Annotated in this window: 59 protein-coding genes, 1 tRNA gene and 1 pseudogene (1 of these 61 running past the window's edge); 27 read left to right on the top strand and 34 right to left on the bottom strand. The window is 60.1% G+C overall.

Going from position 1 to position 54,865, the window contains the following annotated elements; translation table 11 throughout:
- The 5 genes in view from trbL to IVA95_RS27720 are tightly spaced (at most 4 nt apart) and all read left to right on the top strand, a layout consistent with a single transcriptional unit that may run on beyond the window.
- Window positions 1–1,107, top strand: partial view of a P-type conjugative transfer protein TrbL gene (gene trbL / locus IVA95_RS27740; RefSeq protein WP_247513393.1) — the 3' portion only. The gene continues 57 nt to the left of window position 1, outside the view; 1,107 of the gene's 1,164 nt are visible here — the last part of the coding sequence; its start codon lies beyond the left edge, outside the window; it ends in the stop codon at window positions 1,105–1,107.
- Window positions 1,108–1,110: 3 nt separating this feature from the next.
- Window positions 1,111–1,815 carry a conjugal transfer protein TrbF gene (trbF, locus tag IVA95_RS27735; protein WP_247513392.1) on the top strand — a complete coding sequence of 235 codons (705 nt, stop codon included), beginning with the start codon at window positions 1,111–1,113 and terminating at the stop codon, window positions 1,813–1,815.
- A complete protein-coding gene (gene trbG, locus IVA95_RS27730; RefSeq protein ID WP_247513391.1) occupies window positions 1,812–2,837 on the top strand; it encodes a P-type conjugative transfer protein TrbG in 1,026 nt (341 codons plus the stop codon). Before trbF ends, trbG begins: the two co-directional genes overlap by 4 nt.
- Entirely contained in the window at window positions 2,834–4,117 is a 1,284-nt protein-coding gene (locus IVA95_RS27725) for a TrbI/VirB10 family protein (protein WP_247513390.1), read from the top strand. The genes trbG and IVA95_RS27725 overlap by 4 nt, the downstream gene beginning before the upstream one ends.
- A 4-nt stretch (window positions 4,118–4,121) precedes the next feature.
- Window positions 4,122–4,355: a DUF2274 domain-containing protein gene (locus tag IVA95_RS27720; RefSeq protein WP_247513389.1), complete on the top strand. Its 234-nt coding sequence runs from the start codon at window positions 4,122–4,124 to the stop codon at window positions 4,353–4,355.
- Between the two features lie 15 nt (window positions 4,356–4,370).
- Here the strand turns inward: IVA95_RS27720 and IVA95_RS27715 are convergent, their stop codons facing one another.
- A complete protein-coding gene (locus IVA95_RS27715; protein ID WP_247513388.1) occupies window positions 4,371–4,667 on the bottom strand; it encodes a hypothetical protein in 297 nt (98 codons plus the stop codon).
- 188 nt (window positions 4,668–4,855) lie between these two features.
- Here IVA95_RS27715 and IVA95_RS27710 point away from each other — a divergent pair, with 188 nt between their 5' ends.
- The 5 genes from IVA95_RS27710 (at window position 4,856) to IVA95_RS27690 (ending at window position 11,192) form a co-directional block, all read left to right on the top strand.
- Window positions 4,856–5,095, top strand: a complete 240-nt coding sequence (locus tag IVA95_RS27710) for a helix-turn-helix transcriptional regulator (protein WP_247513387.1) — start codon at window positions 4,856–4,858, stop codon at window positions 5,093–5,095.
- A 406-nt stretch (window positions 5,096–5,501) separates the two neighbouring features.
- A complete protein-coding gene (locus tag IVA95_RS27705; RefSeq protein ID WP_247513386.1) occupies window positions 5,502–7,646 on the top strand; it encodes a patatin-like phospholipase family protein in 2,145 nt (714 codons plus the stop codon).
- Between the two features lie 172 nt (window positions 7,647–7,818).
- Window positions 7,819–8,310 carry a hypothetical protein gene (locus IVA95_RS27700; protein WP_247513385.1) on the top strand — a complete coding sequence of 164 codons (492 nt, stop codon included), beginning with the start codon at window positions 7,819–7,821 and terminating at the stop codon, window positions 8,308–8,310.
- Window positions 8,311–8,896: 586 nt separating this feature from the next.
- On the top strand, window positions 8,897–10,099 hold the full coding sequence (locus IVA95_RS27695; RefSeq protein WP_247513384.1) for a hypothetical protein: 1,203 nt from the start codon (window positions 8,897–8,899) through the stop codon (window positions 10,097–10,099).
- Between the two features lie 310 nt (window positions 10,100–10,409).
- A complete protein-coding gene (locus tag IVA95_RS27690) occupies window positions 10,410–11,192 on the top strand; it encodes a hypothetical protein (RefSeq protein ID WP_247513383.1) in 783 nt (260 codons plus the stop codon).
- A gap of 186 nt (window positions 11,193–11,378) precedes the next feature.
- Here the strand turns inward: IVA95_RS27690 and IVA95_RS27685 are convergent, their stop codons facing one another.
- Window positions 11,379–11,987, bottom strand: coding sequence for a tyrosine-type recombinase/integrase (locus IVA95_RS27685; protein ID WP_247513382.1), 609 nt, complete (start codon window positions 11,985–11,987; stop codon window positions 11,379–11,381).
- A gap of 156 nt (window positions 11,988–12,143) precedes the next feature.
- On the opposite strand from IVA95_RS27685, the gene IVA95_RS27680 reads away from it, so the two are divergent.
- The gene (locus tag IVA95_RS27680; protein WP_247513381.1) at window positions 12,144–12,815 is read left to right on the top strand and encodes an AAA family ATPase; all 672 of its coding nucleotides are present in this window, start codon (window positions 12,144–12,146) and stop codon (window positions 12,813–12,815) included.
- A 351-nt stretch (window positions 12,816–13,166) separates the two neighbouring features.
- Here IVA95_RS27680 and IVA95_RS27675 read toward each other — a convergent pair.
- The 5 genes and pseudogenes from IVA95_RS27675 to IVA95_RS27655 form a co-directional block, all read right to left on the bottom strand.
- Window positions 13,167–13,325 (bottom strand): annotated as a pseudogene (locus IVA95_RS27675) (IS5/IS1182 family transposase); the annotation flags it as partial.
- Window positions 13,326–13,431: 106 nt separating this feature from the next.
- Window positions 13,432–13,863 carry an FRG domain-containing protein gene (locus IVA95_RS27670; protein WP_247513380.1) on the bottom strand — a complete coding sequence of 144 codons (432 nt, stop codon included), beginning with the start codon at window positions 13,861–13,863 and terminating at the stop codon, window positions 13,432–13,434.
- Between the two features lie 973 nt (window positions 13,864–14,836).
- Complete coding sequence (locus IVA95_RS27665) at window positions 14,837–15,397, bottom strand: recombinase family protein (RefSeq protein WP_247513379.1); 561 nt, start codon at window positions 15,395–15,397, stop codon at window positions 14,837–14,839.
- Between the two features lie 573 nt (window positions 15,398–15,970).
- Window positions 15,971–16,393 (bottom strand): hypothetical protein, encoded by a 423-nt coding sequence (locus tag IVA95_RS39110; RefSeq protein ID WP_346658055.1) that lies wholly within the window; start codon window positions 16,391–16,393, stop codon window positions 15,971–15,973.
- Window positions 16,394–16,756: 363 nt separating this feature from the next.
- Window positions 16,757–16,942: a hypothetical protein gene (locus tag IVA95_RS27655; RefSeq protein ID WP_247513378.1), complete on the bottom strand. Its 186-nt coding sequence runs from the start codon at window positions 16,940–16,942 to the stop codon at window positions 16,757–16,759.
- Window positions 16,943–17,098: 156 nt separating this feature from the next.
- Here IVA95_RS27655 and IVA95_RS27650 point away from each other — a divergent pair, with 156 nt between their 5' ends.
- From IVA95_RS27650 to IVA95_RS27635, 4 genes are all read left to right on the top strand, one after another.
- On the top strand, window positions 17,099–17,302 hold the full coding sequence (locus IVA95_RS27650) for a cold-shock protein (protein WP_247513377.1): 204 nt from the start codon (window positions 17,099–17,101) through the stop codon (window positions 17,300–17,302).
- 327 nt (window positions 17,303–17,629) lie between these two features.
- On the top strand, window positions 17,630–17,941 hold the full coding sequence (locus IVA95_RS27645; RefSeq protein ID WP_247513376.1) for a transposase: 312 nt from the start codon (window positions 17,630–17,632) through the stop codon (window positions 17,939–17,941).
- Window positions 17,938–18,288: an IS3 family transposase gene (locus IVA95_RS27640; protein ID WP_247513375.1), complete on the top strand. Its 351-nt coding sequence runs from the start codon at window positions 17,938–17,940 to the stop codon at window positions 18,286–18,288. The genes IVA95_RS27645 and IVA95_RS27640 overlap by 4 nt, the downstream gene beginning before the upstream one ends.
- The gene (locus IVA95_RS27635; protein WP_247513374.1) at window positions 18,267–18,725 is read left to right on the top strand and encodes a DDE-type integrase/transposase/recombinase; all 459 of its coding nucleotides are present in this window, start codon (window positions 18,267–18,269) and stop codon (window positions 18,723–18,725) included. The genes IVA95_RS27640 and IVA95_RS27635 overlap by 22 nt, the downstream gene beginning before the upstream one ends.
- Before the next feature lie 91 nt (window positions 18,726–18,816).
- Here the strand turns inward: IVA95_RS27635 and IVA95_RS27630 are convergent, their stop codons facing one another.
- The 5 genes from IVA95_RS27630 to IVA95_RS27610 all read right to left on the bottom strand — a co-directional run bounded on the left by IVA95_RS27630 (window position 18,817) and on the right by IVA95_RS27610 (window position 23,823).
- Window positions 18,817–19,011: a hypothetical protein gene (locus IVA95_RS27630; protein ID WP_247513373.1), complete on the bottom strand. Its 195-nt coding sequence runs from the start codon at window positions 19,009–19,011 to the stop codon at window positions 18,817–18,819.
- 392 nt (window positions 19,012–19,403) lie between these two features.
- On the bottom strand, window positions 19,404–19,817 hold the full coding sequence (locus IVA95_RS27625; RefSeq protein WP_247513372.1) for a hypothetical protein: 414 nt from the start codon (window positions 19,815–19,817) through the stop codon (window positions 19,404–19,406).
- 300 nt (window positions 19,818–20,117) lie between these two features.
- Window positions 20,118–20,378: a response regulator gene (locus IVA95_RS27620; protein WP_346658054.1), complete on the bottom strand. Its 261-nt coding sequence runs from the start codon at window positions 20,376–20,378 to the stop codon at window positions 20,118–20,120.
- An 894-nt stretch (window positions 20,379–21,272) separates the two neighbouring features.
- Window positions 21,273–21,494 carry a hypothetical protein gene (locus tag IVA95_RS27615; protein WP_247513371.1) on the bottom strand — a complete coding sequence of 74 codons (222 nt, stop codon included), beginning with the start codon at window positions 21,492–21,494 and terminating at the stop codon, window positions 21,273–21,275.
- A 2,083-nt stretch (window positions 21,495–23,577) separates the two neighbouring features.
- Entirely contained in the window at window positions 23,578–23,823 is a 246-nt protein-coding gene (locus tag IVA95_RS27610; RefSeq protein WP_247513370.1) for a hypothetical protein, read from the bottom strand.
- 418 nt (window positions 23,824–24,241) lie between these two features.
- Here IVA95_RS27610 and IVA95_RS27605 point away from each other — a divergent pair, with 418 nt between their 5' ends.
- Entirely contained in the window at window positions 24,242–24,934 is a 693-nt protein-coding gene (locus IVA95_RS27605) for a Crp/Fnr family transcriptional regulator (protein WP_247513369.1), read from the top strand.
- A gap of 184 nt (window positions 24,935–25,118) precedes the next feature.
- Here the strand turns inward: IVA95_RS27605 and IVA95_RS38855 are convergent, their stop codons facing one another.
- From IVA95_RS38855 to ligD, 5 genes are all read right to left on the bottom strand, one after another.
- A complete protein-coding gene (locus tag IVA95_RS38855; protein ID WP_256470299.1) occupies window positions 25,119–25,241 on the bottom strand; it encodes a hypothetical protein in 123 nt (40 codons plus the stop codon).
- 218 nt (window positions 25,242–25,459) lie between these two features.
- Window positions 25,460–25,699: a hypothetical protein gene (locus tag IVA95_RS27600; RefSeq protein ID WP_247513368.1), complete on the bottom strand. Its 240-nt coding sequence runs from the start codon at window positions 25,697–25,699 to the stop codon at window positions 25,460–25,462.
- 711 nt (window positions 25,700–26,410) lie between these two features.
- Window positions 26,411–26,782 (bottom strand): hypothetical protein, encoded by a 372-nt coding sequence (locus IVA95_RS27590; protein ID WP_247513367.1) that lies wholly within the window; start codon window positions 26,780–26,782, stop codon window positions 26,411–26,413.
- Between the two features lie 44 nt (window positions 26,783–26,826).
- Window positions 26,827–26,997 (bottom strand): hypothetical protein, encoded by a 171-nt coding sequence (locus tag IVA95_RS27585; RefSeq protein WP_247513366.1) that lies wholly within the window; start codon window positions 26,995–26,997, stop codon window positions 26,827–26,829.
- A complete protein-coding gene (gene ligD / locus IVA95_RS27580; protein WP_247513365.1) occupies window positions 26,997–27,914 on the bottom strand; it encodes a non-homologous end-joining DNA ligase in 918 nt (305 codons plus the stop codon). The genes IVA95_RS27585 and ligD overlap by 1 nt, the downstream gene beginning before the upstream one ends.
- A gap of 370 nt (window positions 27,915–28,284) precedes the next feature.
- Here ligD and IVA95_RS27575 point away from each other — a divergent pair, with 370 nt between their 5' ends.
- Window positions 28,285–28,422 (top strand): hypothetical protein, encoded by a 138-nt coding sequence (locus IVA95_RS27575; protein WP_247513364.1) that lies wholly within the window; start codon window positions 28,285–28,287, stop codon window positions 28,420–28,422.
- Window positions 28,423–28,486: 64 nt separating this feature from the next.
- On the opposite strand, the gene IVA95_RS27570 is transcribed toward IVA95_RS27575, so the two are convergent.
- From IVA95_RS27570 to IVA95_RS27505, 13 genes are all read right to left on the bottom strand, one after another.
- On the bottom strand, window positions 28,487–29,131 hold the full coding sequence (locus tag IVA95_RS27570; protein ID WP_247513363.1) for a PEPxxWA-CTERM sorting domain-containing protein: 645 nt from the start codon (window positions 29,129–29,131) through the stop codon (window positions 28,487–28,489).
- A 462-nt stretch (window positions 29,132–29,593) separates the two neighbouring features.
- A complete protein-coding gene (locus IVA95_RS27565) occupies window positions 29,594–29,932 on the bottom strand; it encodes a hypothetical protein (protein WP_247513362.1) in 339 nt (112 codons plus the stop codon).
- Between the two features lie 1,328 nt (window positions 29,933–31,260).
- On the bottom strand, window positions 31,261–31,503 hold the full coding sequence (locus IVA95_RS27560; RefSeq protein WP_247513361.1) for a hypothetical protein: 243 nt from the start codon (window positions 31,501–31,503) through the stop codon (window positions 31,261–31,263).
- A gap of 125 nt (window positions 31,504–31,628) precedes the next feature.
- Window positions 31,629–31,871 (bottom strand): hypothetical protein, encoded by a 243-nt coding sequence (locus tag IVA95_RS27555; protein WP_247513360.1) that lies wholly within the window; start codon window positions 31,869–31,871, stop codon window positions 31,629–31,631.
- A 556-nt stretch (window positions 31,872–32,427) separates the two neighbouring features.
- The gene (locus IVA95_RS27550) at window positions 32,428–32,739 is read right to left on the bottom strand and encodes a hypothetical protein (RefSeq protein ID WP_247513359.1); all 312 of its coding nucleotides are present in this window, start codon (window positions 32,737–32,739) and stop codon (window positions 32,428–32,430) included.
- Between the two features lie 31 nt (window positions 32,740–32,770).
- A complete protein-coding gene (locus IVA95_RS27545; RefSeq protein ID WP_247513358.1) occupies window positions 32,771–32,974 on the bottom strand; it encodes a ribbon-helix-helix domain-containing protein in 204 nt (67 codons plus the stop codon).
- A 221-nt stretch (window positions 32,975–33,195) separates the two neighbouring features.
- Entirely contained in the window at window positions 33,196–33,462 is a 267-nt protein-coding gene (locus IVA95_RS27540) for a hypothetical protein (RefSeq protein ID WP_247513357.1), read from the bottom strand.
- A gap of 445 nt (window positions 33,463–33,907) precedes the next feature.
- Window positions 33,908–34,054 carry a hypothetical protein gene (locus tag IVA95_RS27535; RefSeq protein ID WP_247513356.1) on the bottom strand — a complete coding sequence of 49 codons (147 nt, stop codon included), beginning with the start codon at window positions 34,052–34,054 and terminating at the stop codon, window positions 33,908–33,910.
- On the bottom strand, window positions 34,051–34,278 hold the full coding sequence (locus IVA95_RS27530) for a hypothetical protein (protein ID WP_346658053.1): 228 nt from the start codon (window positions 34,276–34,278) through the stop codon (window positions 34,051–34,053). The genes IVA95_RS27535 and IVA95_RS27530 overlap by 4 nt, the downstream gene beginning before the upstream one ends.
- A 786-nt stretch (window positions 34,279–35,064) precedes the next feature.
- Entirely contained in the window at window positions 35,065–35,391 is a 327-nt protein-coding gene (locus IVA95_RS27520; RefSeq protein WP_247513354.1) for a hypothetical protein, read from the bottom strand.
- A gap of 582 nt (window positions 35,392–35,973) precedes the next feature.
- A complete protein-coding gene (locus IVA95_RS27515) occupies window positions 35,974–36,279 on the bottom strand; it encodes a hypothetical protein (RefSeq protein ID WP_247513353.1) in 306 nt (101 codons plus the stop codon).
- 388 nt (window positions 36,280–36,667) lie between these two features.
- Complete coding sequence (locus tag IVA95_RS27510; protein WP_247513352.1) at window positions 36,668–37,378, bottom strand: tyrosine-type recombinase/integrase; 711 nt, start codon at window positions 37,376–37,378, stop codon at window positions 36,668–36,670.
- A 247-nt stretch (window positions 37,379–37,625) separates the two neighbouring features.
- Window positions 37,626–37,701 (bottom strand) — tRNA-Ile (locus IVA95_RS27505).
- 170 nt (window positions 37,702–37,871) lie between these two features.
- On the opposite strand from IVA95_RS27505, the gene IVA95_RS27500 reads away from it, so the two are divergent.
- Window positions 37,872–38,837, top strand: a complete 966-nt coding sequence (locus IVA95_RS27500; RefSeq protein WP_247513351.1) for a TAXI family TRAP transporter solute-binding subunit — start codon at window positions 37,872–37,874, stop codon at window positions 38,835–38,837.
- 144 nt (window positions 38,838–38,981) lie between these two features.
- Here IVA95_RS27500 and IVA95_RS27495 read toward each other — a convergent pair whose 3' ends face one another.
- Window positions 38,982–40,193, bottom strand: coding sequence for an ABC transporter substrate-binding protein (locus tag IVA95_RS27495; protein WP_247513350.1), 1,212 nt, complete (start codon window positions 40,191–40,193; stop codon window positions 38,982–38,984).
- Between the two features lie 178 nt (window positions 40,194–40,371).
- Here IVA95_RS27495 and IVA95_RS27490 point away from each other — a divergent pair, with 178 nt between their 5' ends.
- The 3 genes from IVA95_RS27490 to IVA95_RS27480 are packed head-to-tail and all read left to right on the top strand — an operon-like array spanning window position 40,372 to window position 44,634.
- On the top strand, window positions 40,372–41,484 hold the full coding sequence (locus IVA95_RS27490; RefSeq protein ID WP_247513349.1) for a molybdopterin-binding protein: 1,113 nt from the start codon (window positions 40,372–40,374) through the stop codon (window positions 41,482–41,484).
- 13 nt (window positions 41,485–41,497) lie between these two features.
- Complete coding sequence (locus tag IVA95_RS27485) at window positions 41,498–43,447, top strand: molybdopterin biosynthesis protein (protein WP_247513348.1); 1,950 nt, start codon at window positions 41,498–41,500, stop codon at window positions 43,445–43,447.
- A gap of 56 nt (window positions 43,448–43,503) precedes the next feature.
- Complete coding sequence (locus IVA95_RS27480; RefSeq protein ID WP_247513347.1) at window positions 43,504–44,634, top strand: FAD-dependent monooxygenase; 1,131 nt, start codon at window positions 43,504–43,506, stop codon at window positions 44,632–44,634.
- 62 nt (window positions 44,635–44,696) lie between these two features.
- Here IVA95_RS27480 and IVA95_RS27475 read toward each other — a convergent pair whose 3' ends face one another.
- The 3 genes from IVA95_RS27475 to fdhD form a co-directional block, all read right to left on the bottom strand.
- A complete protein-coding gene (locus IVA95_RS27475) occupies window positions 44,697–45,377 on the bottom strand; it encodes a hypothetical protein (RefSeq protein ID WP_247513346.1) in 681 nt (226 codons plus the stop codon).
- 329 nt (window positions 45,378–45,706) lie between these two features.
- Window positions 45,707–46,327: a molybdenum cofactor guanylyltransferase MobA gene (gene mobA, locus IVA95_RS27470; protein WP_346658052.1), complete on the bottom strand. Its 621-nt coding sequence runs from the start codon at window positions 46,325–46,327 to the stop codon at window positions 45,707–45,709.
- Window positions 46,317–47,207, bottom strand: coding sequence for a formate dehydrogenase accessory sulfurtransferase FdhD (gene fdhD / locus IVA95_RS27465; RefSeq protein WP_247513345.1), 891 nt, complete (start codon window positions 47,205–47,207; stop codon window positions 46,317–46,319). Before fdhD ends, mobA begins: the two co-directional genes overlap by 11 nt.
- Before the next feature lie 217 nt (window positions 47,208–47,424).
- On the opposite strand from fdhD, the gene mobB reads away from it, so the two are divergent.
- The 6 genes from mobB (at window position 47,425) to IVA95_RS39105 (ending at window position 54,862) form a co-directional block, all read left to right on the top strand.
- Window positions 47,425–47,952 carry a molybdopterin-guanine dinucleotide biosynthesis protein B gene (gene mobB, locus IVA95_RS27460; protein WP_247513344.1) on the top strand — a complete coding sequence of 176 codons (528 nt, stop codon included), beginning with the start codon at window positions 47,425–47,427 and terminating at the stop codon, window positions 47,950–47,952.
- A gap of 8 nt (window positions 47,953–47,960) precedes the next feature.
- Window positions 47,961–49,214: a gephyrin-like molybdotransferase Glp gene (gene glp / locus IVA95_RS27455; protein WP_247513343.1), complete on the top strand. Its 1,254-nt coding sequence runs from the start codon at window positions 47,961–47,963 to the stop codon at window positions 49,212–49,214.
- Between the two features lie 35 nt (window positions 49,215–49,249).
- Entirely contained in the window at window positions 49,250–49,492 is a 243-nt protein-coding gene (locus IVA95_RS27450; protein WP_213252894.1) for a sulfurtransferase TusA family protein, read from the top strand.
- Between the two features lie 341 nt (window positions 49,493–49,833).
- Window positions 49,834–51,552, top strand: coding sequence for an NADH-ubiquinone oxidoreductase-F iron-sulfur binding region domain-containing protein (locus IVA95_RS27445; protein WP_247513342.1), 1,719 nt, complete (start codon window positions 49,834–49,836; stop codon window positions 51,550–51,552).
- On the top strand, window positions 51,549–54,314 hold the full coding sequence (gene fdhF, locus IVA95_RS27440) for a formate dehydrogenase subunit alpha (RefSeq protein ID WP_247513341.1): 2,766 nt from the start codon (window positions 51,549–51,551) through the stop codon (window positions 54,312–54,314). The genes IVA95_RS27445 and fdhF overlap by 4 nt, the downstream gene beginning before the upstream one ends.
- A 386-nt stretch (window positions 54,315–54,700) precedes the next feature.
- A complete protein-coding gene (locus IVA95_RS39105) occupies window positions 54,701–54,862 on the top strand; it encodes a hypothetical protein (RefSeq protein WP_247513691.1) in 162 nt (53 codons plus the stop codon).
- Window positions 54,863–54,865 lie beyond the last annotated feature (3 nt).

Here is a 54,865-nt window from a genome sequence, read left to right as displayed (position 1 = left end):
TCTGGCTTTGGTCTTCTGTCGGGCGAAGTTTCGTTCCTGAGTTCAACGTTGATTGGCATTGATCTAACGCTTGCAGGCCTTGCCTGGAGCTTTCGCCCCGATGACCATATCCTGGTCACGCTGGCCAAGAAGATCCTCTATATCGGCGCCTTCGCGTTCATTATCGGCAACTTCAAGAGCCTCGCCGATATTGTCTTTGTATCCTTCTCGAGCATCGGACTGAAGGCGTCCGGCGGCTCGCTGAGCGCGGCTGACCTGATGCGGCCGGGTTTTGTCGCGTCCGCCGGATTTACGGCTGCGCATCCGCTTCTGGAAGAGACCAGTCAATTCTCGGGCTTCGACGTCCTGACCAACATGCCGACAATCCTGATCCTGCTGTTCTGCTGGATTCTGATCGTGCTCGCCTTCTTCGTACTCTCGGTGCAGCTATTCGTCACGTTGATCGAGTTCAAGCTGACGACGCTCGCGAGCTTCATTCTGATACCGTTCGCGTTATGGGGAAGGACCGCGTTTCTGGCGGAAAAGACGCTCGGCAATGTGGTCGCATCCGGCGTGAAGGTGATGGTGCTTTCGATCATCATCGGCATCGGATCGACGATTTTCGGTCAGCTTGCCGGCACCTTGACGAAGCCAATCGACATTGCCGCGGCCATGAGCCTGTTGCTTGCGGCTCTCTCGCTGTTTGGCCTTGGCATATTTGGTCCCGGCATTGCCGCGGGATTGGTCTCAGGTGCGCCCCAGCTTGGCGCCGGCGCGGCCGCGGGAACAATGGCCGGCGCTGCGGCCGTCGCGATCGGTGGCGGAGCGGCGGCGATCGGTGGTCTGCGTGCCGCTGCGGGCGGCTCGATGGCCGCGGTCCGCTCCGCGGCATCGCTAGCGGGAGCATCCTCAACCGGTAGCTCGTCATCTCAGACGCTTGCGGCGAGTCAGCTTTCAAATGGCGGTGCAGGCAGCGCCACACGCAGCACGACCTCCTCGGAGGCACCCCGTGCATCGGCATCGCCGGGACGAGGATACGTGAAGGAGGCGGCCCAGATTGCTGTCCATACCCTGAAGGAGGGTGACAAGGGCAGTCACTCTTCGGGTCCCAAACTGGGGGAGCAATAAGATATGGCAGCACACCCCTTTCAACGACCGTCCGTTCGATATGGCGAGACACCTGAGCCCGTTACCCCCTATCAGAAGGCGGCCCAGGTTTGGGACGAGCGACTAGGCTCCGCGCGCGTACAAGCCAGCAACTGGCGGTTAGCGGCGCTGGCGGCCATCGGCCTGTCCGGCGTGCTCGGATTGACGATCTTCACGCAGATCGCCCGCTCAGGCGTCGTGCCCTATGTGATCGAGGTCGATCGCCTCGGTGAGATGCGTGCAGTTGGGCCGGCGATGGAAGCCTATCAGCCATCAGATGGGCAGATCGCGCATTTTCTCGCGCGCTTTATCGAGAACGTCCGCTCACTGTCGATCGACGCGGTCATTGTCCGGGCGAATTGGCTGCGCGCCTACGACTTCGTCACCGACCGTGGTGCGCAGGCTTTGAACGACTACGCGCGAGAGGCGGATCCGTTCACGAAAATCGGGTCCAAGACGGTGACTGCCGAAGTCACCTCAGTGGTGCGCGCGTCCGGCGACAGCTTCGAGATCCGCTGGAAGGAGAACGTCTACGAGAACGGCTCGATTGCGAAGACGGAGCGCTTCACTGGGCTCGTCACGACGGTTCTCAAGCCGCCCAAGGATGCCGAGACGCTGCGGAAGAATCCTCTCGGTCTCTATGTCCATTCCCTCAACTGGTCGCGCGACCTCATCGGAGACATCAAATGAATGCTGCTGCCCCCACCAAACTCGCGTCGGCCAGCGTCCTTATCCTATCGCTCATGCTTTGCGGCTGCGCCACCAAGCTCAACCTTGAAGCGCCCTACGATGAAATGACGTTTGAGCAAGCGCTTCCCGAGGCCAATCCGCCGAAGGAAGTTGCGGTCGTTGAAATGCCCAAGGTCCTGCCGCTGCCTGGCCAATTGAAGCCCTATCCGAGAAAGGGCGCCAAGGAGGAAAAAGTGCCGCCGGAGCAGGCGATCGCGAAGGCCAATAAGGCTGCGAGAATGGAGCCGACGCGCGCTGGTTACATCAACGCCATCCAAGTTTACCCTTGGACGGAAGGCGCGCTCTACCGGCTCTATGCGAGCCCGGAGAAGGTCTCAACCATTGCGCTTCAACCAGGCGAGGAACTGATCGATGTCTCCACAGGCGATACCGTTCGCTGGGTGGTTGGGGATACGTCGAGCGGGCAGGGGACGGCACGGCGAGTGCACATCCTGGTCAAGCCGACGCTCCCGGACATTCAGACGAACCTTGTAGTTCTGACTGATCGACGCGCCTATCATTTGGAGCTTGTGTCCACGAAGCCGACTTACATGGCCTCGATCTCGTGGACCTATCCGACCGACACCCTCGTTGCCCTTCACAAGCAAAATGTCGTCGCTCAGGAGAACGAGCAAAAGATTGCTGATCGAGGCGTGCGGCTGGACAGCCTGAATTTCCGTTATCGCATCGAGGGGGATGACCCACCATGGCGGCCGTTGCGGGCCTTCGACGATGGCCGAAAGGTTTACATCCAAATGCCGTCCGGTCTTTCGCAGGGCGAAGCGCCGCCCTTGTTTGTCGCAGGAGCGGATGGCCGCCCGAATCTCGTCAATTATCGAGTCCGTGGCTCCTACTACATCGTCGACCGGATGTTCGGTGCCGCCGAGCTCCGCCTTGGAGAAAATCCACAACGCATCGTCCGGATCATCCGTATTGACGCCCGGCCGGTATCGCAGGCCTTCAGCGCCGGGAGCGCTTCATGACGAACGGGCTGGACCACGATCCACCGGAGCCACTCGAACTGCGGGCGCGGCCGAGGCCAATTCGGCGCCTTAACAGGCGGGCGCTGATGATTGGCTGCGCGGTCACCGCACTGTTTGTTGCCGGTGCGATGATCATGGCGCTCCGTCCGCCGGGCGCGTTCAAGTCTGCGGAACGGGCAGAACTCTACAATACCGATCGGAAACAAACGGCCGAAGGTTTGAGCAAGCTGCCGAAGTCCTATGAAGACCTGCCGCCATCGACGCCCCGGCTTGGACCACCATCCCCAGGGGATATAGGCCGGGCCTTTGCCGAAACCGAAAAGAAAGCCGGCGTGACGTCCGAAGGCGGCTTCCATGCCAATCCAGAGGAGGATGCCGAAAGAGCCGAGCGCATCCGCCAGGCGCGTATTGCCCAACAGGCAAAGGAATCAGGCTTATTCTTCCGCCTGTCGGAGAAGCAGGACAAGCGCAAGCAGGCGAGCACGACAGACGCCCCGGCCAGCTCGCCTTCAGCGTTCCGGCCTCAAGCCGCCGATGCAGGACCGTCTGCTGCCGATCTGGCCCGGGCGGCGCAGACGATGGTGGACAGGTCCAGCGAGATCATTCCCCCGTCGCAGGCTCGAAAACTCGCCTTCGCGGGAGCGAAAGCCGATAGGGAAACCACCAATCCGCACGCGCTGAAACCAGCACCATCCACCTATGCCGTGATGGCGGGGTCGATCATTCCGGCTAGCCTCGTCACGGGGCTTAACTCGGATCTGCCCGGCGCCACGATCGGTCAGGTCACCGAGAACGTCTATGACACAGTGACGGGCGAGCACCTTCTGATCCCACAGGGGACGCGGCTCGTTGGCAAATACGATAGCGTCGTTGCCTTCGGCCAGAAGCGTGCTCTGGTCGTGTGGTCGCGGCTCATCCTGCCGAACGGAAACTCGATTGTGATCGAAAATCTTCCGGCCACGGATGTCGCGGGTTACGCCGGGCTTGAGGATGAGGTGGATTTCCACACCTGGCAGATGCTGAAGGGTGTGGCTCTGGCGACGCTGATCGGAGTGGGAACCCAACTCTCGATCGGCAACGACGAGAGCGATCTCGTCAAGGCGCTGCGCCAAAGCGCGCAGCAAACGACCAATCGTGCGGGACAGCGCCTGGTAGAGCGACAGCTCGACGTGCAGCCGACGATCACCGTGCGCCCGGGATGGCAACTGCGGGTGATTGTTTCGAAGGACTTGGTGCTGAAGCCTTACCGGGACGTTCAAACCGCAGTTAAGGGTAGATGACGATATGAAACTTGCGAAGCTACCTGATCGGACGCCGGTGAAGATGAATGTCGTGTTGGCGCCGAGCCTCGCGAAGCGGCTGCGCGAATACGCTGATTTTTATGCAGAGACCTACGGCAGCAAGGAGGAGATTGCCGAACTGATACCTTTTATGTTGGCCGCATTTCTCGAGGCTGATCCGGATTTCAGGAGGAACAGTAGGTTAGCACGACGCGGGCGGGAAGATTCCTCGCCCTGAAAGTGCGCCGGCAGCTCAAGTCGACGCCTCCTCAAACTGCGCGATCGACCGCTGCACTGCTCGAACCGATTTTTCGAGTCTCTCAAGAAGTTTTCGCAGGTCAAATACCGTCGCCTCCTCCAAATGTAGATTACTGCTGGTCAAGAATGCTTCCACCAGCTCGTCGACGTGGATCATTTTCTTCGCTGAAGCCGACCCGCTACCGGTCGCAGTTGAGGCGATCTGTCCGTCGCCTGAAAGAGCGATTTCTACCGAAACGCGATCGAGAACGGCACGTTCGATTAATTCGGACGGAATCTCGACTGAGGACACGACTTGCCCCGTCAATACGTCTCGATAACCTACATTCGTATTTCTTTGGCCACTTTCGACAAAGGGACCAAGGCGCGGCTCAACCGGGTCTGGCGACATAGGTCTCTCAGTTTCCAGCCGGGCGAATCTATCTATTTTATGACTCATAGTCTATGGGCTGATGACGCAGTTTCTTCTGCTTTCCCTGCATGCGCTTGCGGGACCGAGTCGGCCTAAACATTCAGGAGTTGCGCCGAGCAAAGAAACTCAGCCAGGAGGAGCTGGCTGACAGGAGCAAGGTCCACCAGACGTATCTAAGTGGCGTCGAAACCGGCAAGCGAAATCCTTCTCTTTTGGTGCTCGAGCGAATAGCCAATGCTTTGGATGTCGACGCTGAGGAACTGCTTCGTCGCCGACGGCGACGAGCCGGTGGAGCCGCTGACTCATAATCAGCGGGTCCCCGGTTCGAGCCCTGGTGCCCACCAAATCTACAAATATTTCAATAGTTTATTTGCCGGTATCCCTCGCGAGAGTCGTCCCGGGCGGCGTTGGGTCACGTTTGGGTCACCGACTGACCTTCGACTTCACGTGCGAGAACCGGAAATCATATGGGCAGCAGAGTTGGGTACCCAACTCGATCTCGCCGCGAACGGCGTTACACTGGAGCTTTCACTCCGGCTCTGACTCGCTTTGACAATGCACGACGCCTCGGACCACCACCCTCATCCGCCTCGGACCTCCACACGGATCATCGGATGTCTGCGCTGCGCGGCGTCTCTGCTTGTGTGGAACGCGATTCCAATCTTCTGCACCCTTGCACTCGCGGCTCTTATCGCGACCGACCAAGGACAGGAGTTGCTGAAGATCGATGGACAGAACGCTACAAGTGCACTGGAGCAGTTGCGCAAATCCGTTCTGCCGCTCTTCGTCTGGGCGGTCGGCCTGACCCTTATAAGCTTGGCGGCCGCCCAAGCTGGATCTCCACGTTTGGTGAAAATCGCCGAGCAGCATCGTCTGAACTCGAATGTCGTGGTGCCGAGAGCCGCAGTTCTCGCGGCAGTCTTGATCGGGTATGCCCCCGTCACGTTGGTCGCCATCGCGAGCCATTCTAGTGCCTATGTGATCTGGTCCGCCGTGTTGCTTAGCGCGCCAGTGACCTTGCCCTGGTTGGTCGGAGCGACGAAATTCGATGTCCTTCCCTCCGCCGAAACCCTCAAGCCGACGGTCGCGCAGACGCTCGTCTTGGCATTGAGTTTGAGCGCGGCGGTAGTGATGGCGGTCGATCCGTCGCAAGCGCGCGCTGTCGGGGCCATAGGCATTGCGGTAGTTGGTTTCGCTTTCTGGAGCATCGTCCTCACCCTGTTGTTCGTCGTGACGCCTCTGAGATTCGGCCTTCCGAGTCTCGCGTTGATCGCGCCACTACCATGGTTGGTCGCAAGCCTACTCCATGATCCTAATGAATTTCCGCGTCGTTCCGATAAGAGGGGGGCGCCACCGGAATACGTCGTCGCTGAAGTTCACGAGCAGTTCGTTCGCTGGGCGCTTTCCGCGAAGGTGCCCGAAACTGGCTCCATTCCTGTCTATCTCATCTCGGCCGAAGGCGGAGGTCTCAGGGCGGGATACTGGACGGCCCGTATCTTGGCGGAGCTCGACGTCAGAACGGAGGGAAGCTTTAGATCGAGCACGTTCGCATATTCCGGAGTGTCCGGAGGAAGCCTGGGCCTGGCTGCTTATCTTGGAATGGCTGGCAAGCCAAACGCTTCGACGATCCCCTCGATGGAGACCTTTCTCGGGCGAGATTATCTTGCGCCACTTTTGGGACGAATCCTACTGACCGAACCTTTTTGGCAGCTCCTAGGCTCGTGGGGCTGGGTGGCGGCGAGAGATGTCGCGTTCGAGCGACAATGGGAGCGTGACTGGACCTCGGCCGGAGCTGCTCCGTTCTTTTCCAAGCGCTTCCTGGACCTTTTCCCTGCGGGGCCGGGAAGGGCCGGCCCCGTGGTGATCTTCAATGCAACTAATTCCGAAAGTGGAAAGCGCGTGCTGCTCGCCAACGTCGATTTCGGCGTGGTCAACAACGATTACCTCTTTCCGCTCACCACTGATGGCGTGCGGCAAATCCTAGGTGATCTCACGCTCGCCGAAGTCGTCCACTTGAGCGCGCGATTTCCCTTCGTAAGTCCGCCAGCATCAATTCAGATGCGCGTTCCGACATCCACGTCGGTCGCTCCCACAACTCGGTTGTGGGGACAAGTCGTCGACGGCGGTTACTTCGACAATTCGGGCGGATTGGCGCTCCGGGATATTTACGAATCCCTCACGGAACTCCGTAGCGCGGCACGACGCGGCGAAGGATTCAGTAGCAGCGAGTCCGACATAAACTGGCAGCGGGCCCGCCCGCTGATCGCTCGCACAAGCTTCCGCGTCGTCGTGATCAGAAACGATCCGTTGGGGTCCTCAGGAACTGAACGAAACGAATATCCTTCGGTCGCTGGCAGTCCCGTCGCAGGCCTTGGCGGCGACGAAGCTGTCACTGCCTGGAAAGCCGGGGAGTTCGCACGATACGCACCCGTCAGGAGGAGTCTCGGTGAACTGCTCGCTCCGATGGAGACCGTCGTGTCCACCCGGGATGCTAGAGCCTCGGCGACCAGAAGAGGCTTGTGGGAGCGAATAGACAAGGAAATGCATGATCAAAGGTACCAATGCGAGATCGACCGCCATATTGCGGCTCGTCAGCCGATGACATTTCCCATGACTCTATCGCCCAAATGCGTGGATGCTGGGGATGATCGCTATGAGGAGATATCGTTTGGAGAAGATTTATCGGATAGCGCGGGAGCGTCCTCCGATGAACCCCCCTCAACCTGCAATTTGAACGATGCACGAGGCGTCCCACTCGGCTGGCTCCTTGCGCCGCGATCCACAAAGGCGATGTCCTGCATGGCCGCGCGGAGTCCGAAGGTAGGGAAAATCGCCGAGCAGCTTACAACCCAGCGGTGACGTCAGGCGCCAGTGCGGCAAGTTCGGGTGCGGGGCTGGGCGACGTACTAGATCGCCACACCAGCCCTCCCATTGCGACGCCGATCCGCGAGAATAGTTGTGAAATACAGTGCGATCGTGTTAAGGTTGAAGTCCGACGTCGAGATGGCGTCGTTGGATTTGGGGGAAATCCATGGGCACGATCTTGCGCATCCGATCGCATCGGGAGCATGCGATCGAAGCCGACACCACCGCGGCAAGCGGCGGTACTTCACCCGACTCAGCAAAGCAATACATCGAACGCGTGGTGAAACTCATTCCCAGCGAAGCGGTCGGGGTCTATCTCGTCGGCAAAGCCGGCATCCAAGCGAGGTTCACGGACAAGGCCGATCACTCGCAGGGCATGTTTTCGGAAGGGACGTATTGGATCGGTTGGACGGTGTTCTGTCTGCTGGCGGTCATCGCGATACGTTCGTGGGCCACGTCCGACAAGGTTACGCCGGTCGAGAAGCCGGCGGTCGCCATCGCCGCCATTTCCTTCCTCATCTGCGTCTACTCGTTCGGCGACGCGTTCAAATTCATATCGGTTCGAAATCATTCCATATGGGATTCCCTGCTGGCCATGCTGCTCGTCTTCGCCTGGACGCTGGCCGTGCCGTTCTTCTACAGAGAAAAGGACTCTTGACCTTTCGCGGACGAGTCCTTGGACCGTCGTCCGTTAGGCGGGGCTGTTGCATTAATTTTCCGGCGGCCGTCGGCCGCCCTTTTTAGGAGAAAAGTCGTTGGCGAAGAAGTCATCAAAGGCCAAGAAGCCTTCCGCGCGTCCCCGGGTGTCGACAGATGCTAAGACGGCGCGACCGGTCTTCGTGGAGGCAACCGCCTCCGCATGTTGACGTATCGCTGCGGCAAGCTCCGATATGGCTCGAGGGCGAACCAGAAGAGGATCTTACCGCGATCGCGACGGGCGCCCGGCTTCCGCCGTTGAGCCGAGCGGATATCTTGGCTGGCATCAAAGCCGTCTTCAACACCACGGCCGAATTAAAGGACGACGACGAGGGTCTACGCCTTGATTCCAGGCGGCCAAGCCAGATTTGTCGCCATGTGGGAGGATTTCGACAACTATCCGGCCTTCCGAAGTCGCGGCTTGGCGATCGGACCGAACGATCTCCGCTTCGTGAAATTCATAGGGGAGCTCATCGGTGTCATCGCGTGGGGACTAAGGAACGCATTGAACCGATAGATTAAAGGGGGGGAGCGAAATAAGGAGATTCTTGCGACACACCGCGCTCGCGACGGCAGCGTGTCTGCTGTTCGGCGCCTCAAACGTGGCAGCCCAGCCGTCGGACGGCGAGAAGCCGCTCGACGAAACCGAGCGAGCCGAATTGCTCCGACTGCGAGCCGAGGTCCGCAAGTTGAGACAGGAGAAAACACGAGCCACGACGCCTAAAGCGCAAGGCGCGAATGCCAAGGTTGCCGCTCCGGCCGTTACGCGAGCGTCCGATCCCTATCCATTCGCGGTCGATCGAAAAACCTTGGAGGAGAAGTATCAGACTCAACCGTTCTTCCTCCGCAGAGAGGCGATCGACGCTGCATACTATCTGTATCCGTTGGCTTTTGCCCTGGACACGAAGGGTGCTGCCGTAACCTATACGCGCGACGAATTGGCGAAGTCGACGGCGTTGGCAGTCCAAGGGTTTGCAAGCTACGTGTTATGGCGACCGGATCTACCCAACCCACCGATCGAGGGCGACCCTTCACTGTCGCAGGTCCGCTCCTCGTTGGGACTTTCCGGTTACGCGGCCGCGCCCTTCGTCTACGCGAACGGCACCATCGCCGAACCTTTCAGGGCATCGGAGCGAAGCGCGCTACGTGCGGGTATCGACAACCAATTCGAGCTCTCCGGCGGCGGTGGTGTTTTCCCGCTGCAAACTCTACGTTTCACTCCATACGGCCAGACCGGTTTTCGTGGAAAAGCCGGCATCGGCGGCTTCTCGGGCACCTATGAGCCTTATCTGCCGCGAGTGCATTGGGGTGTAAATCCCGATCTCGGTCCGCAGTGGATCGGTTTCTACTTTCGCACGGTGGTAGAGGCCAACGTTTTTCGAGTGGCCAATGCCGGCCTGACGAACTACGTCTCAAATACCACTTATAGTTTTCTCGGAGGAACGGCGCAATTGAACGCAACGTTGTTTCAGAACATGCCCGAGTTCGGCGCGCTGTGCGGCCGCATCCACCTCAATGCGCAATACCAGTACTTTTGGAACGCAGCGAACAGCACCGACCTCCGGAACTTCCATGCGGAAGCGAGCGTAGACCTTGGCGGAAAGCCAACACGATTTTGCGCAGCGACGGGACAGGTCGTGACAGCAGACCCCGGGAAGATCGCTTTGGCGGTCACATACGACGATGGAACGGACAAGACCACGCTCCTGAAATCGAAGAAGTACCAAGTGCAGCTCACCCTGCAGTACTAGCGCAGACTGCTTGGAGCAGGGGGTGTCGTTTCGGTGGGCAGCGGCGAGCCCGGATCCGCGAGCGGTGAACATGCTCGGCACGTGAGGAGCGGTTCGCCAAACGTGGACCCGGTCCATCGATGGCAGGAACTTGCGGGCACGGGTGGGTCTTGTGTCCGGTCGATGCCGGCACTCATCAATGCGCGTCGATTGAATCTGAGGTCGCGCGAAGCTACCTTCCGAGAAAACCGTCCTCCCGAATCGGCCGCAAGGATTCGCGTCGCGCGCACGCGTCCGTAGGGGTAGAACAAATCCTTCGGAGAAGATTCTCATGCCTGACGCCGAACAGCACCCGATGCGGGCAGCGGGCCTTGCCATGGGCGGGACAGTCACGCTCTGCTCACTGTTGGTGTTTACGTGGATTCTCCCGACGCAAACGGCCGCACTCAATCACGAGATCGTTCTCTTGAAGGAGAAAATTGCGAAAGAGGTCGACCAGGCGTCGGCGCTGAAGCGGGAGAACGAGAATCTGGCTCGGCAGCTTGGCGAGCAGAAATCCGGGTTCCAACGAAAAACGGAAGAGATGAATTCGCTGATTACCGATCTCAAGGCGTCGCTCTTCGCATCGCAGAAGGCGAATACCTTTGTCTCTGGCAATCCCTATCCCATCGGTCTGGATCGCGTGAAGATCGGAGATGCCAAGTCCAGGATCACTGACTCCTACGACAAGGAGAAGGTCGAGGAAGGCAACCGCAGGGTCATCATCAAGACCGGCAACGATCTGTTCCGCTTCATCAGCTACAATCACTCGTCGGCTGAGAGCACTGAAGGGCGCGTCGATGGTATTCGTTTCGATCTGGCAAACCGAAAGGGTATGGACGTGCCCGATGGCTGGTTGGAGGCGAGCTTGCGCAAGTCATTGGGAGAACCCTACCTGATCGGTCGTGACGACGATTGCCTCATGTGGAAAACTTCGACCAATGAGGTCGTCTACCACATTCGGAATTCCGATTGGTTTGAGGTGAGCGGTTACGTGACCTATCCGCCGGGCTGCCACGTGACGAAGGAGCAGGAACGCAAGTATAACGGGCGCTCAGCAGGCACGGGACGCTAGTGGCGGAGGTCTTTATGCGCAAAAAGCAGAAAGGCACGTTTAATGGCGCATTTTGTAAATCCGCCGCCTCATGGCTTCGAAGGTTCGAGTCCTTCCTTCCCCACCATCCGTTTTCTAAGTATTTGATGATGTTATGGTTTTATGGTTTTATGGTCTTACCTTTGGGTGGGTAAGACCATAGGATGTTCACGTTCCGAGCTTCTGCATGGCCTGTGCGGCGAGGCGCTTGCGGTCCGCAGCTTGGGTGTAGACCTCGGCTTCTTTGATGCTCAGCCAGCCGAAGATCGCCATCAGCTCGTGGGCGGTCGCACCGTTCTCCGCAGCACGGGTTGCAGCGGCCTTACGGAGTCCGTGGGCTGATTTATCCGGGACGCCCGCCTCTTTGCACCACTCTTTAAATTCGTTGCCCAGGGACTCCTTTTTGTACGGCTTACCCCTTGAGGTAACGATGAAGGACAGCTTGCCGGTCGGGCCGGCGTCGAGCGTGCGCTTGAGCACGTCGAGCAGCGGCAGGTTCACGACCGTCTGGAAGCGGCTCTTCTCGGTCGCCAGCGAAATCACGTTGTTGGAGACGTGCTGCTTGCCGACGCGCGCAGCATCGCCGCGGCGCAGGCCGGTGTACATGTAGACGTCGAACGCCACGCGCTGCCGGGTGCCAATCGGCCAGCGCTCCTCGTAGCGGAGGATCTCGTCGTAGGTCCATTCGAGGAAGCCGCGCGACTTCGGGCGCTTCACCTTGAGGCCGTCGGTCGGGTTGAGCTTGATCATGCTCGCCCCGAGCATCCACTGGAACATGCCCCGCTGCGCAAGCCGAGCCGCTCTACAAGATCCTAGACGAAATCTCTGCACGCGCCCCTGGCTACAGCGCTCACGAAAACCGAAACCGATGGGAACGCTATATATCGGAGGCCCACGTTCGCGAATCCGATTACCATTGGGACGCTGTTCGACTTGGCGTCTCAGCACGGTTGGACCGGCTGGCAGCCCCAGCCCGCGGCATCGGCGCTTCCCTCGAGTAGCCTGGCCTCAGGGGCGGCGGCCACGCCATCCGGCTTCGGCGGTATTGCTCAGTCTCTGGCGGCGGGGCTTGGCGCCAGCTTCGGAAATATAGGGCATCGCCAATGGCTTTATGGCACGTACCTAATTCGTGGCCAGGTGACGTTCTGCGCAGCACCAGGCGGCCTTGGCAAAACGTCGTTCTCGGCGGCGCTGGCAATTGAGCTCGCCGCTAACAAGTCGGTCCTCGGTAACAAGATCTGGGCCAACAAGCCCAAGATTCTTTACCTCAATGGCGAGGACGACAAGGAGGAGATGGCTCGCAGGATGTGGGCATTTTGCTTGCTACACCAAATCAGCGAGCAAGATATTCAGCGCCTGTCATTGCTCGGGTCAGACGATTGGCGCACCAAAGAACTAGCTTTCATGCGGAATGAGCGCGGTAGCTCAATGGTGAACGAGGGCGCGTTCCTCCGCTTCGAACAGCTGCTCGCAGCTGCGGAGCCTGACGTCGTCATACTCGACCCGCTCATCTCCTTCTGCGGCGAAAAGCTGCCAACGAACCGTCCGGTACGACGCGGACGTTGTCCCAACTGTACCCTGTCTGATCGAAAACCGCTGGACTGACAATGTGTCTAAGATTGCCATTCCTGAACTCGTATATCTCTTGCTTGGAGCGCTCTCGCAGAAGAGTTCGATCCCTCGGCACGTTCCGCATCCGCGAAATGGATCCCGAAGGCAGATCCACCACGTCGTCCCAGTGGTAGCCGAGCGCCGCCAGTTCCGCAGGGTTGGGGATGTGGAAAGGCTTACCGCCGAAAACGACGTAGACAGCTCGGTCGTCATGGTCTTTAACCACCCGGCCATCCGCGGCGTATTGCTCGATGTGACCGAGCGAACCCGGGCCGACGTCCCTGACCTGCGCCCATACCAAGCCTAGTGCGTTAAACTCGGCGTCCGACTTTATCCAGCAACTGTGTCGCTCGTCGCGCCCCAGGCCGCTTCATCCAGCTTTTCGAGATACTCCCGGACGGATCGGCGCGTCCTCGAAATGCACTCCCAGTCAACCTCATCAGCTCCAGCAACAGCCCGCTGCTTGTTGGCGTCGGCGGCAATCAAGCTGGCATTGACCGCAAAGGCGCCGTCGACTACTTCTGCGATGCAATTCGATTGTTTCGCCAGTCGACAGCGATGGCTATCGGAAGTTTGCATTCCCATTTGTTACCCCCCATGCCCTCAAGCTTTAGCTCCGGGGGCTCGTCCATGTTATCGAAAATTTTGCGAGGGCCGCTTTTGAGCCGTTAAGGTGGAAAGGGTTAAGGATCCAGATGTGGGGTTCCTCAAGTTCTTCCTCGGTCTTGACCTTGAAGGCTAGAGCAAAGTAGATCGCAGCGGTTACGTTGGTCGTCCAATCCATAAGCTTAGTCGGAACGCCGTAATGCTGCATGAAGGCAAGTCGTTCCCACTTGTCTTTGGTGTCGAGAAAACGCGCTCCCTGACGAGTGAAACGTGCCATTAGATTGTGCTCTTTTCCGCCAAGTTGCGGAAATCGCAAATAAGATGGCTCAAGTTTGTAACTGCTCTTTTTCATTCCCCGATACCAGGCGCCTTGACCGTGCGGATCAAATTTCCTCTTCGCCTCAGCGAGCCGATCAAAGAAAGTTCCGCGCCTCATCTCACCCTCCCTTGGTTGAACGGCGGCAGACGTGGAGTGCCCTGCGCTCCGTCGTCGATCTTACGCCCCTATCAACCGTCAACCCGGCAAGATTGTTGCTAGAGGGCGTGACGCTCGCTCGTAATTTGCGATCTGCCGCCCGCCACGGATGAGCGACCATCCGACTTTTCGAACTGAAAGCGAGCGTCTTCGTGATGGTATGCGCACGGCTGGGGTCCCAGAGGGGTGACGTCGGTTCTGGGCCAGCACGCGAAGTCTAGCGCCAGCCTATTCTCGTCCGTTCTGCCCCCGAAGGCGGATGTCGTGCGCAATCTCTATGTCATTCAGACCAGCAGCAAACGGTCATTCGGATTTCGAGCAATGAGTGTGGCCTGCAGCGCGAAAGAGGTCCCGGTGCGGCTCGCGCGTTGACGGTTACCCGAAAGTTACATCGACTTTTTTTAGCCTGCACATTTCCGAAACACCCGAACACCCCCGGCCGGGTGGCGGGGTCGGTCCAGTTGGGGTAGGGGGTCAAAGCTCGCAACCCCCCACCTGAATTGTTGGGCGAAGTGTGTCTTTCGATCGCTGCCCGATTAGAGCTTCGCGGGCTTGGCCGGTGCCGGCCGTGCCGCCTGTTCACCGGGCTGCTCATGACGCGCAGGGGCCATATCCGAGAGGTGGCCTGCCTCTAGCGTGCAGGCTGTCTGGGCCGACGCTCAGGGCGGAGCGTCCTTCCCGGCACGGCAGTGCCGGCAGCAGACAGCGACGCGGCGCGAGCCGGGCTCTAGAAACAGGTGCAATGCCGCGGTAAGCGAACACACCATTTCACCATGGGGCGATCTGATCCGCGATATCATCAAACCATGACGCGGTCGTAGCCGCTGAGGGTGGCTCCGCGTCATGGTGCGATGGTGCAAGGCTTCCGCATCTTCTGTAGAGGCGAAGCAGCGAGGCTGTTTTCAAGCGGAAGTCTACAGCCCCGCCTTCGCCTTCAGTCGTGCGATGGTCGTGTGGGAAACAAGGTACGAGCGATATCGGTCAATAGGTCGCCAGCCTCGATCCTGGCCACGGCCTCGCGCTGCTGGTTTTGGTTCAGTGCCGAGGACCTGCCCATGTGGACGCCCCGGGCTTTCGCCCGTATACGTCCCTCGCTGGTGCGGGTTTTGATCAGCTCACGCTCGAACTCGGCCAAACCTCCCAGAACTGTAAGCATCAGCCGGCCGTGCGCTGTTGAGGTGTCGGCCCAGGCGTCAGCCAGACTGCGGAACGCAGCCCCAGCCTTGCTCACCGCGTCGAGCACATTCAACAGATCGCGAGTCGATCGTGCCAGGCGGTCAAGCCGGGTGACCAAGAGCACGTCACCTGGCTGCAACTTAGCAAGAACCTTGGCCAGCTCCTTCCGATTGGCAGCGGAAGCGCCCGAGAGCTTTTCCGCGAAGACCGTGACCGCGCCCGCAGCCTTGAGTGCCTGTCGTTGTGCATCCAAGCATTGCCCATCAGATGAGACGCGGGCATACCCATATGCCGGCATCGGCAACCCCTTTTGGTTCATAACTTCCGTTCGAACTAAGGTGAGGGGAAACACCTTGTACTGCAGGACCTTATTGTCACTCTGCCCGTATGAACGAAAGGCCTAACTTTCGTTCAGCGCGGCCGCCGATCCGCGATCGGGGTGGGTAGGCCCAAAATACAGCCGCGCGGCTCCGGCCATACCCCTTCTGGGACCGACGTAGAAAATTCCAAATTTGGTCGGCACTAACCTGTCTAGCCGTAGGAGTACGGGCCGCACTCAACAATCTAACGTGACGCTAAGGTGTGCCGACGTTGAGAAGCTGACACCGGCACCGTACCGAAGCCACTCTGCAGACGAGGTCCTAGAGGCTCCAACTCGTTCATTTCCCATTCGACCACTACATGGCCGTCCTTCAAAAACGTTTTCAGCACTCAATGGCGAGATGAGCGTCGGCCACGCTGAATGAAAGGTCCTGTTTCCACTTAGCGCCGTATGACTTCCGATAGAGCTGCTTCTGTCATCGCGTTGCCCCGCTACCAACCTCAATGAACTTCCGGACCCTGTGCACAGTCTATGCCCCCCATTTCGCTTTCAGCCTCACAAGGCCGGGTCTCAATCGAGCGCTCGATGACCCTCATTGGTAAGCACGGGCACGTTGTCGCGCATTTCGACGAGGCCCATTTCAATCAAGGTCTTTAGATCATCTGGATTCGCTGGCGTTAATTTGGTTCGCTTGGCTTTGATATCGCGCAGCGCCCACCGGAGGCGGATCGCCGCGTCTAGATCTATACCGGCCAGTGGGGAAAGCGGTTGATTTGTTGTCGCCGCTTCGTGTTCGCGCTCAGGATCAGTAGTGGCTGTAGCCACGGCAGATCCAAGCTTTACCCTCGCATCATCAGCGGTAGCGTCCTCTGTGGCAATTGGATTGGTCTGTAAAGGTGCGGCCACGTTGTTGGAATCAGCTTGCGAGCGGGTTCTAGACGAGGCCGCGGCTAACATTTCTGCGAATTGGTGAAGTTTGTCCGCTGCGCTCATTTCCCTTTGCCTTCAACCAGCCTTACTAGTCGGCAGATTGCGTCGCCGTGGCCAGCCATTCCATGCTTAACGTTCCGAACCGTCATTGCTATGGCTAACGAACTGCAGGTCGTTTGGAGTGCTAGTGACATGAGAGAGCCGGCCGCTGTCTTCATATCTCGCTGCGAGATCAAGAAGCCGCCTTTTGATGAATGGGTCGGCTTTCTCTGCAAGATCACGTACGGTTTGGGCGCGCTGTTTCTTAAATTCGTCATCCAAGATGATAGGCCCCACTACAACAAACAAAGTGCAATGGAAGTAGTATACTGTCTTGGGCTACTCGCGAAAAGCCTCGTCTCCCGATAGGACCGGAACCTGCAAGCGTTACCGCGGCTGCAGTCGCACCTTCTTGGGTTCAAGGGCGCGATCAATTGCCGTCTTCGCCGCGGTGATGGCGTGATCCCGGACGCGCGCCTCGCCCTGCCGGCGCCTCTCCTGAAGCCGGACAGACCATTTCCACTTTCTGTCGATGCCCTGGACCACCTTAATCTCGAAGCCTCGATACTCCATGCCCTTAGCTCCACTCCTCCTGGTGACGCTGGTCCGGCCGCGGCAGGGATCTGAGCGCGTAGACAACAAAGCCCGCCGATTCACGCTGGCGGGTTTCTGCGGTGTACTGCCCAGGAGACCTAAGCTGTCGCCCACTGGTTCAAAAGGGAGAGGACAGTGGCGACAGGTACGGTAAAGTGGTTCAACGCAACGAAGGGATATGGATTTATCCAGCCCGACAGCGGCGGCAAGGATGTTTTCGTACATATTTCAGCTGTTGAGAAAGCCGGCCTGAGCAGCCTCAATGAAGGTGCCAAGGTGAGCTATGAAGAAATGAGCAACCGGGGCAAAACGTCCGCGGAAAATCTAAGAGTCGGGTGAATTCGAGTCAGCTGGCTCACGCCGGCATGGCGATTATCCCCACGGACCCACGACGTCGGCTAAACATGGGTCACCCAGCGGGCTTCTACGTGGATTTGGATGCAGGGACCACAAACGCAAACCCCTGCCGGTGAAGTCGGCAGGGGTAAGCAAACGAGGTGGATGACAAGCGCGCGAGCCCTTAAGGCCCGGTGGCACGTCAAGGACCCTTGCGGCACCATAAAACCGATCATGCCCAGCCCTTCAATGATACTGATGTATAGGCCGGTGAACCTCCTCCGAATGAGTGGACACCTGTAGTAGGCTCATTGAGCCCGGAGGTGTCGAATGGAACGTCAACGTCGGTCATTTACCGAAGAGTACAAGCGCCAAGCCGTCGAGCTGGTGGTGTCGAGCCGTCGTTCGGTGACGTCAGTGGCCAAGGAGCTCGGTCTGCGCGACTCGGTGCTACGGCGCTGGGTGGACAAGTTCCGGCAGGAGCCGGCATCGGCGGCGTGGCGCCCCACCACGCAGGCGTCGCCGATGCCGGCGGACCAGGCTTCGGAGATCGCCCGGCTGCGCCAGGAGAACGAACGGCTGCGCATGGAGCGCGACATTTTAAAAAAGTCGATCGCGATCTTTGCCGGAACCCGGACATGAGCTTCCGCTTCATTGAGGACCACCGCGACGCCTATCCAATACGATTGATGTGCGCCGTGCTCGAGGTCTCGCCGGCCGGCTACTATGCCTGGCGCGATCGCCCGGCGAGCGAGCGGACAAAATCCAATGCCAAGCTCCTGGCTGCGATCCGGCAGACCCATCGAGACAGCAGCGGACGCTACGGCAGCCCCCGCGTCCATGCTGTCCTGCAGACGCAGGGCCGTGGCGCCAGCCGCGGCCGGATCGAGCGGATGATGCGCCGGCACGGTATCCGCGCCATCATGGCACCGCCGCGCCGTGTGCGCACACCGACAGCCGTCACGACATGCCGATCGCACCGAACCTGATCGCACGCGACTTCACGGCCCCAGCCCCGAACCGGGTCTGGCTCGCCGATATCACCTACATCCCGACCGCGGAGGGTTGGCTGTATCTGGCGGCCGTCATGGATCTCTTCAGCCGAAAGATCGTCGGCTGGGCCATGCGGGATCATATGCAGGTCGAACTCGCATCCGCGGCGCTGACGATGGCCATCCAGCAGCAACGGCCGCCGGCCGGATTGATCCACCACTCCGACCGCGGCGTGCAGTATGCCTCAAACGCCTATCGCGACGCTCTCTCGGGTGCCGCCACCGCCGCATCGATGAGCCGCAAGGCGGCTTGCTACGCATGGCTTAATCGCGGAAAGCCCCAAGCCCACCGCGAGAGTACGGAAACCCGCCGATTTCAACCCGGCGGGTTTCTGCATGGCGCCCAATTTTGCCAAGAATCACACACACGCTGAACAAGCCATACCGGTGGGTGACCGTGGTGGTTGGCTCGGCGCATGTCGTCCGGAAACCAGTCGTGCGCCGGGCCGCTTTTAAGGCTTACTGTTAGGCTGCGTGTGGGTTCTTGGATGGGGTCGCCGGCATCGTCGCAGAGAGCGCTTCGATGGCTGATTGTTCTTCCGCAAGGCGCTTGGCAATAAACTCTCGTTCGAGGACCGTCAGGCTGGTTTCTAGCAGTTGGCGATAGCGCTGAATGTTGCTGCGATGTGTCCGAAGCCGAGCAAAATTCTCGTCCATCATGTTGTACTCCCAACAACAGCTCAAAATTGGTGCTGAAAAACAGAAATCTCCCGCGCTCGCGCTCCGGGGTCAAGCATGAAATCGGGCCACTGGCTTATGTAAGCCACTAAGTGCCTCTTCGTGCCAGGCATCGCCAATCTCGGTCAGCAGGGCCCGAACCACAACGGCAAGCCGGCCGCGCTCGGTCCCGGCCGTTGGCGATGCGCTTGGTCTTTCCTTTTCCGCATTTTCCCGGATAGACCCGGTGGCAAGGTCACGCTTTAGATGCAGGTCATCTTATGTCCACGTCGTACTTGCGAGTGCCTAACCCATGGGCGAGAGCATCGAGCGCCGAGCCGCCGAGATCAGGAACCGGCTCGCATTCCTCGAGATGATTGAGCGGGTGCTCGCTATCACCGCGATCGGGAGCGCTTCGGCAGTTTCCGGAGTTTTGCAGGATCGAATTTTGGTATCGGCTCGTTCGCCTCTGGCGCGGGCAGCGGTCCTTCACTGAGAATGAGCGTTCCCTCGAGGAGCACTCCCGGCACCTGCTCTGCCGTCCCTACATAGCTAGCTATCTTGCCAGGGCACGTTCCCTCAATTCGAAGCGTAAGATCATCGGCACCGAACACCGTTGCATGCCCTTCGGTGTGCCTGTTGATCGATACGATGGCGGTGAACCGATCTCCATCGACCTCGCAAGAGCCGGTATAAGTCATGATACTATCACGACCCCAAATTTTTCCGTCTGCAAGATGGGCAATGCCGGTACCTTGGCTGCCCTGCGAGGTTTTGAAGAAGGCCGCATAAGTGCCGTCTTTGAGCATCGGCGGAACCCTCTCCTCGGTGTTCCTGAAAACCAGATGATCTGGGCATCATTGGCACTAAGGCTTGGTTAATCCTGGCGTCCGTGCGAACCCGGATGCAGGCGCGCTCATCCGTGAAACCAGAACCTCAGGCGGCCAAGCTGACGCGATGATGGAGCGCTACCTGCCAGCAGACGTGCCCACGGAACGGGTATCTACTCAGGTCGGTGATGCCGGAACATTGCTGTACCGCATCACCTTGCCAGCCCCCGCACCCCGGTTCGCTCAAGCGACCGGGGTGTTGCTGTTTCTGCTGCGGCTCTACGCTGTCGGCGTGCCCGTATTGAGCAGATTGGAAACGGCGGTGACAAGCTGAGCGGGCGCGAACGGCTTTTGCAGGAGGATGCTGTTGGGGACACCTTGCGATGTCCATTCGTCCGCAGCCGCTCCCGTCATGTAGACGACCGGAAAGGCAGGGACTTTTTCCCTGATCTGCCTCGCGACCTCCCAACCGCTCAAGCTGCCCTTCAAGCTAACGTCGGTGACGAGCGCCTTGTAGTTTTTGCGCCCGCTCTTGAACAAAGTCAGGGCTTCTTCCGCTGAGGAGAGAATATCGGTTTCAAAACCGCCTTCGGTCTAGCGCATCTTCAACTATATCCTGCACCGGATATTCGTCCTCAATGACGAGAATTAGAGGCAACTCGGCCACGATTTTCCCCAGCGCGCTTGAGAACGTCAATGTGTATGTATGGGTCTGGGTGCCCTTGGTTCAAAAAAGCGGACATAACTGGGGCGGAGGGCAATCGCGCGCGGTCGGCCTGCGCTCTCAGCGGTGATCTTTCAGATCAGCCCCAAGACTATGAAAGCCCCGATCTCGATCAGCGCTGCGGTTCCCAGGGCGGCGACGGCAAGAAAAACGTCGGCTGGCGATAAAGAACGCATTGTAGCCTCGCAATTTCGCGAAGCCCCGAGACCCGAGGGTAAATTCGTTTGCGCAAGAAATGTTTCGGTCTGAATGCGCGCGGGGCGGGGCGGGGCGGGTCGGCGCTGGGCTGCCGTCATCATATCGGGAACCGATGCTGGCCACGTGCCGGGAAGCGCCCTTTGCAAAGGGCGGTCCGGCCGTCTCAAACGAAAAACGAGTGCCTGATTTGTCGCAGCATCGACATGGCCGCGTCGGTATACCGACCATGGGTGAGATACTGATCCACCTGCGATGCACCAAGCAGCACAAAGGCTGCAATCACGAAGCCCCTGAGCAACATGGCCTCCTGTTGAGAGACCGCCAACCGGGCTGGTCGGGTTAAAGCATTTCGGAATTCACTGCCGCTCGTCGCGACCTGTCTGCAATGGCAAAAGGGCTAACAGCAACCCGTAACAAATCCCTTAAATCGCGGCGCGTGAAATAGGGCGAGAGGCTGCCAACGAAGGCCGCCCGTACGAGCTAATTGACAGGCCGCCAACTGAGGCGGCCCTTTACCGACTTTCCAGTTCTTTGATCGCCAGGGCCGAAATCCGTGCAGGGTCTTTGATACCGGTCTGCGCGACCTTGATGATCTTCTTCGCGATCATTTCCGTCAGGGGATCGTCGCGATCTTTGACGCAGAGGACCCGCAACGCGCGATCGTAAGCTTCCATAATTCGGCTAACCTCTTTCGGGCCCATCGTGTGGGTTTGGAGATGTAAAAAGATAGCCATTTCTCACCCTCCCAAGCCCGTGCAGGTGACAAAGGACATCACCAGCACGGCGGGGGTCTCGTCCATCCCGCTTTTATGAGCCCCTATTTCAAATCAGGCCAGTCCTTTCCCGTAATCTTACAGGGTAGCGACGAAATGAAACTGAAACAGAGCTGAGGTGGTAAGATGAGAACCGAGGGCGACGATTTCAGTACGGCAGCATTATTCTAGTCGGTGGGCCGCAGAGCATCTGCGGCCATTTTGTTTTGAGTGCAGCGCCAGCGCAGCGGCACACGACACGAGCAGCAGGGCTAATCCGGCGGCGGTGAGGGGAGGAAGGCTTGGTCCATGCCATCGCCAATGCATTTCCCAGCGTGACCGCGGCTTAGACCGGTGGCTTGAGTTCGCTTGAGAGCCAGCCCTTGCACGCTTCCATAGGGTCAACAACAGTGCTCGGTGTGGACGTTCTCACAGTTCGGGCACGTAAATATCCGGCTTTCGAGCCCCGTGCCTTCTGGTTCGATGCGTACGAGCGTGGTTCGAGAGCCGCACCTCTTGCAGGAGGGACGTTCTATCGATTCCGGGACCATACGCGTGACCAACCCCGAAGGGGCTGGGAGCGACACTCCCGTGAAAGCCCCCTTTCCCGCCACAACAGTTGACCAGTTTGTTTGTCGCGTCTGCAACATACCCGACATAATCGTTTCGGCATGGGCAGCAAACCGAGACACCGCCGCGCTGGCTGTCAGGTCGCTCGGTTGACAAACGCAAAATCCGAGTCAGGCTTGGCCTCTTTTTGATTGGCCATTTGCATGACGTACCGGCGCCGAGGCCCTGGTGGGTTCTCGCCATTTTCATCACCGCGGTGATGTGACTGGCCGTCGTTTCGGCGTTCATGGCCTTATGGTCCTGTGACGCCGCCGCTCCGTAGTTTCCCGGAGCAGAAATACTGCCCGCTTCGAGCCAGCGAAGAGCGCAGGAAAGCGTTCCACCGTGATGCAAAAAGGCTGACCAGACCAGGCGGGCGCTCGGGCTTATGGCGAGAGAGATTGGGTGCGTGCACCCTTTTGCTACGCTTCGGGAGTAACGACATCGCCTTTAAGGTGACCCGCCGATAGCCGATTCCAGATATTGGCAGTCAGCGTACATCACATCCGCCATCGCGAGTGTCCGTTCTTGGGTGCGGACGGCGCTGTGGTCAGGGTGTGCTGGTCCATGGGCGATGATGCTGCCGGGATCGTCAATGTGGGCGGAAGGCTTGAGCGATAGACATGACAAGTCGCGTCATTCGTCCTGCATTCGATAGTACAGCCGCACGTCACCGCCCATCGGCATACAGCGCGACAGTCGGCAAATGTGACCTGCGTCCGCCATCCAACTCAGCTGGTGTTGGACCGTAGAGCGCGCGTACATGTCGAGACGTCTCCAAATTGTGCTTGCCCGCGCTGCATTGGCTTCTCCAACGGGAACGAGGTTCCACAATTTGTTTAGGTCAGCCTCGGTCATCCGCAAAAGACTTTCAGATTGCGACAAAGGCAGGCCTTCAGCTGAACGCCAAGGCAAGCAAGCCAGAGCAGAGCAGGAAAAGACCGGCGAGGGCCGCGAGAAATGAATTGGAGGGAAAATTCGTCACGCGTAACATGTTAAGGTGCGAGCGCGCTGGTAGCGCCTCAGGCGGTCTTCGCGAAATCGTATCTGCGGATCTCAGCCACCGTTGCCCGGCAATACTCGCGGTAAAATAAACTGATTAGCTTCCACATGATCGCACCCCGTTGTTGATCGAGGCCTTGATATCAGGCCTTCGTTGCGGGACGTCTTCGCCGCCTCCAAAAACGGTTTCGTGTGCATTGCAGCAGTGTTTCGTGGCCCGGCCGGGACGATCCACGCAATTGAGAGCCCGGCGGTTTGAGGAAATAGGTTGCTCTGCGAGCTTAGCAGGATCCGCAGGTGGACGCGGATAAGCGGCTATCTCAGGTCCGCTTTCGAGACATGAACGGACCGGCGTAAGCAGGCGCTGCCGCCGCTTTTGAGTACCGGACGAGCCTTGCTCGCCCTCTACTACGTGGGTTGTGTTGCCAATTTTTCTAGTGGAGTAAGAAACCGCTTAGCTGGAGACCTCTTTTTTCCTGACGGATTGGCCGGAAGCATTCAATTGCATCGCGGCAGCGTATCCGGCCTCAGTAAGCCTGATCAGGGTGGTCTCACCACGATTGGCACATTCAATTATTTTGCCGGCGATGATCCGACGCGCCCGGTGTGCCTCGCCGCCAGCTGGAAGAAGTAAACACGCGCGCTCGAGGGCGACTTCCATATTAGCTAAAGTTCGGGAATCGAAAGTATCAGTGATCATGTGATCCTCCCTTGCGCCCCGTTTTACTTTGGCGATCTAAGGCCGGGAGATTTCAGCCACGCATTTAGGTGCGCAGCCGCGTCTATTTGGCGGATCTTCCGCAACAATTCGTCGCGTTGTTTTCCCGGCCGTAACTTGCTGGCCTGCCCGTTGAACTTGGCTGCTGCTTCCGCAAGCTGATCTTCAAATGAGTGTGGCTTTGAACGATTTCGCTTCATTATGCAGCACATCAGGTACGGTTCGCTGGTATATTTGAAATTACCGTCACGAATGCTGTCTGTCTCATATCTTACATAGCGAAAATTAAAAACTCGGCTATGTCAGGTAAATGACGTACCATGCTGATATTATCGGATATCCATTAAGGCATCGATAGCTGAGAGTTCTTTGCGCTCCCGCCTGTCCTCAGGAGCGCGTTATGAAGAATCTTTTACTCAGCCAACTCAGCCAAGACGATTTCAAACGACTTGAGCCCTATCTCAAGATCACACATTTCAAGCAGCATTCGGTCCTGTTCGAGGCAGAACAGGAGATCAAGCACGTCTACTTTCCGGCGGGTGGAGTGGTGTCTTTGGTCGTGACGCTCGAGTCAGGGGAGATGGTCGAGGCGGCGATGGTCGGCGCGGACGGCATCGTTGGGGCTTCGGCAGCGCTTGACGGACGCATTTCTCTTAGCCGTGGAATTGTCCAGTTGCCCGGCGACATCATCGTTTGCAGCATCGAGGGATTGAAGTCGGCTGCATTACAGAGTCCCAAACTGCTGTCCCTGCTTATTCGCCATGAGCAGACCGTGTATTCTCAGGCGCAGCAGTCGGCGGCTTGTTTTGCTACACACCATATTCAGGCGCGTCTTTGCCGTTGGCTGCTGCGGGCGAGGGATTTGTCGGGCAGCGAGACTCTAATTTTCACGCAAGAATATTTAGCGGAAATGCTCGGCGTCAGGCGCACAAGTGTCACGGTCGTCGCGCACACCCTACAGTCGGCCGGTCTAATCAAATACGCCCGGGGGAAAATCCAGATCCTCGACGCGGAAGCACTACAGGACGGCGCGTGCGAGTGCTACGGGACGGTGAAGCGCCATTACGACAGACTATTGGGTCCTGCCAAGTAGAAACTCCCGGCATAGTCGCGCCATCATTAAAGAGATTGGTGATCAGCTCGCCGCAGACAGGACAGTTTCCGAAATGCTCGATCTCCGGCCGGTCCGGATCATCAGAGCAATCTGCGGCCATTCCGTTTCTAGGTGGCTAGCGCTCCGCGCTGAGGAGTCAAACCAGGGCGCGCCGCGGTGTCGTTCAGTCGTCCTCGTCGGGCGGCAGCTTCGGTAATAAGTGCGGCCAGTTGCGTTCGACGATCCTGCGGATTTCGGGATCGATCGCCGCGATGGTATCGAACGCCTCGATCTGCATCCGGATCATCTCCAGCTCCTCCGGCTCCAGCGGGCGTCCATGTAAGATCTCGATTGGCATATCGATCAAACGACCGTCGCGAGGGAGAGGGAGCGACCCCAGCCAGAGAGTTTTCCGTGAGTGTTGTGAGCCGGGGCCGCGTCAGGGGCGCTTCCTTTCGCCCGCTGAGTCTACGCAGGGGCCCGTCATCCTGGGGAAAGTAAGGCCGGCGAGCGCTTCGCGCTCTCCTATTCGAGCACCTTAGGGAACATGTCGATGCGCCATCGGCCGCCGCCGTCCGCTTCGCTTGGCAGCTCCTCAGCCACCGCGATGGTGTCGGAGACGCCGGGCAGGTACACGAGGTTGAACCGGCTCTTGCAGCCCACGCATTCCAGGGTGATCTGCGGCCCTTTCCTTTGCGCCGAGGCGCGCATGACCGGCGAGGGCTTCGCCGTACGCGGCCGCGGCGCGCTGTTGATTTGTTCCACAAATGACTCGCGTTCGGAAGTTCCCGGGCGCACACTGGTTCCATCGCCGCGCTGCCCTGAGGCATCTATCGGCGATGAGAACGCCACTAGCGCTCTCGCCTTCCTCTTTTGGAATGGAGCAGCGCACTGCAGAAGCCTCGCAGTGACCAGCTTCAATCCCCCAAAGATCTTGCCGAAGAAGCCAGACGATTGCGTGAGGAAGCCAAGCTGCTTCCTCCAGGTCCCGTGCGCGACGCCGCGCTCAGGAAAGCCCGGGAGGACGAGACGGCAGCTCAATTGATCGACTGGATAAACTCACCGGGCCTAAAATCCCCGGCGTAACCAGGCGCCCTCAAGGCCGAGAGGTGGCTCTGCACCCGGCCCAGTTCGACGGTGGGTAGCGAGCGCTTCGCGCTGATAGAAGCTCCAGTCCGCGCCGGCCACCCAGTGCGAGCGACCGGCGACGGAAGGAGGATGACCTGACTTGGGGACACTGGGGGCATTAGAGGCCAGGCCGCCTCGCATGCAGTCCAGCACGCTTGGATGAACGTCGTCTACCCGCAAACGTTCGCGTGCGACGGTCTGACGAGGAACGTTCGGCGAGGGCGGCGCGTTTCGGGCCATGGATATCATCTACTGGATCGCCGGTTCTGCCGCCCTGGTCGTACTCGCCGCGGTCGCCTTCCCTTTCATACGATCAATGCGCTGAGTTTCTGCAGCGCTTCGCGCGATCTATTGTTCATCCGGCTTTGGCTTACCCGTGAGATCGAGCGGCTGCTCGCCGTGCATATGCGCCATCACCTGGGCGAGGTCGCGCATATCGATAAGCGCGCCGCAGACAGGACAGTTTCCGAAATGCTCGATCTCCGGCCGGTCCGGATCATCCATATCGACGCCAGTGTAGCGCGGCAACTGCGCAGAGCTTTCGACATCCGCCTGAAATCCCTCGGGAAGATCCGGCGCGGTGGACTCATCGGATGGATTGCAGACCGGGCAGGGCGCCCCGGCAGCGCCGCAGGTACAGGCGCGCGCGCCTAACCACGGCTGGTCCGGATGCGCCTCGCAGACCCAACGACAGTTGTCGCAGTGGGCACACCACTTCATTGCAGATCCTCCCTCTGGCCACAAAAACCAGCGCGGGACGTCACTCATGATTGGCGCTTTTTCGGCTCCAATCCCAGCTCTCGACACTTCTGGATGACCTCATCAACACGATGAGCTCGGTCGAGAATTTCCGCCGCTTCCTCGACTGAGAGGCCATCATTGATTGCCGCTTTGAGTTCCTCGACTTCTGTCTCTGTCCATTCGCTCGGTGCCATCAAAAATCCTCCCGCAGCCCCTTGAAGAACGGATGCCTCACCTTGCCCTCGGCTGACTTGGCACGGTACTCGATCTCGGCGAGTAGCTCCGGCTCCATCCAGATGCCCTTGTGAGCGATCCGCTTGGTGTAGGGCTGAGTTTTGCGGATCAGCGGCGTCAGGCGTTTGCGGAGATCGGCGGCAGACACCTTGTCGAAGCCGTGGTCGACTTTACCGGCATAGACCAGGTCCTTGCCCTTGCGGCGGCCGACATAGATTCCGTCCCACTTGTTGCCGTCGAGCGCGAAGCCGGCGATGGTCAGCGTCTCGCGCTGGGCGCAGGTTTTCTTAGCCCAGTCCCGGCCGCGTCCGGAAACGTAGCGGCTGTCGCGGACCTTGGAGACCCCTTCCAAGCCGACCTTGCACGCATGCGCAAACATCTCCTTGCCGTCGACCTCAAAGCTTTCGCTGAACTGGATGGCCGTCTGTTCGATCAGCCTTTTCAGATGCATCTTGCGCTCGATCAGCGGCAGTTTTCGCAGGTCCTGGCCGTTCAGGTAGAGCAGGTCGAAAGCGATCATGACGAGCCGGTTGGACTTGCCGCGCAATTCGTTCTGCAGGACGGAAAAGTCCGTGGTGCCATCAGCGGCGGGTACGACGATCTCGCCGTCGACGATGGCGCTGCCGGCGTTGATCAGGTACGCGTCGCCAGCGACTTTGCTGAAGCGCCTGGTCCAGTCATTGCCGCGGCGGGTGAGGATCTTGATGGCATCGTTGTGGATGTGGAGCTGGACGCGGTAGCCGTCGAACTTGATCTCGTGGATCCAGCGCTCGCCGGACGGTACTTTCTCGACCGTCGTTGCCAGCGCAGGCTCGATGAATCCGGGGAAGTGCGCCTTCACGCCGATTGCCGCCGCCTTCTTGCGCTGAAACGCCACGCCGCAAACTCCACGCCACTAAAGCTGATTCAAACTGGCACAGGTCGGAACGTTCCGGCCGGGAAAAACTGGAACTCGTCGCATCTTGATGCATTGCCACGCGCGACGGGAGGTATTGCAGGATGGCGTTGGGCTGAGGCGCTGATCCTCGCCCCCGTGCGGCGCCTCGGCTCCTGAAGGGCTTCAGCGCCAATGCTGGGGCCCTTCGCGGATTTAAGATGTTGCCGGATTGCACCGGTGCCGTTGAAAAAGCTTACCCTTCAGCCTTCTGTTCAATATTGGACAGACGTTGCCAGTTTTTCCCGCTTCTATCGGGCGGCCAGATGGGTACCCACTACCCCCTCTGGCTGTTCGAAATGGGAATACTTTGATGGCCTCGGCGCAGAACCTCGCGCTGGGGCCATTTTTATTCTGGGCCGATTACCTCGTACTCAAACGCCACGCCTTCGGGATCGTTTTCCTCGAACCAGGTTTCCGCGGGCATCCTGATTGGCATGCAGTGATCTAAGGCGCCAATAATAAAAAGACCGCCCGAAGGCGGTCTCTCTGCTCTGATCGAGGGATTGGGGGGATCAGGCAGCGGCAGCTTGATTGCGACGACGATAGGCGAGGAAGCCAACACCAGCAAAGCCTAGGATCATCATGGCCCAGGTCGACGGCTCGGGAACGGCAGCAATGGTTGCGCTGAGGTCATCGATCGAGACATTGCCCTCGGAGCCAAACGGCAGGATGCGGAAGCCGCCAATTCCATTGGTTGAGTCCACACTGTAGCGGGTGTATTTGCTATCTGCGAAATCGAAGCCGTTGTTGCTGCCGTTATCGGCTGACGGATCCTGCGGTACCACGGGTAATACCGTGCCGAACAGCGTATTGCCGTCCTTGTCGAACACTTCGAGCTGCTGAGCGAGACCGCTTGCGTAATTCAGCATGTCAAACGAGAAATTGGTGATGGTCGCCGCGAATGCGGCATTGAAGAATATCTTGACCGCGTTACCATCGTCAATGTTGCCATCATAGATGGTCAGGCCGGTCACGTTGTTGCCGCGATCGTTCGGGTTGAAGAAGATAGGCTTGGCATTGCTATTCTGGCCAAACCAGCGGCTTTGCCAGTCGGCGAAGTTCGGACTATCGAAGCTTTCAGTGAGGACTGCGGCGTGAGCCGAACCGGCCGCGCAAATGAAGCCGAGCGTCGCCAGAAAGCGGAAAACCTTATCCATCGACGAAAATCACTGTTATTTATTTAGCGGCGTTGCTGCTCGCCAGGAGTGTGGATCGTCTGTCGCGTCACTGTCGCGTCATTATTATTAAGATTTTATGAAAGATGCCACGGATCGTTTCGCCGAAGAGGTATTTGCGGGATTTCGTGGACACGGCTGCATTCAAGCGCGGCCGGCGACGTCATGCAAATTATCAATCCCTTGGGGATCGGAACGCGGTGAAGCTGCAGCGCGTCGTGCTGTGAAAATCTGGCAAATAAAAAAGACGGGCTCGAAGGCGGTCTCAAAGCTGAGTCTCTAGGGCGGAAACGGCTTGAGTAACCCGGTTGTTTATATCGACGCATTTATCGATCGCAGTGCAAAGTTCCTTGAGCGATTTTTCGGAGACCGGCCTTCGCTGCTCTGTGAAGGCGTGCGTATGCTTTGGCTTTGCTAGCCGCCACTTATCTACACTCACCAAATTCATGTCAGCATCCGTGGTATAGACCGCGTGGCAAAGGTAATTTCGCAGGCTACTGACCTCTCGAAACCGTCTATGCAGCCTTTCAATTCGTCTTTTGTTTCGGGCGCTATCGCGGTTTCGAATTTGACGAGCGCCCAAAGCAAATCTAGGCGCGCTTCCAGACTGATGATCGCCAGCCAAACAATGTCGGCGTTCCCATTCGCCCGACCTATGAGCTTGCTGAAGATCCAGCTGAAGCTGCTTTCGCAATTTGCCCAGTCCGCAATGAATCTGCCGATACGAATCAAGGTTTGCTCTCGGAGGTCTAGACCGTCAGGGATTTCGTCATAGACCGTCATTGAAAGCGCCTGAGAAGATTCCCCGTTATCGCTTTGCCTTCAGCCCGATCACGACCAGCCGGCTTCGGATGCGCCTGTCGATTCATCGGCGACAATACTGCTGGTAGCTGGAGACGGCGGACCCGTAATCGCTTTGGGCAGATCGGAGTCGCCTGAACTCAGATGAGCAATCATCGGAGCCGTTGCTGGAACTAAGGCAGTTTGTGTACCGCTTCAGATAACTCTGAATGTCGCTGATGGCAGAATTATAGGATTGCACAGCGTCGTCGCAATCTGCTCTCGCCGCAACGGTAAGAGAAAGCACGAAAGCAGCGCCCAGCGCCACGATTCCCAAACTTCGCATTTTTCTGATTCCCCAGACCCTTCCCATCCAATCGCAACCCGAGAGCGAGGGCAAGGAACAATAAGACGCGCGAAAACCATCCGACGGCGACTAGCCGAGTCCTGAGGAAATTTTTCGGGTTTGTTCCCAGCTCGGTCTCGCTATGTCCTATCGTAAATTGCCAGGGCCTCCGTAATTCTACTTGGACTGTTTGTCTCGCTCCGCCCTCGCAAGGGCCTTCGCCAACTCTAAGGCGCGCGTGCTGTCCGTGAATTCCGGGTTAAGCCTGCGACCTGGCAGGTCGTCCCAATAGAAATACACGCTCGGTCGTCCGTCTGAATATCGGCGGCGCGCGTCAGAAGCTCAGCCAGTAACGATCCATTAACCCCTAGGGCAGGTAGCCGTCACGAAGATCGTCATAGCGGCGGTTTTTTGCCACCGATCCGCCACCAGCTTGGCTGACGAATCGGGCGTGCTTGGAATCCCAACTTTTCATTGGCTGGAGGAGTGAAGTGCCCAGAGAGATGACGAAGGCACACGAAGTCGAATGCGTCGCGCTTACGCGAGACATCCGTGCGCTCTTGGCTGAAAGACAGGTTTCGCCGCCGATGGCCCGGGTCGTCTTGATCAACACGCTAGTCGCAATGATTAAGCATCTGGGAAGAAAAGACACGATGGAAGAGGCTGCGGAGGATTTGGTTCGCACGCTGCAACGCGCGATCTCGAAATCTCACTAAGCCTCAACCGGCTCGATGTAATCGCGGTGTGGGGTGTTCGTCGTCCTGTTGCCGTCAAAGCGAACCATGACGGTGCGGCTATGGCGCTTAAGACCGACAACGGTACCCACCTTACTGCCGAGCAGTGGGCTACGTTCCCATCAAGGCCTGGCGCGACCCCTAAATGGGAAACCCGATGAAGGTGATTGCCGTGATGATCGACATCGCCGACAGCGCCGCCACAAACCAAAACCATGGCGTTCTCGCGGCGGTCGGCTTTAGCTCGTTCACTATTTCCCCTTCGCCTTCAGCCCCAGCATGCTGCGGCCGCTATTTCTCCCGGTTTCTACTTCTTCCAATATTTTTCGTAGCTCTCGTTTGATCCCGCTCTTTTTATCGAGAAATACGGTATCGATCTGATCCGCGGTGAGTCCGTTCTGTCGCATTATTTTCAGCATTTGTGCGGTTTCGGTTGCACACGAGCCGAACGCCCTTTCAGCGGCAAAATTTATATCGGTTGCGCCGAGCCGCATCTGACTAATTGCTGAGGCACTCGTTATACCGATCGCTAATCTCTTTCATCCGCGCCGCCACAGGGTCGTTTGGAGCAAAAGCGCTTACAGCCAGGGACGCGAAAAGAAGGCCCAACACCGTTCCCTTAACCAGGCCGATCATTTCCCTTCGCCGTGGGGGCTTTGGCTTTCGGGGGCGGTGGCCCCGCAGCCTCCCTGGCGAGCCGCTCTGCCTTCAGACGCTCACGGTTGTTAGAGAAGGCCTTCTGCGCGATCTCGTGCTCAGTCATTGCCTTCTTGGCATCGACTTGGCGAAATGCCTTGCGTGCATCGCGCTCGGCTTTGGTGGTCGGCTTTGGTGGTTGAAGCCCGCCCGGCGGCTTTGTCATTTCTTCGCCTTCAGCTCGCTCTCGACTGCCTCTCGCGTCAGCCTTTCTGCTCTAAGGCGTTTGTGGTTTGCATGGAATTCTGGCTCGGCTTGGCTGTCCGATATCGTCTGCCTCGACGAAAGCGGGTGGAGAGCCCGTCGCTCGAGCTCGTCCGCAACCTGTTGCTCGGCAGACCGCTTCGGCTTGATCATTTGCTTTTCCCTTCAGCCCGAGTTCGACCAGGCGGCGGATGGCTTCTTAACGCAAATCAGCGGGTCGGCTGGCTGGTACTTCCGGTTTTCGGCCTCGCAGCCTCCTTTGCGCGCTCGGCCTGCCAAGCATCATATTCCGGCGTGCCAGGGCGCGGAGGCGCATCCGGCGGCAATCCGCCCATCCAGTGCGGCATGTCGGCGACATGGGGACCGCTCGCACAGGCTGATACCAAGAGGCAGAGTGCGCACAGGGGTAGAAATGTCCGGAGCACGGTCGGAATCCTCCGCGCTGCAAACGTCTCCGCTCAATCGAGCACGTTTTCCCCGAGTGGGGAATTGTTTTTTAAGCAAATCAGGAGCGCCGGTTAGCGGCAAGTAGTGTTCGTCGTATTGCCCGTTGTGGTTCCAGTACAATTGATGGTCGGCCTAGCCAGACGCCGCTCATTGTAGTCCGCCGCCTCCCGGTTATTGCGATCGATTTGTTGCAAGGCGGCACCAACGCGAGCTTGGCGATGTTGATCCATCGACATCCGGCACTGAGCAAATTCGGCCGTACCGGGCTTGAGACCATAGTTAGAGCACTGTGCGTTATCGGCACGCTCTGCGGTTGCTCGCTCTTGCGAGGCCGTGAGGTCGCATCCTCCAAGTAGCACGGCAATCAGAATGGCCTTTTTCATGGATCCAGCACCGTTCGTTTGACGCGGACGATCATTTTCCCTTCTCCTTCAGTCCCAGCTCGACCAGCCGGCGGATGGCTTCGGAGCGCGTTGGTCCATCAGGCTGCGAACCAGCCCATTTGTCCACTGCGGCGCCCAATGCTGGCGGCAGCCTAACCGCGGTCACCGGGTAGACGCCACCCTTCTTCTTTGGCCGGCCTCTGGATTTTTTGTTTACTGAAATTGATTTCTTCATATTTTCAGTTTACAGAAAATACGAGCCGAGGGGAAGTGCCTGCTTCGCCCCGGCTCTAACCTCAATCACGAAAGGGCATTTCAAATGACCGAGGCTGACAGCGTGCATAGCACGCCACCGCCTGGCGGCGCTTGCCGGGCGGCTGCGACGGTGACACTAACAAGGGCGCGGGGCTTCGGTCCCGCGCCACAGCGTGACCCAGCGACGGCTTTTCCGTTGCGCTAAGCCGCGGTTGCTTGCCCATCCGGCGCTCGCTTGGCGAGACGCTGTTCAAGGGCGTCGATGGTCATCTTAAGATTGTCGCGCCGCTCGATCAGGGACCTTGCCAGCATTGGATACTTGAAGTCAGTCCGGTCGGAAACGCTGGCGCGCTCTTCTTGGGCCTCGATCTCGCATTCGATCAGTTGAACGGTGCGGACGAGATCAGCCAGTATCTTACTAATCACTGTAGCTTCGCGCGCTGTCTCAAAACGAGGCTGCATACTCATTTGGGTGCTCCGAATGACTTGGTTCGGCACACCTAGAGATTAGTTGCCGAACACTGAGGCACCCCATCGCAAATTGTTGGCCAATTATGACCCGTAAGAACACGGTTATTGAAACCCGTCAGCCGCGGGGCTTGGTCCCGCGACCCTCTCGAGAGCCGCGGTTCACGCTGGCGGGCCTCACTCATTCTTTAAGAGCGGGCGCTCGTCTTCGCAGGAGTTGATAGGCGTCAATTTCGCTCAACTACCATAAGGCTATCAAATGGATGTGCCGAACCTAGTTTTCTCGGCACTGACGCATCCCTTACGGCCCCAGTCCGCCTCCCAAGTCCGCTGGGGCCGTTTTTTAGTTGGCAGGGTGTTACAGTCTACAGCGAACCGAGCACCTGCCATACGATGGCCAGCACCAAGCACCACATGGCGTAAGCGGTCCTGCGGCCGATCCGGTTCACTCCAGAACCTCGTACTCAAACGCCACGCCTTCGGGATCGTTTTCCTCAAACCACTTTTCTGCAGCGTCCACATTGGCAAACACCTTGATGTGCTCGGGATCTCCCACCTGCTTGCTTGTGTTGACGTAGACAAAAACGGTCATTGGTCTCTCTTCAGCTTGCGCTTTCCCCAATGATGAGCTTTGCGCTCGGAATCAAAGACCCTTTCGACGTGACGGTTCAACGCCCGCATGACACCGATCCGGGCCAACATCGTCGGGCCGCCGTTCTCTGCAACGAGGATCAGCGCCTCCATCGCGGCCTGCCATTCGGGCGCGGAGTGCTCAGCTTTCGATAGCTTCGTGATGTAGCTGGCGGCATCCCTCAAGGTGAGAAGCCGCCGGCCATCCGGAAGCGGAATCGGATCTTCAAACGGGGTGGACCAGGGCAATAAAAATACTCAGGCAATAATCTTGGGTGTTCCGCGCCCAGCACAGCCTATTTCCTAGTGGCTTGTCATCTCGTTCACGGTTTGTACTATGCGCCCCATTGTGAAAAGCGTCCGTGAAATCGAGATCCTTTTCAGGCGGCTTCGCCTGTACGACCAGCTCGGGCGCCGTGCCGAGGGGGCTCGTTCGAACAATCCAGAGAGCATTGAAGGACAGCAATGGGCCTAGATCACGTCCGTTCCGAAATCGAGCACATGCGCGTGCAGGTCGGAAGACAGCGTAAGGAAATCCTCCAGCTTCAGCGTGCGGGCATATCGACTGCAGCGGCTGAGCTTTTGCTGCAGCGGATGCTGGCAAAGATTGAGGGCCTTTGTGGCGAACGGGACCGGAAGAAGGAGGAGAGCGGTTCGACGAAAGGGCGTGTGCTTGGGGGCCGGAGTTGGTGATGCGCGATCAACTGAAATGGTACGACGAGAAGGCAGAGAACACGCCATGGCTTAGGGCGCTCGCTGAAGTGCGTCAGCGGGCTGCGCGCGAGGGCTACTGCTATCAGCATGTCCAGGCAATCGTTGTCGGATCGATCAGTACGCAGAGAAGGCATTGGGCAACCGCGATTACTTCCTCAACAAGCCCTACAGCATCGGCAGTTCGAAAAAAGGTAACGACATTCCGTGAATGTGAAGAAGACGCAGCGGGGCGGAATCGAAGTCACGCTAGTTGAAGCTTTAGCTGCGGCCGGTGACGATCTTCGAACCGATCAAAAATCTGACGATGCTCCCGGGTGGCTCCCGGTTTTCAATCTCGCGGCGCCGGCGTATTGCGTCGGTGATGTCTTCGGAAACGTCTCGCGACCAACCTTCCGCAGTGTTGAAGCTGACAATCCGAACCGGGTCTGAATATTGCCCATCGAGCAAGTCGCGGATGACCGTCTCTCGGTCGGCCTTTCCCGGATCGGTCTCGCGCCACGCCTGGCCGAGCCGCCCGAAATCATCAAGCACCAGATAAATATCCTGATCGTCATCGCGGGGGACGATCGACGGGGACTTACGCATACGCGGCACTCCACACCGAAACCCGGTCCAGCAGGTAGATAGGTGAGGGGCTGAAAAATGCGAATCAGCCCGCTTTCGGCTCTCCCGGAGCCGTCCTGCCCCCGCGTTGTCCCGGTGAAAAATGTTGCCGCACGGTTACAACAAGAGCGATTTGGCACCGTATCGTTACGAGGCTGACGCCTTTAGCACGACTAATGCATTGCATTGTGAAGTCGCTCGCGTGTCCAATAGGGCATGTGCTGATGGTGATTCTGTCACTAGCAAGCGCGGAGTGGTCGACCCCGCCGCTGGTACCGGCGGAGCCGACCGAATCGAAAACGCCCCTGTGGAAAGGAACATTTTCAACATGAAAAGATGCGCTGTTAACCCCGCGCCGTCAACGACGGTCTTGGAGAAGCCTGCTAGGCCAGCACCCGCCGGCCGCCCTCCCGAACCCCCGGATCATCCCAACTTCATGACGGAAACTTTGATTCGGTGGAATAGCTGGCTCGGTCGACTTAGGGTCAAAATCACACACACGCGGCTCTGATGTTGTGCGCGCTCGGCTGGGATGTTTGGTTGTCCCGGCCGAGACAAAGCAATTCAGTCCGCAATCTTGCTCAACGTATGATTAGCCAAAATACGAAGACCCGCCGCCACAATACTTGCGATGATGATTCCTGACACTAAGACAACGAGCTTTATTTTGGCTTCTGGTGAAGCGAGTAGAGTCGACAAGGCGTCCCACTTGCTCGTGATGGGCTTCGGCACCTCAGTGGCGGTTTCCAACAACCATGGCAACGATGCAAAGTAGGGGACTAGGTAGCCCGCGGCTAAGGTCGCTACGGCGAGATTGTTGAAGAACGTGGCTCGCAGCTTGAGCTTCTCGTTGTATGCAGCTTTCCCCATCAATGCCTTCCCGCCGACTGGCTGAACCGGGCGAGGCCGAATCGCCGGCTATCGCCGTAGGGTAGCACGCACCGGGGCAGGGAAAGCGAACTGGTGGGCCAATATCCCGAGAATGCAACGCAGTTGCGGGCGGACGGCGCCGAGCTGTTCGCATAGCCGGCGCCGTCCGCGCTCGCTGGGTAAGACCTCCTGTCAAAAAACCCTATAATCATCAAAGGGCACTAAACCACGGTAAGACCATCTAACCTTTTCCTACGGAATGCCACTTCTTCCTCCCCCACCATCCAAGCCTTTGGTAAATTTAATATATACGTTTCAGGGCGTCAGCGCGTGTACCGCAGCGCGCAGGCTGCACAGTAAGGAATGTTCAGGTAATCCTTGTGATCAGTCACCAATGCAACCTTTTCAATTGTAAGGCCGGCCCCAAAAAGACGGCTGGTACCCTCGTGCCGCAGATCGTGAAAATGAAGATCTCGATCTTCAGCTCATCGCAAGCTCGCGTGAATGCTGCGCTCACTGAACGGTGGTTATACGGGAATACACGTCCCCAACCTCTCGTGATGATGCGCTGTTGGAGCATGATCTCCCACGCGTCATAGCCGGTCAGATTGAGAAGAGGGACTTTCTGGTCGTTGCCATCCTTCGCTCGGGGATCTTTGCGGTCGCGGATGATAAGGAGCCGCTTTGTCATGTCTACGTCCGGCCAATCGGATCGGCATATCTCCTCTTGTCGCATCGTAGTCGCAACGGCATACCGAACGATGCGACCCATTGGTGTGACTTGTCGAGGATTGGTCTCGAAATACTCAATGAGTTCACCAAGCTCATCTTCAGTTGGCCGTCGGTCTCGCTCTTCGGAGCTGCCTACCAGGCCCAAATGCTTCATTGCAAAACGCGCCAAGCGAACTTCTTCAGCAGAGACTTCAATGCCGTGCACCGCTGCAGCATGCGTAGCGACGGTTCTAATGAAGGAGAAATCGATCGCCAGCGTGGCTGGGCCCGCACCTTCGTTCGCCCGCTTGCGACCAAATTCGATAAGTCGCTCGCGATTGAGCTTGGCCAACTTCACTGTGCCTAAGGCTTCCTTCAGTGCTTCCAATACGGCCGCCTTGGAGCGGCGGGGAGAGCGACCAACCTCATGCATATCCTCGACATGAAGGTCGATGATGTCACCGAATGTACGCGCCTGTCACGCCTCTTCGCCATGGAGATTGGGGCGTGCCGGCGGCCTCCCAAACGCCTATCAACGAACGTGGCGCGAACAAATCACGATTGGTTTCTGTGGCGGTAGCTGAGGCGGTATCAAATCGTCACCCTTCAGAAACGTAATAAGCTCCTGTAATGACTGGTGGGCCCGGCAGGACTCGAACCTGCAACCAGACCGTTATGAGCGGCCGGCTCTAACCATTGAGCTACAGGCCCCGCCGCGGAGCGGCCGCGGGAAGGCGGCCGGCAACGGTGCCGCCATCGTTTACAGGCATGACAGCGATACGGCAATGCCGGGTTAGCAGCCAAGAACAGGCTTTCATCGGGCCCCGCGCTTGCCTACAACTTCCGTCGCATCATTCGTCAGCGAACGCTTGAGGCCAACGATGAAACTCGCTCGGATTATCTGCGCCGGCCTGCTGCTGCTTGCCGGGAGCGCCGCGGCGCAGGAGGGAGGCAAGGCCATTACGAAAACCACGATCAGCCTGGGAACCGCGACGCCCGGCGGCGGCTTTCCGGTTTATGGCAATGCATTTGCGGAAGTGATGAATGCCGCGGATCCGGCGCTGTCGATCGAGCCGCGCAACACCAAGGGCTCCAACGAAAACATCCCGCTTCTGGAATCCGGCCAGCTCGATATCGCGCTGGTCGCGGGCGAGCCCGCCTACGAAGCCTTCATGGCCATCGGCCGGCCGGCGACAAAGCTGAAAATCCTGACGGCGATGTATTCCAGTCCCGGCATGTTCGTGGTGCGGGCGGACAGTCCCTACAAGACGATCAGGGATCTGGTCGGCCAGCCGGTCGCGTTCGGCGCGAAGGGCTCGGGCCTGCCGATCCTGTCGCGCTACATCCTCGACGGCATCGGGCTGAAACAGGACGAGGACTTCAAGTCGATCTATCTCGACCGCGCGGGCGACGGCCCCGCCATGGTGCAGGACGGCCGCGCCGCCGCGCTGTGGGGCGCCGGCGTCGGTTGGCCCGGCTTTGCCGCAATGGCACAGGCGCCGGGCGGCGCGCGATTCATCGCACCCGACGCCAGCGAGATCGCCCGCGTCCGCGCCAAGCACACGTTCCTTAAGCCGCTGACGGTCCCCGCCAACAGCTATCCGAACCAGCCGGCGGCGATCGATTCTATTGGCTCATGGAGTTTTGTGCTGGCGCGTGAAAGCCTGCCTGACGATGTCGCCTATCGGCTCGCGCGCACGCTGCACGGGGCTGAGGCCGCGCTCTGCAAGAAGCTGCCGCAGGCTTGCGAGACCACGGCCGCGAACACAGTGGCGGCGGCGCCGAATGTGGAGCTGATTCATCCCGGCGTGATGAGGTATTTTCGGGAGGCGGGGCTCGTTAGGTAGTCTCGCTGTCTCCAGCGTTCCCCGGATGCTGCGCGGCCCGAAGTGATGCGCTGCTGATCCGGGGTCCACGTGCGGCGGCTTCCTAGGTCCCGGCTCTGCGGCGCGTCATTTCATGCCGCGCCGCATCCGGGATACGATCCTCGATTATTTCTTCACCATGGCGCACGCCGGATCGGGCGGGCCAAACGCTTCATCGCCGGGGATCTTGGCGAGGATCTGATAGTAGTCCCATGGATATTTCGATTCCTCCGGCTTCTTGACCTGCACCAGCCACAGGTCGTGGACCATCAGATTGTCCTCGCGCAGTTTGCCGTTGCGGGAGAAGAAATCCTCGATCGGCTTTTCGCGCATCTTCGCCGCTACCTTCAGCGGCTCGTCGGTGCCGGCTTCCTTGATGGCGTTGAGATAGCTCATGACCGATGAATAGACGCCGGCCTGCCACATCGTCGGCATCCGGTTCATCTTGGCGAAGTAGCGCTTCGACCATTCGCGGGTCTTGTCGTCCATGTCCCAGTAGAACGAGGTCGTCAGCAAGAGGCCCTGCGCTGCCGGCAATCCCAGCGAATGAATGTCCGTGATCAGCGCAAGCAATGCCGCCATCTGCTGGCCGCCCTTGAACACGCCGAACTCCGCGCCGGTCTTGATCTCGTTCATGTTGTTCGGAGGACCGGCGGCAATGCCGATGATCTTGGCTTTTGAAGCCTGCGCCTGCAGCACGAAGGACGACAGATCAGGTGTTGCAAGCGGCGGCCGCACCGAGCCCAACACCTTGCCGCCATTGGCGGTGACGACGGCGGAAGCGTCACGTTCGAGGGAGTGGCCGAACGCATAGTCGTCGGTGATGAAGAACCAGCTATCGCCGCCGCGCTTCACCACCGCCTGCGCGGTGCCGACCGCCAGCGCGCGGGTATCGAACACCCATTGTATCGCGTGTGGCGAGCAGAACTTGCCGTGGAAGTCTGCGGTGCCGGTCGAATGCACGATCAACAGCTTCTTCTTCTCGTTGGTGATGTTTTGCACCGCAAGCCCGACCGCGGAAACCGGAACGTCGAGGATCACGTCGACCTGATCCACGTCAAACCAGCGCCGCGCAATGCCGCCGCCGATGTCCGGCTTCAACTGGTGATCGCCGACGATGATGCTGATCGGCTTGCCCAGCACCTTGCCGCCGAAATCGTCTACAGCCATTTGCACGGCAGTGACCGAGCCCTGGCCGGTCGCCGTGGCCGCCGGGCCGTTCATGTCAGTGAGAACGCCGAGCTTGACGACGTCGTCTGAAATTTGCGCGAGTGCGGCGGTTGATGCCAGCGTCGCGACCGCAAGCGCGGCAAGCCTGGATAGGTTCTTGGCGAACATCCCTGGTTCTCCCCTCGAATCGGCACGTTGGCCGTTGGTGTTTCGGGCGGTTGGTTCCGCCAATTGGTCTCATTTGCAACTATTTCGCGCCGACGTCAACGTTGGTCGGATGGGCTAAACCACGCGCGGTATCCAGTTCTATTTCTTTTCGGCCCGATTCAGGGCATAGGCGAGCCCCATGACCTCGGACCAGCGCTTGCCGACCTCGCTGACGCCGCTCGATGTGGCGCTCGCCGCGTTGCTCGAGGGCGTGGACCCGGTCGCGCCGGTGGAACTGGCGTTGGCGGAAGCGCTGCGCTGTATTGCCGCGGATATGCCGGGGCTCGATGCCCACCCGCCGCGCGATATCGCTGCCGCGGACGGCTATGCATTCCGCGCCCGCGACCTTGTCGGCGCATCCTCCTATTCGCCGCTGCCATTAACGGCGGCGCCGGTCTGGGTCGAGGCCGGCGAGATCATTCCTGACAACTGCGACTGCGTGCTGGATTCCGATTCGGTCGAGATGTCCGGTCCGTTCGTGCAGGTGCTGGCGGAGGCGATCCCGGGGCAGGGCGTGCGCCGCGCCGGCGGCGATATCGCCGCGGACAGCCGCCTCGTTCAAGCCGGCCGGCGCGTGCTGCCGCGCCATCTCATGATCGCTCGCGCCGCAGGAATGGCGCGATTGAGCGTGCGCCGTCCGCGCCTGCGCATCGTCAATGTTCCCGGCGGCACAGTAACTGCGGATTTTGTCGCCGAGAGCGCGCGGGCCGCGGGCGGCGAGGTTTTTTTGGTCGCGGCTACAGGTCGCGATGCCGCATCGATTACCGCCGCGATCGATGACGGTGCGTGCGATCTGCTGCTGATCGTCGGCGGCTCCGGTGTCGGCCGCACCGATACGGCGGTGACGGCATTGGGCGCGCGCGGGAAGGTTCTCGCACATGGCATTGCCCTGCAACCAGGCCGCACTTCGGCCGTTGGTCGTGCAGGCAAGACGCCGGTCGTGGTGTTGCCAGGCGCGCCCGATCAAGCCTTGGCGGCGTGGTGGACGCTGGCGCTTCCCGTGCTCGATCGTTTATCGGGCCGCCGGCGGCGCAGCACGCTCAATCTGCCGCTGGCGCGCAAGATTGCTTCAAGCGTCGGCATTGCCGAGATCGTGTTGCTGGAACGAAAGCAGGATGCTTTGGTCCCACTGGCGCTGGGCGAATTGTCGCTCGATGCGATCGCGCGCGCCGAAGCCTGGCTCGCGGTGCCCGCCAGCTCGGAAGGATTTGCGGCGGGCACTCGGGTCGATGCCTATATGCTGCGAGAGTGATATGGGTTCGGGAATGACGAATACGCCGTCGCCGAAAGGCCGCGACAATATCGATCAGGATCAATTCCTGACGGTCCTGTCGCGTGAGGATGCGCTGGCGCGGTTTGAAGCCGCGCTTTTTCCGCGTGCGGTCGCGAGCGAGCAACGGCCGCTTGCGGACGCGCTCGGCCGCGCGCTCGCCGAGGACGTCGTGGCGCCAATCGATGTGCCGCCGTTCGATCGCTCCAATGTCGATGGCTTTGCGGTGCGTTCCACCGACCTTGCTTCCGCCGGCGAGGCTTCACCGGTGCGCGTGATGCTGAACGACGAAGTGATCGCGTGCGGCACGGCGCCAGTGCGGCCGGTCTTGTCGGCAACAGCCACGCCGATCGCGACCGGCGGTCCGGTGCCGCGCGGGGCGGACGCCATCGTCATGGTGGAGCACACCCAGCCGGCGGGACATCGTGCGATCGACATCCGCCGCGCCGCCTCGCCTGGTCAATTCGTGTCCTATGCCGGCTCCGATATCGCCCGCGGCGAAGCGCTGCTGCGCGCCGGGACGATCATCGGCTCGCGCGAGATCGGGATGCTGGCGGCCTGCGGCATCGCCGACGTCGCGGTCGCGCGGCGGCCACGCGTTGCGATCATTTCCACCGGCGATGAACTGGTGCAGCCTGGCCATTCCCTGCGCCCGGCTGCGATCTACGATACTAACGGCGCGATCGTCACGGCGGCGATCACGGAGAATGGCGGCGAGGCAAAGTTTCTCGGCGCCGTCGCCGACGATGAGGCGCAGCTCGAATCCGCGATGCGCGAGGCACTCGCGAGCAGCGACATGCTAGTGCTGTCAGGCGGCACGTCCAAGGGCGCGGGCGATGTGTCTCACCGCATCATCGGCCGGCTCGGCAAGCCCGGCATCGTCGCCCATGGCGTGGCGCTGAAGCCCGGCAAGCCGCTGTGCCTTGCGGTATGCGACGGCAAGCCCGTGATCATCCTGCCGGGATTTCCGACCTCGGCGATGTTCACCTTCCACGACATGATCGTACCGGTGCTGCGGCGGATGGCCGGCTTGCCGCCGCGTTCGGACACCAAGGTCAATGCGCGCGTGCCGGTGCGGATCGCGTCCGAACTCGGCCGCACTGAATTCGTCATGGTGTCGCTGGTTGAAGGCGCGGACGGGCTGATTGCGTACCCCACGGGCAAGGGCTCCGGCGCCATCACCTCCTTTGCCCAGGCAGACGGCTTTCTGAAGATCGATGCTCTGGCCGATCAGATGCCGGCCGGCAGCGAGACCGAGGTGACACTGTTCACGCCGCATGTGCGTGTACCGGATCTCGTTATCGTCGGCAGCCATTGCACCGGGCTCGATTTGGTCACCGCCCCGCTGGCGCATGCCGGGCTCACCGTGCGCTCGATCGCCGTCGGCAGCCTTGGTGGGCTCTCGGCCGCCAAGCGCGGCGAATGTGACTTTGCCCCGATCCATTTGTTCGACGAGAAGACCGAGACCTACAACACGCCGTATCTCGCTGACGGACTCGAACTGGTACCGGGCTGGCGTCGCATGCAAGGCATCGTCTTCCGCAAAGGTGACAAGCGCTTCGAAGACCTGAGCGCGGAGGACGCGGTCCGCGCCGCACTGGCCGACCCCGCCTGCATCATGGTCAATCGCAACCAGGGCGCCGGCACGCGCATCCTGATCGACCGGCTGCTTGGCGGAGCGCGACCCGATGGCTACTGGAATCAGCCGCGCTCGCACAATGCGGTTGCGGCTGCGGTCGCGCAGCACCGTGCCGATTGGGGCATGACCATTGCGCCGGTCGCGCATGCGTCAAACCTGGGTTTCATTCCCTTTGCCGAGGAGCATTATGACTTCGCGCTGGTGACGGCGCGCAAGCAACGGTCGGCGGTGCAGGCGTTTCTTGAAGCGCTGGCGTCGGACGGGGCGCGCGCGGCACTGCTGAAGGCGGGATTTCGGCCGGCCTGAAGCGTTCGCGAACTGAAGAAGCCGTCAAAAGAAGCGGCTCGGGCAGGGGGACGGGAATGGCAAGACCGCTATCGATTGCGATTGTTGGCGCCGGCATGGGTGGGCTCGCGACCGCCGCGGCGCTGCGGCGAATTGGGATTGACGTCACCGTCTACGAACAGGCGACGCAATTCGCGTGGATCGGGGCCGGGATCCAGATCGGCTGCAATGCGATGAAGGTGTTGCGCGCCCTGGGGCTGGAGGCGAGGCTGCGCGCGCAATCCTTCTATCCGCGTTCCTGGAGTAACCGTGACTGGCGCACCGGCGACATCAAGTTCGACATGATCTTCGGCGAGAGCGCCGAGCAGAAATTCGGCGCGCCCTACCTTCTGGCGCATCGCGGCGACCTTCATGCAGCGCTCGCCAGCGCCGTTCCCGATGCATGCATCCGGCTCAACCACAAGCTGGTCGGGTTGAATGAGATCGGCGAGGGCGTTCGGCTCGCCTTTGCGAACGGCGCAACCGTGACAGCCGACGCCGTGATCGGCGCCGACGGCGTTCACTCGGTGGTGAGAGATATTCTGTTCGGCGCCTCACCGGTGAATTTCACCGGACGGATCGCCTACCGCACCACCTATCCCGCCGCGCTGCTCGGCGACGCAGAGATCGACGACTGCACCAAATGGTGGGGCGAAGACCGCCATATAGTCATCTATTACGTCAAGCCGGACCGCAGTGAGATCTATCTCGTCACCAGCCAGCCGGAGCCGGATTTCCGGATTGAATCATGGTCGGCGAAGGGCGATGTCAGGGAATTGCGCAAGGCGTTCGCCGGTTTTCATCGTCAGGTCGAGCGGGTGCTGGCCGCGTGCCCCGATGTGCACAAATGGGCGATCGTCGATCGCAATTCGCTGGAGCGATGGTCCGACCGGAACGTCACGCTGCTCGGCGATGCCTGCCATCCGATGACGCCTTACATGGCGCAGGGCGCTGCGATGGCGATCGAGGATGCCGCCGTACTGTCGCGCTGCCTTGATGGCATCGAGCGGGAGGGCGTCGCGAATGCATTCCGCCGTTTCGAGGCGACTCGCATGGAGCGGACGGAGCGCATCCAAGCAACCTCGCGCGCCAACACCTGGCTTAGCGGCAAGACCGATGCCGATTGGGTGTACGGCTACGATGCCTGGACCGCGCCGCTGGCGGCGTAATTTCTCTTTGATTGGAGCATGATCTTTTCGGAAAACCGGTTCCCACTTTTCCGGATCATGCTCTAGCCCTGAACGCGCAACAGCTCGCTTATGATCCGTGGCTTCATCCAGCCAACGTTGTCCATAATCTCCCGGCGCAGCGCGTCCTGTTCGGCCTCGTATTGCTCTCGCGTGATGCCTTGGCCACCCATCGCTGTAACTCCGAACGCTTCGAGCGCGAGATCATGGCGCTGCTTCCATTCGATCACGCGCTTGGTCATGACCTCCGTAACCGCCGGCACCGTGCCAGGATGGCCTGCGATGTCACAGAGTTCTTTGGTGCGTACATCCGCCGCCAGCATCAATACGTTCCAGTCATCGTATCCGATGAGGTTCATCTGGGCATACAGAAACGCGCCATGTTCGCCGTCCCAGATTGTGTGGTCGATGACCAAAAAAGGCGCGGCGCGGCAATAGCCATGGCGCATCGTCATTTCACGGTTGAAGACCTCGGTGCGCTCCTCCAGCCGCTGCTTGGCTGCAGCAAAAAGAGCGATATAGTCGTTTGCCGTTGGCAGGACGTTGCGCGCATCATCGGGGGCGAAGCCAACGTCCCGCAGCAGCCTGCCGATCTTTGGATCGTCCCAGAGCTCCCTCGAGAAAACGCGGGTCACACCATCCGCATCTGGTGTGGGACGCATGGTCTCTTTCAATTCGGAAAAGCTTGGCTGCTTGGTGCCGAAAGTTGTCCTGCGTCCGAACATTGCTACGGCCTCGCGTTAAATCCGCCGAGGCAATCTTATCGGCAAGTACATTAAGTCGCATTTAATCTGGATCTGAAATCACGACCGATTTCGTCAATGTCCAGGTAGTTAAGACGATTGCCTGTTAGGTCTATTTCAGTGTCGAGGCGTGGAGTGTGACGTGCTGGCGGCGTACAGGCGCTTCCGCTCAATGACGAATTCGCATCGCCGTGTCCCGGACGCGGCGCAGCGCGTAGCGGTGCGCCGCAGAGCCGGGACCACCTCCGATCCGCGGTGGGCCCCGGATCAGCAGCGCATCACTTCGTGCTGCGCTGCATCCGGGGCACGAGTTAGCCGCCATCCAGTGCCGCCAGCCGCTCCGCTTCGGCAATGTCGTCCATGGTGTTGGCGTTGAAGAACGGGTCGAGCGGTTCCACAGGCCATGTTACGGTGGCAAGCCGGTAGCGGGCGGTCCAGCGGTCGATCTTCCTGATGTCCTCCACGACCAGCGCGTGGCGCAGTTGTTCGCGCAAGGTGACGCTCCATAATCCGATTACCGGATGCGACTGGCCGTCGGAAGCGGCAACGGCCAGCTCGGCATTCTCCGCTTCGAGCGCGCCATAGAGCCGCGACACCAAATCGCGCGGCAGGAATGGGCAGTCCGCGGCGGCGCTGAGGACCAATTTTACATTGGGCCGGTTGGCGGCAGCCCAGTCCAGCGCCGCCAAGATGCCGGCGAGCGGGCCGGGAAAATCGGCGATGCCATCGGCAACGACCGGCAGGCCGAATGCTGAGAAGCGCGCCGGATCGCCATTGGCGTTGAGGATCAGGCCGTCGCATTGCGGCCCAAGGCGCTCGATCACGCGGTCGAGAATGGTGCGGCCGCCGATCGTGCGCATCGGCTTGTCGCCGCCGCCCATCCGCCGCGCGAGACCGCCGGCGAGCAGTACGCCCGGAATTTTAGTCGTCACGTTCTTCGCCCTTGCGCTTGTGCCGCGCGGATTCTTCCTCGACGTAGTCGAGGTTCTGGTCGAACACGATCCGCTCCTGTCCCGACAGCGCGATGAAGCGTTTTCCCCGCGTGCGTCCAACCAACGTCAACCCGACCTGCCGCGCCAGTTCGACGCCCCACGCCGTAAAGCCCGAGCGCGAGACGAGAATGGGAATGCCCATCCGCACGGTCTTGATCACCATCTCCGAGGTGAGCCGGCCTGTGGTGTAGAGGATCTTGTCGGCGGGATCGACGCCGTGGCGATAGATCCAGCCGGCAATCTTGTCGACGGCGTTATGACGGCCGACGTCCTCGGTGTAGCAGACGGGCGTGCCTTCCTTGCACAGCACACAGCCATGGATCGCGCCGGCCTCCCGATAGAGCGAGGGCATGGTGTTGATGGTGCGCGTCATCTCGTAGAGCCAGGACGTGCGCAGCTCGGCCTTCGGCAGCGCCACGCTTTCCACCGCTTCAAGCAGGTCGCCGAACGCGGTGCCCTGGGCGCAGCCGGACGTCTGCGTGCGCTTCTTCAGTTTTGCCTCGAAGTTGGTGTGATGCTCGGTGCGCACCACCACCACCTGGAGGTCGTCGTCATATTCGACCTCAGTGACGACGTCGTCGTATTTCAGCATGTTCTGGTTCAGGAGATAGCCGAGCGCCAGATATTCCGGATAATCGCCGATCGTCATCATGGTGACGATCTCCTGCGCGTTCAGATATAGCGTCAGCGGCCGTTCCACCGGCACCCGGATTTCGACGGCCGCGCCCGTCTGGTCGGTCCCGGCGACGCGCTCGGTCAGCCGCGGATCCTCGGGGTTCGGCACGATCAGGGGGGCCGGGGCTTTTTCCATCTTCATCATAGGACGCAGGTTAGCATGACTTTGTCTCCGGGCTGATATAAGGACCGGAGTTAACAAGTCACGGTTTACTCCGTCATGGCCGGGCTTGTCCCGGCCATCCACGCCTTCCTGCTGCGATAGCGTCAAGGCGTGGATGCCCGGGAGATCCAGGGTAAGGACGCGCTTCGCGCTTTGCCCGGGCTTGACGGGGATACTAGTGCCGCTGTCGGAGTATGAGATGAAAGTGATAGGCCTCGCCGGATGGAGCGGCGCCGGCAAGACCACCTTGCTGACGCGGGCGATCCCGCAGTTCGCAAAACAGGGCCTGCGCGTGTCCGTGATCAAGCACGCCCATCACGCCTTCGATGTCGACGTGCCCGGCAAGGATTCCTGGCGGCATCGCGAGGCCGGTGCGGCCGAAGTTTTGGTGTCATCGGGGCGGCGCTGGGCGCTGATGCATGAGCTGCGCGGGGCGCATGAACCACGATTGCCGGAACTGCTGGCGAAGATGTCGCCGGTCGATCTCGTCGTCGTTGAGGGCTTCAAGCGCGAGCCGCACCGCAAGATCGAGGTCTACCGCGCCGCGAATGAAAAGCCGCTGCTGTTCCCCGACGATCCCGGCATTGTCGGCATCGCGACCGATACAGTGGTTGAAACCAGGCTGCCGACCGCCCATCTCGACGATATCGAGGCCGTGGCGGCGATGATGTTGCGGTCTGCAATATCGCTCGAAGACGTGCTGGCCAAATGCGAAGCTGAAGGCTGATCAGGCACATGGCGCAATTGTCCGACGATTGCTTTGCCTTCGGCGGCCCGATGATGTCGGTCGATGAGGCCGTCGGCCTTATTGCCACGCGCGTGACGCCGGTTGTGGATATCGAGACGGTTGCGCTCGCCCGCGCTGATGGCCGCATTCTGGCGCACGAGATTCTGGCGCCGCTGCCGCTGCCACCCTTCACCAATTCCGCCGTCGACGGCTATGCGGTTGCGAGCCGCGATCTGCCGCAGCAGGAAGAGCAAACGTTTCCGGTCGCCGGCCGCCTCCAAGCGGGCAGCTCCGTATCTGCGCCCCTCAAGCCGAGGCAGGCGATGCGCATCTTCACCGGCGCGCCGATGCCCGAAGGCGCCGACACCGTGTTCATGCAGGAAGACGTCCGCATCGATGGCGACAAAGTCGTGCTTCCCGCAGGCCTCAAGCCTGGCGCCAATGTGCGCCCCGCAGGTGAAGACATCGCTTCAGGCTTCGCGGCGCTGCAGGCCGGCCAGCGGCTGCGGCCGCAGGATGTCGCGCTTGCCGCGGCGTTCGGCCTGACTGAGCTCGACGTCGTCAGGCGCATTCGCGTCGCGGTGTTCTCCACCGGCAACGAACTGGCCTCGCCGGGCGAGGCGCGCGGCGCGGCGCAATTGTTCGATTCCAACCGTTTCATGCTGATGGCGATGTTGTCGCGGCTCGGCTGCGAGGTCAGCGATCTCGGCATCATCAGAGATGATCGCGCCTCGCTGGCCCGCGCGCTGCAGGAGGTCGCCGGCGGCCATGATCTGATGCTCACCACCGGCGGCGTTTCGACCGGCGAGGAAGACCACGTCAAGGCAAGCGTCGAAAGTGTCGGCAGGCTGGTGCTGTGGCGGATGGCGATCAAGCCGGGACGCCCCGTTGCGATGGGCATCATCGGCGGCACCCCGTTCATCGGATTGCCCGGCAATCCTGTGGCGAGTTTTGTCACTTTCGTTCACGTGGTGCGGCCGACGATTCTGGCGCTGTCCGGTGCCCGGCCGGAGCCGCTTCGGCCGATGCCGGTTCGCGCCGCCTTCAGCTACAAGAAGAAGATTTCGCGCCGTGAATATGTCCGCGTCAGCTTGCGCAAGGGTGCCGACGGCGCGCTCGAAGCGGTAAAGTTTCCGCGCGAAGGCGCGGGGCTGTTGTCGTCACTGGTCGACACCGATGGCCTGGTTGAACTGCGCGAAGAAGTCACGCTGGTCGAGCCCGGCCAGACGGTCGGCTTTTTGTCCTATGCAAGTCTGGTGTGATTGACGTTGTGTCTCTGCTTCGCCATGTTCGAAACATGACCACCACGACCAAACTCGATCTTACCGGATTGAAATGTCCCTTGCCGGCGCTGAAAACGCGCAAGGCGCTGAAGGCAATCACGCCGGGCCACTTTCTCGAAGTGCATTGCACCGATCCGCTGTCGGTAATCGATATTCCCAACCTGATCCGGGAAACCGGTGACAAGGTCGAGATCGCCGAGCGTGCGGAGAGCCGTATCGTTTTCTTGATCGAGAAAGCGGACGCGCCGGGGAACTGAGCTGGCCCGCGAGGCATCTGCATGCGAGGCACGTGCATGATGGTGCTATTGCCGTCTGCTTCCGGATCATTTTGGATTGGTATCGATCAATCACAGACGTCAATCGATACGCGTTCGCAATCGCAACATGAGACAGCTTTATTGATCTCGGGATCAATACAAGGTCTCATCCGGCATCGGGCAAGGCAGGCCCGGCATGGCTCGCGCCAGACGCGGCTAAACCTGCACTGCGCCACCGCCTGCCGCCTTAAATGCCTATCAAAGCGCGATAATTCGCTTGGCATCTGGCATGCCACGGGCTAAGCTCGCAGCAAGAAATCGGCAGGGAACGAGACGTTTCGATGGATCACGACGTACACGACCTACAAAAAGTCCGCTCGTTCGAACATCCGGGCGCGGGACGGAAGCGGGCCAAGGCGACGCCGAAGGGCCGTCAGGTCGATCCCACTGCCGCCCACGAGATCGAAGTCCTGCTCGGCGACCGGCCGCGGCGGCGCGACCTGCTGATTGAGCATCTGCACCTGATCCAGGACAAGTATCACCAGATCTCTGCGGCGCATCTGGCGGCGCTTGCCGACGAAATGAAGCTGTCGTTTGCCGAAGTGTTCGAGACCGCAACCTTCTACGCGCATTTCGACGTGGTGAAAGAGGGCGCGCCCGATATCGCGCCGCTGACCATCCGGGTCTGCGATTCGCTGACCTGCGCCATGATGGGTGCGGAAAAGCTTCTGCACGAATTGCAGGACAGTGCCGGCCCCGGCATCCGCGTCGTGCGCGCGCCCTGTGTTGGCCGCTGCGACACCGCGCCCGCCGCAGAAGTCGGCCATCACTTCGTCGATCATGCCACGGTGACGAATGTGCTCGCCGCCGCCAAGGCCGGCGACACCCACGCGCATCTGCCCGAATATACCGACTACGAGGCCTATGTGGCCGGCGGCGGCTATAAGCTGCTCAATCGCCTGCGCTCCGGCGCGATGACGAAAGAAGATCTGCTGAAGGCGCTCGACGACGCTTCGCTGCGCGGGCTCGGCGGCGCTGGCTTTCCGACAGGGCGTAAATGGCGCGCGGTGCTGGGTGAGCCCGGCCCGCGGCTGATGGCGATCAATGGCGACGAGGGCGAACCCGGCACGTTCAAGGACCGCTTTTATCTGGAAACCGATCCGCATCGCTTCATCGAGGGCATGTTGATCGGCGCGCATGTCGTCGAGGCGACCGACGTCTACATCTACATCCGCGACGAATATCCGGCCTCACGCGAAATCCTCACGCGTGAAATCGCAAAGCTGCCGCCGGGCGGTCCGGTGCTGCACATGCGCCGCGGCGCGGGCGCTTATATCTGCGGCGAGGAATCCTCACTGCTCGAATCCATTGAGGGCAAGCGCGGTCTGCCCCGGCACAAGCCGCCTTACCCATTCCAGGTCGGCCTGTTCGGCCTGCCGACGCTGATCAACAATATCGAGACGCTGTGGTGGGTGCGCGACATCGTCGAGAAGGGCGCTGATTGGTGGAAGAGCCATGGCCGCAACGACCGTCATGGCTTGCGCAGCTACTCGGTCTCGGGCCGCGTGAAAAATCCCGGCATGAAGCTCGCGCCGGCCGGCGTCACCGTGCGCGAACTGATCGACGAGTTCTGCGGCGGCATGGCCGACGGCCACACCTTACACGCCTATCTGCCGGGCGGCGCGTCGGGCGGCATCCTGCCGGCATCGATGGACAATATCCCGCTCGATTTCGGCACGCTGGAAAAATACGGCTGCTTCATCGGCTCCGCCGCCGTCGTCATCCTGTCCGAGCAGGACAGCGTGAAGGATGCAGCGCTGAACCTGATGAAATTCTTCGAGGATGAAAGCTGCGGCCAGTGCACGCCGTGCCGGGTCGGTACCCAGAAAGCGGCGCTTTTGATGCAGCGGCCGGTCTGGGACCGCGAACTGCTGGACCAATTGAGCCAGGCGATGCGCGACGCCTCGATCTGCGGGCTTGGACAAGCCGCCTCGAACCCGCTCACGTCAGTGATTAAATATTTTCCGGAAGAATTCGTGCCGAAAGAGGCCGCGGAATGACCAAGATCAAGTTCGAACTCGACGGCCAACAGGTCGAGGCCAACGCGGGCGAAACCATCTGGCAGGTGGCAAAACGCCACCAGAAGGAAATCCCGCATCTCTGCTACTCGCCGGAGCCGGACTACCGGCCCGACGGCAATTGCCGCGCCTGCATGGTCGAGATCGAGGGCGAGCGCGTGCTGGCGGCATCCTGCAAACGCACGCCGAGCGTCGGCATGAAGGTGAAGACCGAAAGCGCGCGCGCCGTCGCGGCGCAGAAGATGGTGATGGAATTGCTGGTCGCCGACCAGCCGGCGCGCGAGACCTCGCACGATCCCGATTCGAAATTCTGGCACTGGGCCGAGAAGGTCGAGGTCACCGAGAGCCGCTTTCCCGCGGCTGAACGTTGGGCGGGCGACACCAGCCACCCCGCCATGAGCGTCAATCTCGACGCCTGCATCCAGTGCGGCCTCTGCGTGCGCGCCTGCCGCGAGGTGCAGGTCAACGACGTCATCGGCATGGCCTATCGCAACGCTGGCGCCAAGATCGTGTTCGACTTCGACGATCCCATGGGTGAATCGACCTGCGTCGCCTGCGGTGAATGCGTGCAGGCCTGCCCGACCGGCGCCCTGATGCCGTCGGTGATGCTGGACGAGAAGCAGACTCGCGTCACTTACGCGGACAAGAAGGTCGATTCGCTTTGTCCGTTCTGCGGCGTCGGCTGTCAGGTCACCTATCAGGTCAAGGACGAGAAGGTCATCTACGCCGAGGGCCGCGACGGCCCGGCCAACCACAACCGTCTTTGCGTCAAGGGCCGCTTCGGCTTCGACTACATCCATCACCCGCATCGGCTGACCAAGCCGCTGGTGCGGCTGCCCAATGCGAAGAAGGACGCCAACGATCAGGTCGATCCGGCCAATCCGTTCACGCATTTCCGCGAAGCGTCGTGGGATGAGGCGCTCGATATCGCAGCCAAGGGGCTCGTGAAGATTCGAGAGGAGAAGGGCGTCAAGGCGCTCGCCGGCTTCGGCTCGGCCAAGGGGTCGAACGAAGAGGCGTATCTGTTCCAGAAGCTGGTGCGCACCGGCTTCGGCTCCAACAATGTCGATCACTGCACGCGGCTGTGCCACGCTTCATCGGTGGCGGCGCTGATGGAAGGGCTGAATTCGGGTGCGGTGTCGGCCCCGTTTGCCGCGGCGATGGACGCCGAAGTCATCATCGTGATCGGCGCCAATCCGACCGTGAACCATCCGGTTGCGGCGACCTATCTCAAGAATGCGGCCAAGCGCGGCGCCAAGCTGATCGTGATGGATCCGCGCACGCAGTCGTTGTCTCGTCACGCCTGGAAAAATCTCGCGTTCAAGCCCGGCAGCGACGTCGCCATGCTGAACGCGATGCTCCACACCATCATCACCGAAGGGCTGACCGACCAGCAATATATCGCTGGCTATACCGAAGGCTTTGACGAGCTCGCCGAGCGCATCAAGGAATTCCCGCCGGAGAAGATGGAAGCGATCTGCGGTGTCCCTGCCGAGACGCTGAAGGAGGTGGCGCGGGTCTATGCACGCTCGCGCGCCTCGATCATCTTCTGGGGCATGGGCATCAGCCAGCATATCCACGGCACCGACAATGCGCGCTGCCTGATCGCGCTGGCGCTGACGACGGGCCAGGTCGGCCGTCCCGGCACCGGCCTGCATCCGCTGCGCGGCCAGAACAACGTGCAGGGCGCCTCCGACGCCGGCCTGATCCCGATGTTCCTGCCGGACTACCAGCCGGTCGGGCGCACCGATCTGCGCGAGCCTTTCGAAAAGCTCTGGCATCAGGACCTCGATCCCGTGCGCGGCCTCACCGTCGTCGAGATCATGAACGCGATCCACGCCGGCGAGATTACGGGCATGTACATCGAGGGCGAAAACCCCGCGATGTCGGATCCCGATTTGCAGCACGCGCGCCACGCGCTGGCCATGCTCGACCATCTGGTGGTGCAGGATCTCTTCGTCACGGAAACCGCGTTCCATGCCGACGTGATCCTGCCGGCCTCGGCATTTGCGGAAAAGAGCGGCACCTTCACCAATACCGATCGCCGCGTGCAGCTCGCGCGCGAGGTGATCCGGCCACCGGGCGATGCGCGGCAGGATCTCTGGATTATCCAGGAGATCGGCAAGCGCATGGGCCTGCCGTGGAACTACAACGGACCGGCCGATGTGTTCACCGAGATGACGCAGGTGATGCCGTCACTGAACAACATCACCTGGGACCGGCTGGTGCGCGAGGGCGCGGTGACTTATCCGGTCGACGATCCGAACAAGCCCGGCAACGAAATCATCTTCACCACGGGTTTCCCGACCGAGAGCGGCCGCGGCAAGATCGTGCCGGCGAAGGTGATCGCGCCGGACGAGGTGCCCGACGCCGAATATCCGATGGTGCTGTCCACGGGCCGCGTGCTCGAGCACTGGCACACCGGCTCAATGACCCGCCGTTCAAGCGTGCTCGACCAGATCGAGCCGGAAGCGGTGGCGTTCATGGCGCCGAAGGACATGCGCAAGCTTGGCGTCTGGCCCGGCGATTTCATCAAGCTGGAAACCCGCCGCGGCGCGGTCGAGGTCAAGGTGCGCTCCGACCGCGACGTGCCGGAGAACATGGTGTTCATGCCGTTCTGCTACGCGGAAGCGGCGGCGAACTTGCTGACCAACCCGGCGCTTGATCCGTTCGGCAAGATCCCCGAGTTCAAGTTCTGCGCGGTGCGTGCGGAAAAGGTCGCGCTGCAATCGGCGGCGGAGTAGGAGCCCGTAGCCCGGATGGAGCGCAGCGCAATCCGGGGCCAGTGCCTGTCGTTTTCCCGGATTTCGCTTCGCTGCATCCGGGCTACTCTACGCGAAATTGTCGCTGCACACCGCTTTATACGCCGGGGTTGCCTCCTGCGGCACGGGCGGGACGCTGGTCCGGCTCCGCGGCGTGCTGATAGCCGCGCTTCGACAAAAGCGCTCAGCATCGCCAGCGCCAGATCGGCATGACGAGCTTCGACGGACTGATCGAGCCAGTCCGGTAGTTCGCGCTGCCGCGACAGCGCGCAGTACCATTCGCCCTCATCATAGGCGATCCGCCGAATCCGCCATTGCAGCAATTCCAGATCGATCAGCGCCAGCGCGGCATCGATCCAGGCGTGAGATTGGATCAATTGCTCGATGCGGGCCGTCTTTGCGCCGTGGGTATAGGACGGAAACCGCCGGCATGCTGCGGCGATGTCGGCGAGGAATTCGACCGTCACGCAGCAAGCGTCGCGAAGTCGATCGCCGAGATCAGTGGTGGTCCGGTGTTCCAAAAGAATTGACAT

This window comes from Bradyrhizobium sp. 157 (assembly GCF_023073815.1).
Classification (GTDB): Bacteria; Pseudomonadota; Alphaproteobacteria; order Rhizobiales; family Xanthobacteraceae; genus Bradyrhizobium.
Note: the sequence above shows the minus strand (reverse complement) of the source record. Positions and strands in the feature narration are given on the sequence as shown.

What these genes read in the sequence shown, in the direction of transcription:
- trbF (WP_247513392.1), top strand. Translation starts at nt 1,111, where the DNA reads ATGGCAGCACACCCCTTTCAACGACCGTCCGTTCGATATGGCGAGACA.
- trbG (WP_247513391.1), top strand. Translation starts at nt 1,812, where the DNA reads ATGAATGCTGCTGCCCCCACCAAACTCGCGTCGGCCAGCGTCCTTATC.
- IVA95_RS27725 (WP_247513390.1), top strand. Translation starts at nt 2,834, where the DNA reads ATGACGAACGGGCTGGACCACGATCCACCGGAGCCACTCGAACTGCGG.
- IVA95_RS27720 (WP_247513389.1), top strand. Translation starts at nt 4,122, where the DNA reads ATGAAACTTGCGAAGCTACCTGATCGGACGCCGGTGAAGATGAATGTC.
- IVA95_RS27710 (WP_247513387.1), top strand. Translation starts at nt 4,856, where the DNA reads ATGCGCTTGCGGGACCGAGTCGGCCTAAACATTCAGGAGTTGCGCCGA.
- IVA95_RS27700 (WP_247513385.1), top strand. Translation starts at nt 7,819, where the DNA reads ATGGGCACGATCTTGCGCATCCGATCGCATCGGGAGCATGCGATCGAA.
- IVA95_RS27690 (WP_247513383.1), top strand. Translation starts at nt 10,410, where the DNA reads ATGCCTGACGCCGAACAGCACCCGATGCGGGCAGCGGGCCTTGCCATG.
- IVA95_RS27685 (WP_247513382.1), bottom strand. Translation starts at nt 11,987, where the DNA reads ATGTTCCAGTGGATGCTCGGGGCGAGCATGATCAAGCTCAACCCGACC.
- IVA95_RS27670 (WP_247513380.1), bottom strand. Translation starts at nt 13,863, where the DNA reads ATGAGGCGCGGAACTTTCTTTGATCGGCTCGCTGAGGCGAAGAGGAAA.
- IVA95_RS27665 (WP_247513379.1), bottom strand. Translation starts at nt 15,397, where the DNA reads ATGAACCAAAAGGGGTTGCCGATGCCGGCATATGGGTATGCCCGCGTC.
- IVA95_RS39110 (WP_346658055.1), bottom strand. Translation starts at nt 16,393, where the DNA reads ATGAGCGCAGCGGACAAACTTCACCAATTCGCAGAAATGTTAGCCGCG.
- IVA95_RS27655 (WP_247513378.1), bottom strand. Translation starts at nt 16,942, where the DNA reads ATGGAGTATCGAGGCTTCGAGATTAAGGTGGTCCAGGGCATCGACAGA.
- IVA95_RS27645 (WP_247513376.1), top strand. Translation starts at nt 17,630, where the DNA reads ATGGAACGTCAACGTCGGTCATTTACCGAAGAGTACAAGCGCCAAGCC.
- IVA95_RS27640 (WP_247513375.1), top strand. Translation starts at nt 17,938, where the DNA reads ATGAGCTTCCGCTTCATTGAGGACCACCGCGACGCCTATCCAATACGA.
- IVA95_RS27635 (WP_247513374.1), top strand. Translation starts at nt 18,267, where the DNA reads ATGCCGATCGCACCGAACCTGATCGCACGCGACTTCACGGCCCCAGCC.
- IVA95_RS27630 (WP_247513373.1), bottom strand. Translation starts at nt 19,011, where the DNA reads ATGATGGACGAGAATTTTGCTCGGCTTCGGACACATCGCAGCAACATT.
- IVA95_RS27625 (WP_247513372.1), bottom strand. Translation starts at nt 19,817, where the DNA reads ATGCTCAAAGACGGCACTTATGCGGCCTTCTTCAAAACCTCGCAGGGC.
- IVA95_RS27615 (WP_247513371.1), bottom strand. Translation starts at nt 21,494, where the DNA reads ATGGCTATCTTTTTACATCTCCAAACCCACACGATGGGCCCGAAAGAG.
- IVA95_RS27610 (WP_247513370.1), bottom strand. Translation starts at nt 23,823, where the DNA reads ATGATCACTGATACTTTCGATTCCCGAACTTTAGCTAATATGGAAGTC.
- IVA95_RS27605 (WP_247513369.1), top strand. Translation starts at nt 24,242, where the DNA reads ATGAAGAATCTTTTACTCAGCCAACTCAGCCAAGACGATTTCAAACGA.
- IVA95_RS38855 (WP_256470299.1), bottom strand. Translation starts at nt 25,241, where the DNA reads ATGATCCGGATGCAGATCGAGGCGTTCGATACCATCGCGGCGATCGAT.
- IVA95_RS27590 (WP_247513367.1), bottom strand. Translation starts at nt 26,782, where the DNA reads ATGAAGTGGTGTGCCCACTGCGACAACTGTCGTTGGGTCTGCGAGGCG.
- IVA95_RS27585 (WP_247513366.1), bottom strand. Translation starts at nt 26,997, where the DNA reads ATGGCACCGAGCGAATGGACAGAGACAGAAGTCGAGGAACTCAAAGCG.
- IVA95_RS27575 (WP_247513364.1), top strand. Translation starts at nt 28,285, where the DNA reads ATGGCCTCGGCGCAGAACCTCGCGCTGGGGCCATTTTTATTCTGGGCC.
- IVA95_RS27570 (WP_247513363.1), bottom strand. Translation starts at nt 29,131, where the DNA reads ATGGATAAGGTTTTCCGCTTTCTGGCGACGCTCGGCTTCATTTGCGCG.
- IVA95_RS27565 (WP_247513362.1), bottom strand. Translation starts at nt 29,932, where the DNA reads ATGACGGTCTATGACGAAATCCCTGACGGTCTAGACCTCCGAGAGCAA.
- IVA95_RS27560 (WP_247513361.1), bottom strand. Translation starts at nt 31,503, where the DNA reads ATGCGGCTCGGCGCAACCGATATAAATTTTGCCGCTGAAAGGGCGTTC.
- IVA95_RS27555 (WP_247513360.1), bottom strand. Translation starts at nt 31,871, where the DNA reads ATGACAAAGCCGCCGGGCGGGCTTCAACCACCAAAGCCGACCACCAAA.
- IVA95_RS27550 (WP_247513359.1), bottom strand. Translation starts at nt 32,739, where the DNA reads ATGAAAAAGGCCATTCTGATTGCCGTGCTACTTGGAGGATGCGACCTC.
- IVA95_RS27545 (WP_247513358.1), bottom strand. Translation starts at nt 32,974, where the DNA reads ATGAAGAAATCAATTTCAGTAAACAAAAAATCCAGAGGCCGGCCAAAG.
- IVA95_RS27540 (WP_247513357.1), bottom strand. Translation starts at nt 33,462, where the DNA reads ATGAGTATGCAGCCTCGTTTTGAGACAGCGCGCGAAGCTACAGTGATT.
- IVA95_RS27535 (WP_247513356.1), bottom strand. Translation starts at nt 34,054, where the DNA reads ATGACCGTTTTTGTCTACGTCAACACAAGCAAGCAGGTGGGAGATCCC.
- IVA95_RS27520 (WP_247513354.1), bottom strand. Translation starts at nt 35,391, where the DNA reads ATGCGTAAGTCCCCGTCGATCGTCCCCCGCGATGACGATCAGGATATT.
- IVA95_RS27515 (WP_247513353.1), bottom strand. Translation starts at nt 36,279, where the DNA reads ATGGGGAAAGCTGCATACAACGAGAAGCTCAAGCTGCGAGCCACGTTC.
- IVA95_RS27500 (WP_247513351.1), top strand. Translation starts at nt 37,872, where the DNA reads ATGAAACTCGCTCGGATTATCTGCGCCGGCCTGCTGCTGCTTGCCGGG.
- IVA95_RS27495 (WP_247513350.1), bottom strand. Translation starts at nt 40,193, where the DNA reads ATGTTCGCCAAGAACCTATCCAGGCTTGCCGCGCTTGCGGTCGCGACG.
- IVA95_RS27490 (WP_247513349.1), top strand. Translation starts at nt 40,372, where the DNA reads ATGACCTCGGACCAGCGCTTGCCGACCTCGCTGACGCCGCTCGATGTG.
- IVA95_RS27485 (WP_247513348.1), top strand. Translation starts at nt 41,498, where the DNA reads ATGACGAATACGCCGTCGCCGAAAGGCCGCGACAATATCGATCAGGAT.
- IVA95_RS27480 (WP_247513347.1), top strand. Translation starts at nt 43,504, where the DNA reads ATGGCAAGACCGCTATCGATTGCGATTGTTGGCGCCGGCATGGGTGGG.
- IVA95_RS27475 (WP_247513346.1), bottom strand. Translation starts at nt 45,377, where the DNA reads ATGTTCGGACGCAGGACAACTTTCGGCACCAAGCAGCCAAGCTTTTCC.
- fdhD (WP_247513345.1), bottom strand. Translation starts at nt 47,207, where the DNA reads ATGATGAAGATGGAAAAAGCCCCGGCCCCCCTGATCGTGCCGAACCCC.
- mobB (WP_247513344.1), top strand. Translation starts at nt 47,425, where the DNA reads ATGAAAGTGATAGGCCTCGCCGGATGGAGCGGCGCCGGCAAGACCACC.
- glp (WP_247513343.1), top strand. Translation starts at nt 47,961, where the DNA reads ATGGCGCAATTGTCCGACGATTGCTTTGCCTTCGGCGGCCCGATGATG.
- IVA95_RS27450 (WP_213252894.1), top strand. Translation starts at nt 49,250, where the DNA reads ATGACCACCACGACCAAACTCGATCTTACCGGATTGAAATGTCCCTTG.
- IVA95_RS27445 (WP_247513342.1), top strand. Translation starts at nt 49,834, where the DNA reads ATGGATCACGACGTACACGACCTACAAAAAGTCCGCTCGTTCGAACAT.
- fdhF (WP_247513341.1), top strand. Translation starts at nt 51,549, where the DNA reads ATGACCAAGATCAAGTTCGAACTCGACGGCCAACAGGTCGAGGCCAAC.